At 70.6% G+C, this 57226-nt stretch carries 48 protein-coding genes and 1 pseudogene (2 of these 49 only partly in view); 34 read left to right on the forward strand and 15 right to left on the reverse strand.

The genetic code is table 11. The features are described 5' to 3' along the window. The 4 genes from fabG to PSH03_RS03350 form a co-directional block, all read left to right on the forward strand. Positions 1 to 162: the 3' portion of a 3-oxoacyl-ACP reductase FabG gene (fabG, locus tag PSH03_RS03335; RefSeq protein ID WP_238688211.1), read on the forward strand. It extends 543 nt beyond the left edge of the window; only the last 162 of its 705 coding nucleotides appear in the window; the start codon falls outside the window, past its left edge; it ends in the stop codon at positions 160 to 162. A gap of 27 nt (positions 163 to 189) precedes the next feature. After that, entirely contained in the window at positions 190 to 957 is a 768-nt protein-coding gene (gene fabI / locus PSH03_RS03340) for an enoyl-ACP reductase FabI (protein ID WP_210786387.1), read from the forward strand. Positions 958 to 1057: 100 nt separating this feature from the next. After that, positions 1058 to 2086 carry a ferrochelatase gene (locus tag PSH03_RS03345; protein WP_238688212.1) on the forward strand — a complete coding sequence of 343 codons (1029 nt, stop codon included), beginning with the start codon at positions 1058 to 1060 and terminating at the stop codon, positions 2084 to 2086. 15 nt (positions 2087 to 2101) lie between these two features. After that, complete coding sequence (locus PSH03_RS03350) at positions 2102 to 2881, forward strand: HAD-IIA family hydrolase (protein WP_210786389.1); 780 nt, start codon at positions 2102 to 2104, stop codon at positions 2879 to 2881. Positions 2882 to 2911: 30 nt separating this feature from the next. Here PSH03_RS03350 and PSH03_RS03355 read toward each other — a convergent pair whose 3' ends face one another. Next, entirely contained in the window at positions 2912 to 3706 is a 795-nt protein-coding gene (locus tag PSH03_RS03355) for an Rv1486c family protein (RefSeq protein WP_210786390.1), read from the reverse strand. Positions 3707 to 3879: 173 nt separating this feature from the next. Between PSH03_RS03355 and PSH03_RS03360 the strand changes: the two genes are divergently transcribed. Beyond that, positions 3880 to 4692, forward strand: a complete 813-nt coding sequence (locus PSH03_RS03360; RefSeq protein ID WP_238688213.1) for a DUF3097 domain-containing protein — start codon at positions 3880 to 3882, stop codon at positions 4690 to 4692. Between the two features lie 31 nt (positions 4693 to 4723). On the opposite strand, the gene PSH03_RS03365 is transcribed toward PSH03_RS03360, so the two are convergent. Next, on the reverse strand, positions 4724 to 6025 hold the full coding sequence (locus PSH03_RS03365) for a serine hydrolase domain-containing protein (RefSeq protein WP_238688214.1): 1302 nt from the start codon (positions 6023 to 6025) through the stop codon (positions 4724 to 4726). Positions 6026 to 6145: 120 nt separating this feature from the next. On the opposite strand from PSH03_RS03365, the gene PSH03_RS03370 reads away from it, so the two are divergent. From PSH03_RS03370 to PSH03_RS03385, 4 genes are all read left to right on the forward strand, one after another. After that, positions 6146 to 6619, forward strand: coding sequence for an NfeD family protein (locus PSH03_RS03370; protein WP_091403880.1), 474 nt, complete (start codon positions 6146 to 6148; stop codon positions 6617 to 6619). 5 nt (positions 6620 to 6624) lie between these two features. After that, positions 6625 to 7731 (forward strand): SPFH domain-containing protein, encoded by a 1107-nt coding sequence (locus tag PSH03_RS03375; RefSeq protein ID WP_210786393.1) that lies wholly within the window; start codon positions 6625 to 6627, stop codon positions 7729 to 7731. A gap of 152 nt (positions 7732 to 7883) precedes the next feature. Further along, on the forward strand, positions 7884 to 8651 hold the full coding sequence (locus tag PSH03_RS03380; protein WP_210786394.1) for a hypothetical protein: 768 nt from the start codon (positions 7884 to 7886) through the stop codon (positions 8649 to 8651). A gap of 185 nt (positions 8652 to 8836) precedes the next feature. After that, positions 8837 to 11038, forward strand: coding sequence for a transglycosylase domain-containing protein (locus tag PSH03_RS03385; RefSeq protein WP_238688215.1), 2202 nt, complete (start codon positions 8837 to 8839; stop codon positions 11036 to 11038). A gap of 178 nt (positions 11039 to 11216) precedes the next feature. On the opposite strand, the gene PSH03_RS03390 is transcribed toward PSH03_RS03385, so the two are convergent. Beyond that, positions 11217 to 13064, reverse strand: a complete 1848-nt coding sequence (locus PSH03_RS03390; protein ID WP_238688216.1) for a thiamine pyrophosphate-requiring protein — start codon at positions 13062 to 13064, stop codon at positions 11217 to 11219. 91 nt (positions 13065 to 13155) lie between these two features. On the opposite strand from PSH03_RS03390, the gene PSH03_RS03395 reads away from it, so the two are divergent. From PSH03_RS03395 to PSH03_RS03405, 3 genes are read left to right on the forward strand one after another with little or no spacing between them, the layout of a single operon-like run. Continuing rightward, a complete protein-coding gene (locus PSH03_RS03395) occupies positions 13156 to 14004 on the forward strand; it encodes a TrmH family RNA methyltransferase (protein ID WP_225855454.1) in 849 nt (282 codons plus the stop codon). A gap of 47 nt (positions 14005 to 14051) precedes the next feature. After that, positions 14052 to 15503 carry an argininosuccinate synthase gene (gene argG, locus PSH03_RS03400; RefSeq protein ID WP_210787492.1) on the forward strand — a complete coding sequence of 484 codons (1452 nt, stop codon included), beginning with the start codon at positions 14052 to 14054 and terminating at the stop codon, positions 15501 to 15503. A gap of 56 nt (positions 15504 to 15559) precedes the next feature. After that, complete coding sequence (locus PSH03_RS03405) at positions 15560 to 17431, forward strand: PucR family transcriptional regulator (protein WP_502361685.1); 1872 nt, start codon at positions 15560 to 15562, stop codon at positions 17429 to 17431. A 415-nt stretch (positions 17432 to 17846) separates the two neighbouring features. On the opposite strand, the gene PSH03_RS03410 is transcribed toward PSH03_RS03405, so the two are convergent. Further along, positions 17847 to 19196: a MurL-like N-terminal domain-containing gene (locus PSH03_RS03410; protein ID WP_238688218.1), complete on the reverse strand. Its 1350-nt coding sequence runs from the start codon at positions 19194 to 19196 to the stop codon at positions 17847 to 17849. 48 nt (positions 19197 to 19244) lie between these two features. Here PSH03_RS03410 and murD point away from each other — a divergent pair, with 48 nt between their 5' ends. After that, the gene (gene murD / locus PSH03_RS03415; protein ID WP_238688219.1) at positions 19245 to 20630 is read left to right on the forward strand and encodes a UDP-N-acetylmuramoyl-L-alanine--D-glutamate ligase; all 1386 of its coding nucleotides are present in this window, start codon (positions 19245 to 19247) and stop codon (positions 20628 to 20630) included. Here murD and PSH03_RS03420 read toward each other — a convergent pair. Next, positions 20591 to 21577: a hypothetical protein gene (locus PSH03_RS03420; protein WP_238688220.1), complete on the reverse strand. Its 987-nt coding sequence runs from the start codon at positions 21575 to 21577 to the stop codon at positions 20591 to 20593. The two genes, murD and PSH03_RS03420, sit on opposite strands and share 40 nt — an antisense overlap. After that, on the reverse strand, positions 21574 to 22518 hold the full coding sequence (locus PSH03_RS03425; RefSeq protein ID WP_502361686.1) for a hypothetical protein: 945 nt from the start codon (positions 22516 to 22518) through the stop codon (positions 21574 to 21576). Before PSH03_RS03425 ends, PSH03_RS03420 begins: the two co-directional genes overlap by 4 nt. A gap of 237 nt (positions 22519 to 22755) precedes the next feature. Between PSH03_RS03425 and PSH03_RS03430 the strand changes: the two genes are divergently transcribed. From PSH03_RS03430 to PSH03_RS03455, 6 genes are all read left to right on the forward strand, one after another. Continuing rightward, positions 22756 to 23517, forward strand: coding sequence for a protein phosphatase 2C domain-containing protein (locus PSH03_RS03430; protein WP_255749997.1), 762 nt, complete (start codon positions 22756 to 22758; stop codon positions 23515 to 23517). Positions 23518 to 23641: 124 nt separating this feature from the next. Continuing rightward, the gene (locus tag PSH03_RS03435; RefSeq protein ID WP_238688223.1) at positions 23642 to 24163 is read left to right on the forward strand and encodes a hypothetical protein; all 522 of its coding nucleotides are present in this window, start codon (positions 23642 to 23644) and stop codon (positions 24161 to 24163) included. Positions 24164 to 24227: 64 nt separating this feature from the next. After that, positions 24228 to 25241, forward strand: a complete 1014-nt coding sequence (locus PSH03_RS03440; RefSeq protein WP_238688224.1) for a UDP-N-acetylmuramate dehydrogenase — start codon at positions 24228 to 24230, stop codon at positions 25239 to 25241. Between the two features lie 230 nt (positions 25242 to 25471). Beyond that, positions 25472 to 25807: a hypothetical protein gene (locus tag PSH03_RS03445; RefSeq protein WP_238688225.1), complete on the forward strand. Its 336-nt coding sequence runs from the start codon at positions 25472 to 25474 to the stop codon at positions 25805 to 25807. Next, positions 25804 to 27264, forward strand: coding sequence for a CATRA conflict system CASPASE/TPR repeat-associated protein (locus tag PSH03_RS03450; RefSeq protein ID WP_238688226.1), 1461 nt, complete (start codon positions 25804 to 25806; stop codon positions 27262 to 27264). Before PSH03_RS03445 ends, PSH03_RS03450 begins: the two co-directional genes overlap by 4 nt. A gap of 30 nt (positions 27265 to 27294) precedes the next feature. Continuing rightward, positions 27295 to 28662, forward strand: a complete 1368-nt coding sequence (locus PSH03_RS03455) for a hypothetical protein (protein ID WP_238688227.1) — start codon at positions 27295 to 27297, stop codon at positions 28660 to 28662. On the opposite strand, the gene PSH03_RS03460 is transcribed toward PSH03_RS03455, so the two are convergent. The 4 genes and pseudogenes from PSH03_RS03460 to PSH03_RS03475 form a co-directional block, all read right to left on the reverse strand. Beyond that, positions 28655 to 30994 carry a CHAT domain-containing protein gene (locus tag PSH03_RS03460; RefSeq protein ID WP_238688228.1) on the reverse strand — a complete coding sequence of 780 codons (2340 nt, stop codon included), beginning with the start codon at positions 30992 to 30994 and terminating at the stop codon, positions 28655 to 28657. The genes PSH03_RS03455 and PSH03_RS03460 overlap by 8 nt on opposite strands. Further along, entirely contained in the window at positions 30991 to 32130 is a 1140-nt protein-coding gene (locus tag PSH03_RS03465) for a vWA domain-containing protein (protein ID WP_238688229.1), read from the reverse strand. The genes PSH03_RS03460 and PSH03_RS03465 overlap by 4 nt, the downstream gene beginning before the upstream one ends. Positions 32131 to 32147: 17 nt before the next feature. Further along, positions 32148 to 32996 (reverse strand): AAA family ATPase, encoded by an 849-nt coding sequence (locus tag PSH03_RS03470; protein WP_238688230.1) that lies wholly within the window; start codon positions 32994 to 32996, stop codon positions 32148 to 32150. Between the two features lie 176 nt (positions 32997 to 33172). Continuing rightward, a pseudogene (locus PSH03_RS03475) lies at positions 33173 to 33699 on the reverse strand (hypothetical protein); the annotation flags it as partial. 83 nt (positions 33700 to 33782) lie between these two features. Here PSH03_RS03475 and PSH03_RS03480 point away from each other — a divergent pair. The 4 genes from PSH03_RS03480 (at position 33783) to PSH03_RS03495 (ending at position 38540) form a co-directional block, all read left to right on the forward strand. Then, positions 33783 to 34655 (forward strand): hypothetical protein, encoded by an 873-nt coding sequence (locus tag PSH03_RS03480; RefSeq protein ID WP_238688231.1) that lies wholly within the window; start codon positions 33783 to 33785, stop codon positions 34653 to 34655. 32 nt (positions 34656 to 34687) lie between these two features. Beyond that, positions 34688 to 35524 (forward strand): hypothetical protein, encoded by an 837-nt coding sequence (locus PSH03_RS03485; protein ID WP_210781996.1) that lies wholly within the window; start codon positions 34688 to 34690, stop codon positions 35522 to 35524. Between the two features lie 233 nt (positions 35525 to 35757). Next, on the forward strand, positions 35758 to 37056 hold the full coding sequence (locus PSH03_RS03490; RefSeq protein ID WP_112603399.1) for an aspartate aminotransferase family protein: 1299 nt from the start codon (positions 35758 to 35760) through the stop codon (positions 37054 to 37056). Continuing rightward, positions 37053 to 38540, forward strand: a complete 1488-nt coding sequence (locus tag PSH03_RS03495) for a CoA-acylating methylmalonate-semialdehyde dehydrogenase (RefSeq protein WP_238688232.1) — start codon at positions 37053 to 37055, stop codon at positions 38538 to 38540. The genes PSH03_RS03490 and PSH03_RS03495 overlap by 4 nt, the downstream gene beginning before the upstream one ends. Here PSH03_RS03495 and PSH03_RS03500 read toward each other — a convergent pair. Continuing rightward, positions 38512 to 39915, reverse strand: a complete 1404-nt coding sequence (locus PSH03_RS03500; RefSeq protein WP_238688233.1) for an acyltransferase family protein — start codon at positions 39913 to 39915, stop codon at positions 38512 to 38514. The two genes, PSH03_RS03495 and PSH03_RS03500, sit on opposite strands and share 29 nt — an antisense overlap. Before the next feature lie 193 nt (positions 39916 to 40108). Here PSH03_RS03500 and ngcE (PSH03_RS03505) point away from each other — a divergent pair, with 193 nt between their 5' ends. The 3 genes from ngcE (PSH03_RS03505) to PSH03_RS03515 all read left to right on the forward strand — a co-directional run bounded on the left by ngcE (PSH03_RS03505) (position 40109) and on the right by PSH03_RS03515 (position 43393). Next, positions 40109 to 41524: an N-acetylglucosamine/diacetylchitobiose ABC transporter substrate-binding protein gene (gene ngcE / locus PSH03_RS03505; protein ID WP_210781988.1), complete on the forward strand. Its 1416-nt coding sequence runs from the start codon at positions 40109 to 40111 to the stop codon at positions 41522 to 41524. Between the two features lie 64 nt (positions 41525 to 41588). Continuing rightward, positions 41589 to 42497, forward strand: coding sequence for a carbohydrate ABC transporter permease (locus PSH03_RS03510; RefSeq protein ID WP_210781986.1), 909 nt, complete (start codon positions 41589 to 41591; stop codon positions 42495 to 42497). Beyond that, positions 42494 to 43393: a carbohydrate ABC transporter permease gene (locus PSH03_RS03515; protein WP_238688234.1), complete on the forward strand. Its 900-nt coding sequence runs from the start codon at positions 42494 to 42496 to the stop codon at positions 43391 to 43393. The genes PSH03_RS03510 and PSH03_RS03515 overlap by 4 nt, the downstream gene beginning before the upstream one ends. Before the next feature lie 68 nt (positions 43394 to 43461). Here the strand turns inward: PSH03_RS03515 and PSH03_RS03520 are convergent, their stop codons facing one another. Further along, positions 43462 to 44448: an N-acetylglucosamine kinase gene (locus PSH03_RS03520; RefSeq protein ID WP_238688235.1), complete on the reverse strand. Its 987-nt coding sequence runs from the start codon at positions 44446 to 44448 to the stop codon at positions 43462 to 43464. Positions 44449 to 44654: 206 nt separating this feature from the next. Here PSH03_RS03520 and PSH03_RS03525 point away from each other — a divergent pair, with 206 nt between their 5' ends. From PSH03_RS03525 to PSH03_RS03545, 5 genes are read left to right on the forward strand one after another with little or no spacing between them, the layout of a single operon-like run. After that, positions 44655 to 45608, forward strand: coding sequence for a MurR/RpiR family transcriptional regulator (locus PSH03_RS03525; RefSeq protein WP_210781982.1), 954 nt, complete (start codon positions 44655 to 44657; stop codon positions 45606 to 45608). Next, the gene (locus PSH03_RS03530; protein WP_091403970.1) at positions 45605 to 46354 is read left to right on the forward strand and encodes a sugar isomerase domain-containing protein; all 750 of its coding nucleotides are present in this window, start codon (positions 45605 to 45607) and stop codon (positions 46352 to 46354) included. The genes PSH03_RS03525 and PSH03_RS03530 overlap by 4 nt, the downstream gene beginning before the upstream one ends. Before the next feature lie 26 nt (positions 46355 to 46380). After that, the gene (ngcE, locus tag PSH03_RS03535) at positions 46381 to 47817 is read left to right on the forward strand and encodes an N-acetylglucosamine/diacetylchitobiose ABC transporter substrate-binding protein (protein ID WP_238688236.1); all 1437 of its coding nucleotides are present in this window, start codon (positions 46381 to 46383) and stop codon (positions 47815 to 47817) included. 18 nt (positions 47818 to 47835) lie between these two features. Then, on the forward strand, positions 47836 to 48744 hold the full coding sequence (locus PSH03_RS03540) for a carbohydrate ABC transporter permease (protein WP_210781979.1): 909 nt from the start codon (positions 47836 to 47838) through the stop codon (positions 48742 to 48744). Next, a complete protein-coding gene (locus PSH03_RS03545) occupies positions 48744 to 49673 on the forward strand; it encodes a carbohydrate ABC transporter permease (RefSeq protein ID WP_210781978.1) in 930 nt (309 codons plus the stop codon). The genes PSH03_RS03540 and PSH03_RS03545 overlap by 1 nt, the downstream gene beginning before the upstream one ends. Positions 49674 to 49679: 6 nt before the next feature. On the opposite strand, the gene PSH03_RS03550 is transcribed toward PSH03_RS03545, so the two are convergent. Both PSH03_RS03550 and PSH03_RS03555 read right to left on the reverse strand, forming a co-directional pair. After that, positions 49680 to 51371: an ABC transporter ATP-binding protein gene (locus tag PSH03_RS03550; protein ID WP_238688436.1), complete on the reverse strand. Its 1692-nt coding sequence runs from the start codon at positions 51369 to 51371 to the stop codon at positions 49680 to 49682. Between the two features lie 50 nt (positions 51372 to 51421). After that, complete coding sequence (locus PSH03_RS03555; RefSeq protein WP_238688437.1) at positions 51422 to 53125, reverse strand: ABC transporter ATP-binding protein; 1704 nt, start codon at positions 53123 to 53125, stop codon at positions 51422 to 51424. A 150-nt stretch (positions 53126 to 53275) separates the two neighbouring features. Here PSH03_RS03555 and PSH03_RS03560 point away from each other — a divergent pair, with 150 nt between their 5' ends. The 3 genes from PSH03_RS03560 (at position 53276) to PSH03_RS03570 (ending at position 56321) form a co-directional block, all read left to right on the forward strand. Continuing rightward, on the forward strand, positions 53276 to 54955 hold the full coding sequence (locus PSH03_RS03560) for a bifunctional 3'-5' exonuclease/DNA polymerase (protein WP_372494702.1): 1680 nt from the start codon (positions 53276 to 53278) through the stop codon (positions 54953 to 54955). Between the two features lie 90 nt (positions 54956 to 55045). Next, positions 55046 to 55537 carry a hypothetical protein gene (locus PSH03_RS03565; RefSeq protein ID WP_210781974.1) on the forward strand — a complete coding sequence of 164 codons (492 nt, stop codon included), beginning with the start codon at positions 55046 to 55048 and terminating at the stop codon, positions 55535 to 55537. Positions 55538 to 55727: 190 nt separating this feature from the next. Continuing rightward, entirely contained in the window at positions 55728 to 56321 is a 594-nt protein-coding gene (locus tag PSH03_RS03570; protein WP_210782020.1) for a nucleotidyltransferase family protein, read from the forward strand. A 137-nt stretch (positions 56322 to 56458) separates the two neighbouring features. On the opposite strand, the gene PSH03_RS03575 is transcribed toward PSH03_RS03570, so the two are convergent. Then, a protein-coding gene (locus PSH03_RS03575) for a GH1 family beta-glucosidase (RefSeq protein ID WP_238688237.1) crosses the window boundary here: on the reverse strand, positions 56459 to 57226 show its 3' portion. It continues 642 nt past the right edge of the window; only the last 768 of its 1410 coding nucleotides appear in the window; its start codon lies beyond the right edge, outside the window — the gene reads right to left on this strand; it ends in the stop codon at positions 56459 to 56461.

Raw genomic sequence — 57226 nt, forward strand, 5'->3', positions numbered from 1 at the left:
ACCGGCGACCGCAAGGCGGAGATCCTCAAGTCCATCCCGGCCGGCCGGATGGCCAGCCCGGACGAGGTCGCCGCCGTGGTCACCTGGCTGGCCTCGGACAGCGCCGGGTACGTCTCCGGCGCCGTCATCCCGGTCGACGGCGGCCTCGGCATGGGCCACTAACCCTTTTGACTACGGAGGAAATCAGCGATGTCCGGACTGCTCGCCGGTAAGCGACTGCTCGTCACCGGTGTCATCACCGACGCCTCGATCGCCTTCTCGGTGGCGAAGCTCGCTCAGGAGAACGGCGCGCAGGTCGTGCTCACCGGCTACGGCCGGCTCTCCCTGGTCGAACGGATCGCCAAGCGGCTCCCCGAGCCGGCGCCGGTCATCGAGGTGGACGTCACCAACACCGAGCACCTGGCCGGCCTCGCCGACCGGGTACGCGAGCACGTCGACGGCCTCGACGGTGTCGTGCACTCGATCGGCTTCGCCCCGCAGAGCTGCCTCGGTGGCGGCTTCCTCGACGCGCCCTGGGAGGACGTGGCGACCGCCCTGCACGTCTCCACCTTCTCGTACAAGTCGCTGGCCATGGCGGCGCTGCCGCTGATGTCGCCCGGCGGCGCGGTGGTCGGCCTGACCTTCGACGCGACGAAGGCGTGGCCGGTCTACGACTGGATGGGCGTGGCCAAGGCCGGCCTGGAGTCCGCGTCCCGCTACCTGGCGCTGCACCTGGGCAAGCAGGGCATCCGCAGCAACCTGGTCGCCGCCGGGCCGCTGCGCACCATCGCCGCGAAGTCGATCCCCGGCTTCGACCAGTTCGAGGAGGCCTGGGCCGAGCGTGCCCCGCTGGGCTGGAGCCTCACCGACCAGGAGCCCGCCGCGCGGGCCTGCCTGGCGCTGCTCTCCGACTGGTTCCCGGCCACCACCGGCGAGATCGTCCACGTCGACGGCGGCTACCACGCCATCGGCTCCTGACGCTTCACCCCGACGCCCCCCGGTCACCGTCCGCGTGATCTACGCGTCCGGACCAGGGGGCGTCGCCGGGACGTCCCGGCCGAGGGGCAAGAATGACCCCATGTCGTACGACGCGGTGGTGCTGGTGTCCTTCGGCGGGCCCGAACGGCCCGAGGACGTGATGCCGTTCCTGCAGAACGTGACCCGGGGCCGGGGTGTGCCTCCCGAACGACTGGTCGAGGTCGCCGAGCACTACCAGCACTTCGGTGGGGTGTCCCCGATCAACCAGCAGTGCCGGGACCTGCTGGCCGCCGTCCGCGCCGACTTCGCCGCGCACGGTGTCGACCTGCCCATCTACTGGGGCAACCGCAACTGGGACCCGATGCTCGCCGACACCGTGACCCAGATGCGCGACGACGGGGTCACCCGGGCGTTGGCCTTCGTCACCAGCGCGTACGGCGGCTACTCGTCCTGCCGGCAGTACCAGGAGGACATCGCCGCCGCCCGCGCCGCCATCGGCCCGGACGCCCCGGTGATCGAGAAGCTGCGTCAGTTCTGGGACCACCCCGGCTTCGTCGAGCCGCACGTCGACGCGGTTCGGGCGGCGCTGGGCCAGCTCGACCCGGCGAAGCGGGACACCACCCGGCTGGTCTTCACCGCCCACTCCATCCCCAACTCCATGGCGGCGAACGCCGGCCCGCACGGCGGCCGGTACGAGGCGCAGCTGCACGAGACCGCCCGGCTCGTCGCCGCGGCCGCCGCACCCGACCTGGGGTACGACCTGGTCTGGCAGAGCCGCTCCGGCCCGCCGCAGGTGCCGTGGCTGGAACCGGACATCAACGACCACCTGGCCGCCCTCGTGCAGGGCGGCACCACTGGTGTGGTGGTCAGCCCGATCGGGTTCGTCTCCGATCACCTGGAGGTCGTGTGGGACCTGGACACCGAAGCGCTGGAGACGGCGAAGCAGCTCGGCCTGGACTTCGTCCGGGCCGGCACGCCGGGCACCGACCCGCGTTTCGTGACCATGGTTCGTGAGCTGGTCACCGAGCGAACCGACCCGGACGGCGCGCAGCTGCGCCGCCGCCTGGGCGAGCTGCCCATGTGGGACACCTGCGCCACCATCTGTTGCGTACCGACCCGTCGACCCTGACCTCTGAGGATCATCATGCAGGACCGTAAGCCCGTGCAGAGTTGGCTGACCGACATGGACGGCGTGCTGGTGCACGAAGGCCAGCCGGTGCCCGGCGCACCGGAGTTCATCAACCGGATGCGCGCCTCCGGCAAGCCGTTCCTGGTGCTGACCAACAACTCGATCTACACCCCGCGGGACCTGACGGCCCGGCTCAGCCGGATGGGGCTGGACGTGCCGGAGGAGTCGATCTGGTCCTCCGCCCTGGCCACCGGCCAGTTCCTCGCCGACCAGCGGCCGGGTGGCACCGCGTACGTCATCGGTGAGGCCGGGCTGACCACGGCGCTGCACGCCGTCGGCTACGTGCTGACCGACTTCGCCCCCGACTACGTGGTGCTCGGCGAGACCCGCACCTACAGCTTCGAGGCGATCACCAAGGCGGTCCGCCTGATCAACGACGGCGCCCGGTTCATCTGCACCAACCCCGACGTGACCGGCCCGTCCGTGGAGGGCGCGCTACCCGCCGCCGGCTCGGTCGCCGCCATGATCTCCAAGGCGACCGGGGTGGAGCCGTACTTCGTCGGCAAGCCCAACCCGATGATGATGCGCTCGGCGCTCAACACCATCAACGCGCACTCGGAGAGCACCGCGATGATCGGTGACCGGATGGACACCGACATCCTGTGCGGCCTGGAGGCTGGGCTGGAGACGATCCTGGTGCTCACCGGGATCAGCAGCCGCACCGAGGCGGAGCGCTACCCGTACCGCCCGTCCCGCATCATCAACTCGGTAGCGGACCTGCTCGACGAGATCTGATGCTCGTGGCGGTGCTGTGGCGCCCTCCGGTCAGGGGCGCAGGGGGGCGTTGCAGGCGGCCACCAGCGCCTGCCGGCAGGCGGCGGTCAGGGGGCGAAGTGCCGCGTCCCGTTGCTGCGCCTCGTAGTTGTTGATCGCTCCGCCCGGGGCGGCGTGCCCGGCCAACGCCAGCACCCGGTCGAGCACCGCGGCCCGGGCGAAGAGTCGGCGGGCCCGCGGGTCGAAGCCCGGTGGGAGATCGGTGGCGCCGTCCGGGCGGCGGAGTGCGGCCAGCGCACCGGCCAGCTCGGGCCGCCACTGGGCGACGTCGAGGCGGGTCAGCACGGCGGTCGTCTCGGCCAGCGCGGCGGCCAACTCGGCCTCCGCCTCGGCGGCGCCAGGCAACGAGAGTGAGGCGGCGGCGGCGTTGGCCGGCAGCGGGTAGACCCGCCAGAGCACCGTCTCGAAACAGTCCCCGGAGCCGGAGGTGTGCAGCCGCACCTGGGGGATCAGCCCGAGCCCGCCGGCGACCACCGCCTCGCCCGTGACCAGCGCCGCACCGGCGAAGTCGCCGGGGCCGGGCAAACCCCTCGGGTCGCCCGGCGCGGGCAGCACCAGGCGGATCTCGTCCGGGGAGAGCTTGGCCAGGGTGGGCAGCGCGGCGCCCAGCGGGACGTCGGTCCAGGTGCCCGGGGCGTCCGCAACGAGGTGTTCCTCGTCGCCGGCGATGGCGTCGGCGACCTCGTCGTAGGGCACCAACCCGGCGCGCCACGCGCGCACCCAGGCAACGAACCGGCTGGACCGGCGCGGCGCGAGTGTGGCCGCGCCCGTTGCGGGGGTGGACATGCCGAAAGGGTACGTGGTCACGACCGGCCCTGTCTCGGCTGCCGCTCCGGTCGCCCGGCCTGCCCCCAACTGCCCTGTTCGCCCCAATCCCCGCCCCCTGTGGTCGGCGGTCAGAGCGCGGGGCGGTGTGTCGGGGGCCGGGGTGGGCGCGGGCTGGGTTTAGCGTGATCGACATGGCGGGGCGATACGGCGAGGACGTGTTGGCGGGCGATTGGCGACGGCGCAAGGTCACCCCCGAGGTGGACGCCGAACCGGATCTCGTGGTCGAGGATGCCGATTCCGGGTTCTGCGGAGCGGTGGTGGGCTTCGAGGCCGGCGCTGTGGTGTTGGAGGACCGGCACGGTAAGCGGCGCAACTTCCCGCTGCTGCCGGCGGCGTTCCTGCTCGACGGCAGCCCGGTGACGCTGCGCCGCCCGACCCGCGCCGCGGTACCGGCGGCCCGTCGGCGGACCGCGTCCGGTTCGGTTGCCGTGGACAATGTGCGGGCCCAGGTGGCGAAGGCCAGCCGAATCTGGGTGGAGGGCATCCACGACGCCGCGCTGGTCGAGCGGATCTGGGGCGACGATCTACGGATCGAGGGCGTGGTGGTCGAGCCGTTGGACGGCATCGACGCCCTCGACGCCGAGGTACGCGACTTCGGCCCCGGCCCGACCCGACGACTCGGCGTACTCGTCGACCACCTGGTGCCGGGCAGCAAGGAGAGCCGGATCGTCGCCCGGGTGAACTCGCCGCACGTGCTGGTGACCGGGCACCCCTACGTGGACGTGTGGCAGGCGGTCAAGCCGGCCGCGTTGGGCATCGCGGCCTGGCCGGTGGTGCCGCCGGGGCGGCCCTGGAAGGAGGGGGTGTGCGCGGCTCTCGGGGTGGCCGAGCCGGCCGACATGTGGCGGCACATCCTGTCCCGGGTGAACAGCTTCGCCGACGTGGAGACCCCTCTGATCAACGCCATGGAACGCCTCATCGACTTCGTCACCGAGCCGGCCTGACCGCCTGGTCCTCCGGTCCGCCCGGCATGGGTCAGGGAACCTCGTCCGGGCTGCGCGTGAAGACGAACGTGGCGATGTCGACCGCCCGAGCCCGTCCGTCGTCGTCGCGCAGCACCGACAGGATCTCGCCGTTCTCCGGGCCGGACCGTCCCCGCCAGCGGTCCGTCCCCTCGGCGGTGAACCGGCTCACCCGCTCACCGCGTACGTGGGCCACCAGGTCACCCGCGTCCCAGCTCAGGTCCAGCGGAGTGCCCATCCACCACCAGCGGCCGGTCAGCTCGGCCAATTCGGCACCCGGGGCGGCGGGGGCCGGCCGCCACGGCTGCGGGAACGCCGGCTCGGCGTCCAGCACCGTGGTCAGCAGTTGACGGCCGAGTCCGGTGATCGGGAAGCCGTACGAGTTGGCGAAGCCCACCACCGCGGTGCGGGTGGGCCGGTGCACCACGAGGGCGGCCACGTACCCGGGCATCGAGCCGCCGTGCCCGACGTACACGCGCTCGCCGTCGCGGTAGAGCTCCAGCCCCAGGCCGTGCCCGCCGGTCCAGGAGTCGGGGTCGCTGATCACCACGGGGGCACACATCTCGGTCAGCGTCTCGGCGGCCAGCACCGACGGGTCGGGGTCGGCCAGGAACGCGGCCCAGCGGCCCAGGTCCTCGATCGTCGACCAGAGCTGCCCGGCGGGGGCCATGGCGCCGGTGTCGGTGCGGGGTTCCTCGCGCAACGTGCCGTGCCAGGGGTGGACGACGTAGCCGCGGGCGTAGGGCTCGGTGGCCGCGTAGGTGGTGCGGCGCAGGCCCAGCGGGGTGAGGACCCGTTCGTCGAGCAGGTCGGCCCAGTGTGTCCCGGTGAGCCGTTCGAGCAACCCGCCGAGCAGTCCGTACGCCAGGTTGGAGTAGTGGTACGCGCGGTGCGGCGGGTAAGCGATCTTGTCGGCGTCGACCTCGGCGAGCAGGGTGGCCAGGTCGACGCCGGCCGTCCGCTCCCACCAGTCGCCCTCGGGTTCGCGTTGGATGCCGCTGGCGTGGCCGAGCAGTTGGCGCACTGTGAGCGCGCCCACACCGGTGCCCGGCAGGTGCTGCTCCAGCCGGTCGTCCAGGGCCAGTCGGCCGGCGTCGCGCAACTGCATGATCAGGGTGGCGGTCATCGTCTTGCTGATCGAGCCCACCCGGTACTGCAGGTCGACATCCGGGCGGGGGTGATCGCCGGCGACGGCCACATGCGCCAGCGTGCCGTCGCGGACCACGCCCAGCACCAGCGACGGGGTGTGACCGTCGGCCTGTGCCCGGGCGACCCGGGTGTCGATCTGTCGGGCGGTCTCGGGTAGCAGGATCAACGGGATCTCCTCGGGTCGGGCCGCCGATTTGTGGTGTTTTGACGGGCCGGAAAGGGTCTCGCAGAGCCTACTGATCTTCGCGGGGAGGCCGCGCGTGCATTTGCGTGTCACGATCGGGGGGTGGACGCCGTGGTGTGGATCGTTTTGGGTGTGCTGCTGGCCGTCGCCGAGATTTTCACGACGACGCTATTTCTGATCATGTTCGGGGCCGGTGCGTTCGCCGCCGCCGGTGCGGCCGCCCTGGGCGCGCCGGTCGCCGTGCAGGCGCTGGTCTTCGCTGTGGTGTCGGCGTTGAGCCTGGTGGTGGTCCGACCGGTCATCCGGCGGCACAGCCGCTCGGCGCTGGAGAGCGGCGAGCAGCCGTTCGGCGTGGAGGCGATCGAGGGCTCCACGGCGCTGGTGCTGGAACGGGTGGACGCCGAGCAGGGTCTCGTCAAGATCGACGGTGAGTTGTGGAGCGCCCGGTCGTACGACACGACACAGGTCTACGACCCCGGTCAACGGGTTCGGGTGATAAAGGTCCGGGGCGCTACCGCCCTGGTGTGGCAGGACGATGTTTCTTCCGCCGGCGAGCTGCCGGAATCGAGAGGGTGAACGGGATGACCTTAATCGGGGTGGTGGTGATCGCGGTGGCATTGATCGCCGTGATAACGCTGGCCAAGGCGGTGCGGATCGTGCCGCAGCAACGCCAGGACGTGGTGGAACGGCTCGGCAAGTACAAGCGCACCCTCAGCCCCGGCCTCAACCTGCTGGTGCCCTTCGTCGACGCGGTCCGTACCAAGGTCGACATGCGGGAGCAGGTGGTCAGCTTCCCGCCGCAGCCGGTGATCACCTCGGACAACCTGGTGGTCTCGATCGACACGGTCCTCTACTTCAAGGTGGTCGACTCGGTCCGGGCGACCTACGAGATCTCCAGCTTCCTCCAGGCCATCGAGCAGCTGACCGTCACCACGTTGCGTAACGTGATCGGTTCGCTCGATCTGGAGCGCGCGCTGACCAGCCGGGACGAGATCAACAGGCACCTCTCGGGTGTGCTGGACGAGACCACCGGGCGCTGGGGCATCAAGGTGACCCGGGTCGAGATCAAGGCGATCGAGCCGCCGGCCAGCATCCGCGACTCGATGGAGAAGCAGATGCGCGCCGAGCGGGACCGTCGCGCGGCGATCCTCACCGCCGAGGGGCACAAGCAGTCGGTGATCCTCACCGCCGAGGGTGACAAGCAGTCGGCGGTGCTGCGGGCCGACGGTGACCGGCAGGCCCGGATCCTGCAGGCCGAGGGTCAGGCCAAGGCGATCCGTACGGTCTTCGACGCGATCCACCAGGCCAACCCGAGCCAGAAGGTGCTGGCCTACCAGTACCTGCAGGCTCTGCCGCAGATCGCCCAGGGCAGCGCCAACAAGGTCTGGATCGTCCCGGCCGAGCTGACCAAGGCCCTGGAGGGGATGGGTGGCGCGCTCGGTGGGCTGAGCCAGATGGTGGGGGATCTGCCCGCTCCGGAGGCGGCCGAACACGCGAGCCAGGTGGAGCGCGAGGCCGCGGAGGCGGCGCAGGCCGCGGCGGACGCCGCCCAGCAGATCCACGACGAGGTACGCGTCGCCGAGGCGCAGGCCACCGGCGGCAACAAGCCGCAGGGGCTGCCCGCACCGGAGCCGGTGTCTCCGGCCAGCCTGACCGAGGACCCGGCCGACCAGCGCGAGCGCGGCTGATCCGGTACGCCGGCCGCCCGGTCGGCTAAATACGAGAAAGACTCATGGGGCGCTCCGACGCCTGCCACGATCGGTCCTAGGACGGGTGGTGACCAGGCAATCGGGGCGCCCCGGCGCGTCGGTGCACCGCTCGACGACGAGCGAGGTGACGCATGAAGGATCCGGCGAATCGGATGTGGTCCTCGGCCCCGGTGCCCGGCGCACACGACCCGGTCGCCCCGCTGGGCTCCCGGCGCAGCGGTGGCGGGTTCGGCGTACTGCCCTTCGTCGGCGAGCCGACCCCGGGCGCCCCCGCCACGAACGCCAGTTGGGCCTGGTCGGTACGTCGGTTCGCACGGGCGGCGGTCTGGCTGCTGCCCGCGTACGCCATCCTCTACGGCGCGGTGGCGATGGCCAGCGACGGAGGGGTGGGCAACGACCCCTATCCGGCCGACGGCCGGGCGGTGTACCTGATCGGTTGGGTGGCCGCGGTCTGGCTCGGCCTGCTCGCGCTGTTGGCCCTCACCGGGCTGCTGGCCGCGACCCGCAGCCGCCGGGCGGCCGCCGCCGGGCTGCTGGTCAGCATCGCCGGCACCGTGCTGATGCTGCCGTTCGCCGGGTTCGAGGAGCAGACGCCGGTCTTCGGCGCCACCGCGCGGTCGCTGGTCCTGCTCGGCGCGACGTTCTACAGCGCGGGCTGGTTCCTCACCGGGTGGGCGGTGGCCCGCTCGGGCACCTTCAGCCTCGGCGACGGCGTCATGCTGATCATCGCCGCGCCGCTGCTCGGCCTCGGTGGTGCCCTGATCGGCTCGTTGCAGACCTTCGGCGCGATCTTCGTGCTGATCGCGGGCATCGGCATCGGCTACCGCTCCGGCCGCCTGATGCCCCGCGAAACCGCCAGAGACGCCGCCACCGCCAGCCTAAGCACGCCCAACCCCTAACCCACCCCGCCCGGCCTCGGCCTCGGGCCTGCCCCTCGTCCGTTGATCATGAAGTTGTTGCGCTCGGCCTCGGCGTGTCATGGCAACAACTTCATGATCAACGCGGGTCGGGGTGGGGGTGAAGTTGGTGACAATTGGGGGGTGGGGGTGGTCGGTTAGCGGCTTTCATGGCAATCCTGGGGAGCATGGCCGCCCCCCGCTCGCCGCTGTCGCGGCTGTTCACAGTGCTGCTCGCCGGCGTGTTGGCCGGGCTCGTCCTGGCAGTCGCCGCGCTGCCGGGCAACCTGCTGCTCGGGCTCACCGCCCGCTCCGCGCTCGGGTCGTACGCCGCGTTGCCGGCCTCGCTGAAGACCCCGGCCACGCCGCAGCGCTCGTACCTCTACGCCAACGACGGCAAGACGCTGATCACCACGTTCTACGACGTGAACCGCACCGACGTCCCCCTGTCGGAGATCGCCCCGGTCATGCGGCAGGCGATCGTGGCGGCCGAGGACCGGCGCTTCTACGAGCACGGTGGCGCGGACCTGCGCGGCCTGGCCCGGGCGCTGGTGGCAAACGTCAAGGGTGGCGGCACCGAGCAGGGCGGCTCGACGCTGACCATGCAGTACGTCCGTAACGTGCTCAAGACGGACCCCACCCGCACCGCCGAGGAGCGCGCCGCCGCCACCGATCCCACGGTGGGCCGCAAGATCCAGGAGATCCGGTACGCGAGCGCGCTGGACAAGAGCCTCGGCAAGGACGAGATCCTCGACCGGTACCTGAACATCGCCTACTTCGGCTCCGGCGCGTACGGGATCGCGGCGGCCAGTCAGCGGTACTTCGGCAAGCCTCCGGCGCAGTTGACCCTCGCCGAGTCTGCCCTGTTGGCCGGTCTGGTGCAGTCCCCGGACGCGTACAGCCCGATCAGTGGCGACAAGGACGAGGCACTGAGCCGCCGGTCGTACGTGTTGGACTCGATGGTCGCCACCAACGCGATCACCGCCGCGCAGGCCGCCCAGGCCAAGGCCGAGCCGCTGGCCCTGCGCCCCACCGCCCAGCCCAACGGCTGCACCGCCGTCTCCCAGGGCCACGACGACTGGGGCTTCTTCTGCGACTACCTGCGCCAGTGGTGGCTGACCCAGCCGGCCTTCGGGGCGACCGTCGCGGAACGCGAGCAGGCACTGCGTTCGGGCGGCTACACAGTGGTCACCTCGCTGGACCCGAAGATCCAGGCCACCGCGCAGCAGCAGGCCACCAAGGTCTACTCCTACGACAACAAGCGCGCCCTGCCGATCGCGGCGGTCCAGCCGGGCACCGGGCGGGTGTTGGCGATGGCGGTCAACAGGCACTACAGCCTCGCCGACAACCCGGCCGGGCAGGCGAACTACCCGAACACCGTCAACCCGTTGATCTCCGGCGGAGCCAGCGTCGACGGGTACCAGGCAGGCTCCACCTTCAAGCTGTTCACCATGCTCGCCGCGCTGGAGTCGGGCCGTACCCTCTCCACCGGTTTCGACGCGCCCGCCAAGCTGCCCACCCGGTACGCCGCCGAGGGCCCGGGAAGCTGTGACGGCCAATGGTGCCCGGCGAACGCCAACCCGGACTGGATGGACGGGTACCGGATGATGTGGGACGGCTTCGGCCGCTCGGTGAACACCTACTTCGTCTGGCTGGCCGAGCAGGTCGGCCAGGACAAGGTGGTCCAGATGGCGCAGCGGCTCGGCATCACGTTCCGCGCCGACTCGGACGCCGCCTTCGCCAAGAACAACGCCGCGAACTGGGGTTCGTTCACCCTGGGCGTGGCGGCCACCACCCCGCTGGACCTGGCCAACGCGTACGCCACTGTGGCCGCCGAGGGCACCTACTGCACGCCGGTGCCGGTGGTTTCGGTGACCGACGCGGACGGCACGAAGGTGCCGGTGGGGCAGCCCTTCTGCAAGCGGGTGCTCGACGCCGACGTCGCCCGTGCCGCGACGGACGCGGCGCGCTGCCCGGTGGGTCAGCAGTCGGCGTTCGGGCAGTGCAACGGCGGCACCGCCACCGGCGTGAACGACATCCTCGACGGCCGGCCGGTGGCTGGTAAGACGGGTAGCTCGGAGGAGAACTCCACCGAGACGTTCGTCGGCTTCACCCCGCAGATCGCGGTGGCCGGTATCGCCGCCAACCCGGACGACCCGGCCGACTCGGTGGGCTCGGCGGTGCAGGCCAAGGTGATCGACGCGGTCGCCCGGGTCATCGCCACCGCTGTCAAGGGCCAGCCGGAGAAGGCGTTCGCCGCGCCGAGCCACGAGTTGGCCGGTGACCCGCACCGCCCTGTGGAGCGTCCGACGGTCCCGAACCGTCGACAGGACCCCACCACCGACGACCCCCGCTCAGCCCTCCAACGCTGGCTGGACCGCCGAGGCTGACCACCCACCCACCCACCCACCCGCCTCACCCCGCCCCACCCGCCCCCACCCGCCCCCACCCCGCCCCCATCCCCGCGATCTTGCACTTTCGGTTGCCTAAAAGCACCTTCTTGCAAGCTTTTGTCGGTGCAGAAAGTGCAAGATCGCGGGGCCGGCGGGGGCCGGGCCGAGGGCGGGGTTAGCGGTCTCGGCGGCGGGGGCGGTAGCTGGCCAGGGTGGCGGGGAGGCCGCGGCGGATGATTCCGGCCCAGTCGGTGTCGCCGCGTAGCACCGCCGCGGCGGTCTTGCGGGCCTGCTCGACGGTGAAGTGCGGCGGCAGCATCAGCTCCGCCGGGTCGACCAGGGCGTTGATCACCACCGGACGGTCGGCGGCGAGCGCCCGGTCCCAGACGTCGCGCACCTGATCCGGTGAGTCGATCAACTCGCCGTGCAGCCCGAGCACCTCCGCCCACTGGTGGTAGGCGATGTCCGGCAACTGCTGGCTGTCCGGGAACATCGGCGTCCCCTCGGTGGAGCGCTGTTCCCAGCTGACGAACGCCAGATCCCGGTTGTTGAGCACCAGCACCACGAAGCGCGGGTCGGCCCAGCTGCGCCAGTACTTCGCCACGGTGATCAGCTCGTTGACGCCGTTCATCTGCATGGCGCCGTCGCCGATCAGCGCGACCAGCGGCCGGTCCGGGTGGGCGAACTTGGCGCTCAGCGCGTACGGCATGGCGCCGCCCATGGACAGCAGCGTGCCGGAGAGGCTGGCCAGCATGCTGGGGCGTACCTGGATGTGTCGGGCGTACCAGGCGGTGGTGGTGCCGCAGTCGACAGTGAGCAGCACGTCGTCGGGCAGCCGTTCGTTCAGGGTGTGGAAGAGCAACTGCGGGTTGACCGGGTCGGCCGCCTGCTCGGCCAGGTCGTGTTGCACCCGGCGCCACGCCGAGGTGGCCTCGGTGACCTCCGTCCGCCAGGCGGTCGGCCCGGGGCCGGGGCCCAGCTCGTTCAGCAACGCCCGCAGCGTGGGGCGGGCGTCGCCGGTCAGGTTCACCTCGGTCGGGTACCGCAGCCCGAGCTGGGTGCCGTCCAGGTCGATCTGCACTGCGCGGGCCTGCCCGGGCGGCGGGTAGAACTCCGAGTACGGCATGTTGCTGCCCACGATCAGCAGCCGGTCGCAGCCGTTCATCAGCTGCCAGCTCGGTCGGGTGCCGAGCAGCCCGATAGCGCCGGTCACCCACGGTTCGCGGTGGTCGACGGCGGTGAAGCCGAGCAGCGCGGTGGCCACGCCGGCCCCGAGCCGATCCGCGATCTCACGGACCTCGTCGCGCGCGCCGAGGGCACCCTGGCCGACCAGCATGGCCACCCGTTGCCCGCCGCGCAGCACCTCGGCCGCCCGGCGTACGTCCGCCTCCGGCGGCACTGTCGGCGTGCTGCTCGGCGCGTTGCTGGTCTGGTAGTAGCCGTGCGCGTGCGGCGGGTTCGGTACGGCCGGCTCGTCCTGGAGGTCCAGGGGCAGGATCAGGGCGGTGACGGTGCGTCGGGCCAGCGCCGTCCGGCACGCCCGGTCGACGAGGTGGCGTACCTGTGCCGGGTGGTCGAGCTGGGCCAGGAACGCCGCTGCCACGTCCTTGTAGAGGGCGAGCAGGTCGACCTCCTGGTAGTAGCCGCCGCCCTCGGCGGTGGTCGCTGTGTGACCGACCAGGGCGACCACAGGTTGGTGGTCGAGCTTGGCGTCGTACAGGCCGTTGAGCAGGTGGATGGCGCCCGGCCCGCTGGTGACCAGAGCGCAGCCCAGGGGCCCGCCGCCGTACTTGACGTGCGCGGAGGCGGCGAAGCCGGCGGTCTCCTCGTGGCGGACCTGGATGAACTGGGCGCGGCCGTTGGTGCGTTGCAGCGCGGAGGTGAGGCCGTTGATGCCGTCGCCGGGATAGCCGAAGTAGCGGTGTACGCCCCAGCTGAACAGTCGCGACACGATGTGGTCGGCGACGGTCGGACGCCGGGGCAGAGTGCCCGCTTCGTCCGGCGTGGTGTCGTCTGCGCTCACCTGGCTGGTCCTTCCCGTCGCGTCCGATGCCCGCCGGTCATTCCCCTTCTTCTTCGGACAAAACACCCGCTCGGACGGGCGTCGAAGCGCGCTGCTCCGCGTCCGGCAGAATCGTCGGGTGCCCGTCCACGAGATCACCGACCCCGACGACGACCGGATCGCCGACTACCGGGCGCTCACCGACGTCGAGCTGCGCACCCGCTGGGAACCACCGCACGGCCTTTTCATCGCCGAGGGGGAGCTGGTGCTGCGCCGGGCGTTGCGCGCGGGCTACCCGGCGCGGTCGTACCTGGTCGACGCCAAGCGGGTCGACCAGCTCGCCGACCTGGACACCGGCGACGCGCCGGTGTACGCCGCGACCCAGGACGTGCTGCAACGGGCCACCGGCTTCCACGTACACCGGGGGGTGCTGGCGTCGTTCCACCGCCGGCCGCTGCCGACGGCGGCCGAGGTGCTCGCCGCCGCGCGCCGGGTCGTGCTCCTGGAGGACGTGAACAACCACACCAACCTCGGGGCGGTCTTCCGGGGTGCCGCCGCGCTCGGCATCGACGCGGTGCTGCTGTCGCCGTCCTGCGCCGACCCGCTGTACCGGCGCAGTGTCCGGGTCAGCATGGGTGAGGTCTTCGCTATGCCGTACGCGAAGCTCGACCGCTGGCCCGAGGGCCTGGACCAGGTACGGGAGGCCGGCTTCACTGTGCTCGCCATGACGCCCGCGCCGGACGCCGTACCGATCCAGCGGTTGACCCCGGCGCAGCGTGAGCGGGCGGCGCTGCTGCTCGGCGCCGAGGGGCCCGGCCTCACCGCGGCGGCCCAGGCCGCCAGCGACGTGCGGGTGGTCCTTCCGATGCGGCGCGGCGTGGATTCGTTGAACGTGGCCGCCGCGGCGGCGGTGGCGTTCTGGGAGCTGGGACGTGAGGATCCGCCGTTCGGCGGCGAGTAGACCGCTTCGGCTTGCATGGCCATGCGTTCTATTGCATAATTTTCCCCGTGTCCAAGGTTCTCACCTCCCTGCCCACCGGCGAACGTGTCGGCATCGCCTTCTCCGGCGGCCTCGACACCTCGGTCGCGGTCGCGTGGATGCGCGACAAGGGCGCCATTCCCTGCGCCTACACCGCCGACATCGGCCAGTACGACGAGCCCGACATCGCCTCGGTGCCCGGCCGCGCGCTCAGCTACGGCGCCGAGGTCGCTCGTCTGGTCGACTGCCGCGCCGCCCTGGTCGAGGAGGGCCTGGCCGCGTTGACCTGCGGCGCCTTCCACATCCGCACCGGCGGGCGGGCGTACTTCAACACCACTCCGCTGGGCCGCGCCGTGACCGGCACCCTGCTGGTGCGGGCGATGGTCGCCGACGACGTCCAGATCTGGGGCGACGGCTCGACCTTCAAGGGCAACGACATCGAGCGGTTCTACCGGTACGGCCTGCTGGCCAACCCGATGCTGCGCATCTACAAGCCGTGGCTCGACACCGCCTTCGTCACCGAACTGGGCGGGCGCAAGGAGATGTCCGAGTGGCTGCTCGAACGCGGCCTGCCCTACCGGGACAGCACCGAGAAGGCGTACTCGACCGACGCCAACATCTGGGGCGCCACGCACGAGGCGAAGACCCTGGAGCACCTCGACACCGGCATCGAGACGGTCAACCCGATCATGGGCGTCCGGTTCTGGGACCCGTCTGTGGAGATCCCGACCGAGGACGTCACCGTCGGCTTCGACCAGGGTCGCCCGGTCACCATCAACGGCAAGGAGTTCGGCAGCGCCGTCGACCTGGTGCTGGAGGCCAACGCCATCGGCGGCCGGCACGGCCTGGGCATGTCGGACCAGATCGAGAACCGGATCATCGAGGCCAAGAGCCGGGGCATCTACGAGGCGCCCGGGATGGCGCTGCTGCACTACGCGTACGAGCGGCTGGTCAACGCCATCCACAACGAGGACACCCTGGCGAACTACCACAACGAGGGTCGCCGCCTCGGTCGGCTGATGTACGAGGGCCGCTGGCTGGACCCGCAGGCGCTGATGCTGCGCGAGTCGTTGCAGCGGTGGGTCGGCACGGCGGTCACCGGCGAGGTGACGTTGCGGCTGCGCCGGGGCGAGGACTACTCGATCCTGGACACGACCGGCCCGTCGTTCAGCTACCACCCGGACAAGCTGTCGATGGAGCGCACCGAGGACTCGGCGTTCGGCCCGTCGGACCGGATCGGCCAGCTCACCATGCGCAACCTGGACATCGCCGACTCACGGTCGAAGCTGGAGCAGTACGCCTCCCTCGGCCTGGTCGGCGGCGGGAACCCGCAGCGGATGATCGGAGCCGCGCAGGCCGCCTCCACCGGGTTGATCGGCGCGATGCCCGAGGGCGGCGCGGAAGCCATCGCGTCCCGTGGCGTCGCCTCGGCGGAGGACGAGGCGCTCGACCGCGCAGCGATGGAGTTCGGCGTCGACTGACCCCTCGTGCCGGTGGTAAGTCGAGTTCCGGCGTCACGGACGGTAGCGTGTCGGCCGTGTTCCCTACCGTCCGTGAGGTCCTCGGCCTGGACCCGGTCCGCCACGGCGCGCCACGCGTGGTCGCCGGCGACGAAGGGCTGGACCGACCCGTCCGCTGGGTGCACGTCGCCGAGGTGCCGGACATCGCCACCCTGCTCGGCGGTGGCGAACTGGTGCTCACCACCGGCATCGGTCTGCCCGGGGACGACGCCGGGTTACGCGCGTTCATCGGTGATCTCGCCGACGTCGGAGTCTCCGGACTCGTCGTCGAGTTGGGCCGCCGGTACGTCAGCGGTGTGCCCCGGGTGATGGCCGCCGCCGCCGAACGGCGTGGGCTTCCCCTGGTGGAGCTGCGCCGGGCCACCCCGTTCGTCCGGATCACCGAGGCGGTGCACGCGCTGATCGTCGACGCGCAGCTCACCGAGCTGCGCGCCACCGAGGAGATCCACCAGCGGTTCAACGACCTGTCCGTGGAGGGCGCCGACGCCGCCGAGGTGATCCGCCAGGCCGCCGAGCTGTCCGGTTGCCCGGTGGTGCTGGAGAACCTGTCCCGGCAGGTGCTCGGGTACGACCCGGCGGGGGAGAGCGCCGAGCTGCTGCTGGACGGCTGGGAGCAGCACTCCCGGCGGATCCGCCCGGCCGGGCGGACCGCGTACGACCCGGACAGCGGCTGGCTGGTGACCACCGTCGGCGCCCGGGGGCAGGACTGGGGTCGGCTGCTGCTGCGCTGGCCGGCCAGCGGCGACGTGCCCAGCGCCCAGGCCGTCGAACCGACCGCTGGCCCGCCCACCCGGCTCACCATCCTGATCGAGCGGGCCGCGTCCACCCTCGCGTTGGGCCGGCTGATCCGCCGTGACGCCGAGGGCCTGGAACGGCAGATCCACCGCACCCTGCTCACCGCGCTGCTCGACCACTCCCGCCCGGTGGACGAGGTGGGGCTGCGGGCCAAGGCGCTCGGCGTGGTGCTCGACCGGCGACACCTGGTCGGCGTGATGGTCCGGCACCGCGCCGACGATCCCGCTGGGGAGGTCGGCCCCGAGGCCGGCCAGGCCCGGCTACGCGATCTCTCCGAGGCGGTCGGCCAGGCCCTGCGGGAGGCGAAGCTGACCGCGCTGACCAGCGCCGTCGACGACCACTCGGTGGGCGCGCTGCTGGCCCTGCCGGACCCGGCCGCCGAGGACCGCGCGCTGTCCGCGTTCGCCAGCGCCCTTCGTCGGGTACGCCTCGACGCCGGCACCGGCCGGCCGGCACCCGGTGTCGAACCGGCGCGCGCCGCCGCCGGCGTCGACGGGTCCCGCCCCGCATCCGAGGCTTCCCGTGCGGCGGTCGGCGCCGATCCGGCCCGTACTGGCCTCGGCGTAGATCCGTCCCGCGCGGCGTTCGGTGTCGAGGCCGCTCGGTCGGGGGTCGGTGTCGACCCGTTCCGGGGTGCTGGCCCGGGTGGCGTGATCGTGGCCGCCGGCTCCGGGGTGGGCACCCTGCGGGAGGCCCGACGGTCGTTGGTCGAGGCGCGGCAGATCGCCGAGGCGGCCCGGCGTGACCGGCGTGACCTGCCGATCTTCCGGCTGCCGCACGTCGGCCTGGCCGGGCTGCTGCACCTGCTGCGCGACGAGCCCCGCCTCCAGACGTTCGTCGAGCGCGAACTCGGCGCGCTCCTGGAGTACGACGCCCGGCACCCCCGGGAACGGCTGCTCGACACCCTGCGCGCCTACCTGGAGCAGGGGCGCAACAAGTCCGCCGGTGCCGCCGCCGCCCACCTGTCCCGGCCGGCCTTCTACGAACGCCTGGCCCGCATCGCCCGCATCCTCGACGTGGATCTGGACTCGGTAGAGGCCAGCCTCTCCCTACACGTAGCCCTACTGGCCCTGGAAGCAGTCCGCACCCCCTAACCCCGCCCCCACCCCGGCCCTCACCCCGGCCCCGCCCGGCCCCGCCCGGCCCCGCCCGGCCCCGCCCGGCCCCGCCCGGCCCCGCCCGCGTCGATCAAGGAGTTGTGGTGGGGGGCAGAAGGCGCGAAAACGTCTATTGCGCCCACCAGAACGCCATGATCGACGGGGGCGGGGTCGGCCCGGCGTAGGGGTGGGCATAGGGAGCCGGCACGCTATCGAGTTGATGTCGTAAACGAATCGCTCGGCTCGGCTCGGCTCGGCCCGGCCCGGCGCGGCGCGGGTCAACCGTGCCCTGATTCGTTTACGACATCAGCTCCAAAGGAGCAGGGGCACCCTCCCCAGGGGCGGGGCGGGGCGGGGCGGGGCGGGGCGGGGCCGGGCCGGGCCGACTGGGGAAAGTGGGCCCACTTCCGAGTCAGGTGAGGGAATTCAGGGCTTTGGCGTACGTGGGTGGGATGTGGTTGCGGCCGCCGGGGGTGAAGACGTCCGAGTGGGCCACTGCGGACCAGGCCGTCTCCGGGACGGCGTCGACCAGGGCCTGGATCACCGGGGCGTCGCGCCACTGGTCCTGCTCGGCGAGCAGGCCGAGGGCCACCACCGACTCCTCGACCTCGCCCACGCACTCGAACGGCTTGTGCCCGTCCACGCCCAGCAACTCGCGGTAGCCGGGGATCTGCGACTCGTCGGCCAGCAGGTCACCGCCGAAGATGTGGGTGACCCGCTCCCGTGGCATGAACGGCGCCATGGCCAGGAAGACGAAGCGGCACTTCGGGCAGTCACGGCACCAGCGCTCACTCGCGTCGCGCAGCTTGAACGCCTGGTTGCAGCTGGTCACCACGTCGTCGTACCGGGTGAACTCGGCGAACAGCCGGGCGATGTGTAGCTCGGACAGCGAACGCAGCAGGGAGAAGTACGGGTCGGTCAGGCCGGCGTGCTCGGCCAGCGACGCCCGCAGCAACCCCTCCGCCTCGACGCCCTTGGACCACTGGTGGTTGATCTCGTGGCCGTTCCAGACCAGGTTCGGGTCGGACGCCGAACGCTCGTTGGACATCACCACCGGGCCCAGCCCGTGCAGGACGGCGGTGGCCACCGCGATCAGGGAGTTGATGGCGGTGACCGGGATGTGCCCGTTCAGCGCGCCGGCCGCGTTCAGGTCGAACAGCACCGGGTCGATGCGCCGCCGGGCGGCCAGCGGGACCAGCCCGGACGCCTCGTTGACGGCGACGATCACGTGGTTCGGGTTGACCGAGAACGGCACCGGGTCCAGTTCGGCGCGGCGCAGCGCCTCCAGGCTCACGATCGAGTCCTTACCGCCGCCGACCGCCGAGAGCGGGCGACGGTCCGAGTCGTCGTACACCCGGGGTGACTCCGGGGTGCCGGCCGGCGCCTCCGGGCGCAGCTCGAGCACGTGCGGCAGTTGGTTGCGGTACGCGTACTCCGCGAGGCCCTTGGTGTAGACGGCCGTGACGTAGTCGACGGTGGCCGCGCCCAGCGGCGCCGGCAGCACGAGTCGGGGCGGCGCGGCGGCCTTGTAGTAGCTGACCCCGGCGACGAGGTGCAGCACCTCCAGCACCCGGTTGAGGGTCGCCACCGTCTCGTCGGAGGGCGGTTCCGCCGGCAGCGGAAGCGTGATCACCTCGGTGAACCGCTGCTCACCGGCCGGGCCGGTCAGGGCGTAGTCGAACAACACCTCGCCGGTGGCGAAGTCGATCGAGTAGGACGGGAAGGTGAAGGCGTCCATCCGCCGCAGTTGTCCGTTAGGCACAGGTCATACTAGTCCGAGCCTGTCCGCTTGCGAGCAAGGAGATCCTAGGTGCACCTGGCTGACCTGCGCGGACGCTCGGTGGCCGTCTGGGGTACGGGCCGTGAGGGCGTGGCCGCCGTCACCGCCGTCGCCGCGCACGGCCCGGCCAGCCTGGTCGCCGTGGACGACCGGACGAACTTCCTGTCGCTGCCGTGGGAAGGGCCGATCGCCCGGGCCGCGCCGCTGGTGACCGGCGACGACGGGCTCGCTCGGCTGGTCGCGGCGGACGTGGTGATCCGCTCCCCAGGGGTGCCGCAGACGCACCCCTGGATGGTCGAACTCCGCAAACGCGGTATCCCCGTCACGCAGGGCACCGCGCTCTGGATGGCCGACCACGCGGCTCGCACCGTCGGGGTCACCGGCAGCAAGGGCAAGAGCACCACGTCGAGTCTGACCAGCCACCTGCTGAACGCGGTCGAGCGACCGAACCTGTTCGGCGGCAACATCGGCGTACCGACGCTGGAGCTGCCCGAAGCGGACCTCTACGTGCTGGAACTGTCGAGTTACCAGTGCAGTGACCTCACCGACTCGCCGCATGTCGCGGTGGTCACCGCGCTCTTCCCCGAACACCTGGACGCGCATGGCGGTGAGCGGGAGTACTACCGGGACAAGCTCAACCTGATCGCACACGATCCGGCGACCGTGGTGGTTAACGGTACCGACCCGCGGCTCATCGCAGAGCTGGGTGACCGCCCGGTGGTGCGGGCAGGTCTGCCCGACACCACCCACGTCGACGTCGGGCCGGACGGGACGCCCTGGTTCTACCTGGTGGGCCGCCCTCTCTTCCCGCGCGCGGTGCTGCCGTTGGTCGGCCGGCACAACGAGAGCAACCTCTGCGTGGCGTTGGCCGTGCTCGACGCGCTCGGCGTCGACGTGGTCGCCCGCAAGGACACCCTGGCCGTGGCGGTCGCCGAGTTCCAGGGCCTGGCGCACCGGCTCACCGAGATCGTCGACCCGTCCGGCCTCACTTTCGTCGACGACACCCTCGCCACCAGCCCGTACGCGGCGATGCACGCGATCGACGCGTACGACGGGCGGCCGTTGACGGTGATCGTGGGCGGCGCCGACCGGGGCCTTGACTACGGCCCGCTACGTGATCATCTGGCCGAGCGGGAGATCACCGTGATCGGCATCCCGGACAGCGGGTCACGGATCGTGGAGGCCCTCGCCGGACTCCCCGGGGTACGCAGCGAGGTTGTCGAGGACCTGACCGCCGCTGTCCATCAGGCGCGTCGGCTGACCCCGCCCGACGGGGTGGTGCTTCTCTCGCCGGCCGCACCCAGCTATGGCCGGTACCGCAACTTCGAGCATCGTTCGGAGGCGTTCCTCGAGGCGATCGCGCAGACGGCGAACGGTCACCCAACCGTCGTACGGAGCGCCAGCAACGCGGTGTGAAGGGCTCGCATCGAGCGGATCGCCGACCGCAGTTCCTGTAGCACGTCCGAGGGTTCGTAGGCGTGCCGCATTAGGGGATCGGCGAGCGCCGTCGGTTCCAGCCCGACGGTATCGACGCCGCAGCCGTATCGCAGGGTGAGCGTCCTCAGCGCGTCGCAGTGCTGGAACGGCACGTGCAGATCGGTGGTGACCAGCAGGATCCGGTCCGCGGGCTCAGGCCGGCCCACCTGCTCCGCCCAGAAGAGCAGGGTGTCGGCGGTGTTGGCGCGCCGGGTCGCCGGCTCGGTGGAGGGTGCCGCCAGTGTCTGGATGCTCCGGCCCGAGGATCGGTAGGTGCGCAGACGTGACCCTCCGGAGCCCGCCCCGGGGACCAACTGGTCGTCGACGGGCGGGTCGAGGTGGAACGCCCGGACGAGGCCGGCGTCCATCGCATCGAATTCGGTCTGGACACCGGTCAGCCCCAGGCTGCGGGCATGGCCCAGTTCCCGGTCGGTGACGGGCCGGAGACTGCCGAGGCCAGCAACCTGCTCGACGTCCAACCCGTCGACGACGAGATCGGCGGCGAAAGCCGACCGGGCCGCGCAGGTCCGTACCGCTCCGCCGGCGACGAGGACATGACGGTACCGAACGTGCCCCGGCCGGTTGTGACCGCTCAGGCCGAGCGACTCGGCGGCCTGGGCGACCAACTGGTCGACGTCCTCGCCATACCGCGTCTTCTTCGAGTCATACCGTTCCCCACCAGCGCGGTAGTCCCAGTGCTGTGCCGTGAACAGTTCGAGCCATTCGAGTCGATCGGCCAGTTCCAGTGGTGGCGGTGATCCGCCGAACGTCCTGACGAGTTCGGCGACCGCCGCTGCGCCGGTCCACTCGTCGATGGCCAGGACGAGCGTTGACGGGTCGGCCCCAGGCGGGCACGATGGCAGCGCGTGGGTGGGGAAGTGGGTCATGCCGGCGTCGAAGCGGAGGTCGTCGCCTCGACAGCGGCGAGCAGCGCCCGCATCGAGCGGATCGCGGAGCGGATCTCTTGCAGGTATTTCCCCGGGCTGACCGGCTGGTGCAGCGAGGGCTCATGAGACCAGCCGGCCTCGACGCCGACGGTGTCCACCTCGACGCCGAAGGGGACGCCCAGCGTCCGTAGCGCGTCGGCGTGCTGGAAGGGGACATAGATCGCCGACGTGACGACCAGGACCCGGTCATCTGGAGTGAGGGTGACCCGCTCGGCCCAGAAGCGCTGGGTGTCGGCGGTGTTCGCCCGCCGTTGTTCCGGTTCACCCGACGGGGCGGAGAGCACCCGCACGGTGGGTCCGCTCTCCCGTCGGTAGGTGCGGACGGACCAGGACAGGGCCGAGTCGTTTGGAACCTCGTTGGTCTCCACGCTCACCGGCCCGCTGAAGCCGAGGTAGCGCCGGACGCCGGCGTCCATGGCGTCCATCTCGTTCTGACATGCCTCTACGCCCTGGTCCCGCAGGAGCGCGTGCTCCGCGGCGGTGAGCGGCCTACCACTGCCCAGAGCTGCCACCTCGGGGCGACCCACCAGCACGTTGGCCAGCAGCGCCACCGCGTACGAGGTCCGCTGAAGGCATGCGCGAGCGAGGCCGCCGAGCACGAGCAGATGGGTGTACGTGTCGTGCCGCGGTGACCTGGCGCGCACCAGCCCGAGAGCCTCCGCGGCGTTGAGCACCATTGCCCTCTGCTCGGCATCCAGGGTGGGCTCCTGGGCATCGGGCCGTTCCGCTCCCTTGCGGAAGTTCCAGTGGGTGCCGGAGAACTCGTCGAGCCATGCGAGCAGGGCGGCGGTCGTTGCCTGGTCAGTCACGGGGAGCGTGCCGCCGAACAACTCGACCAGGTCACGCATGGGCGGAGACATCACCCAACGATGGACGTCCATTGGGATCGACGGACGCGAGGGGTGTAAATTCTGCCCCGGCAAGGCTACCGGCTCGTAGGTGACCACGACTCTCCCTTCGGCGACCGCGAAGCGATGGCGTGTTGCCGATACTAGGTCCGACGCGGTCTCATCGACAGGCGGCGCTCCGATCCGGGGCCCGCTGGCCCGGCGTCGCCCACGAGGCCAAACCGGTCGGATTTGGCGCAAGACCGGCACGGGGGCGGGGTGTGAGACGGCATGGATTTCGCTTTCGCCACCGAGCCTGGCTCCGACCGCCCCAACGAGGACCACGTCGTCGTGTCGGCCGACTTCGCGATCGTCCTCGATGGCGTCACGCAACTGCCCGACCTCGACACCGGCTGCGTGCACAATCCGGCGTGGCAGGTCCGGGCGTTGGGCTCCTGTCTGGTCGAGGCGCTGTCGGACGAACGGACGGCGCCGCTCGATGAGGTTCTGGCCACCGCCATCGAGGGGGTGCGCCGACGCCACGAGGGTCGGTGTGACCTCACCAATCCGAACAGCCCTTCCGCCACCGTCGCCATCGCGCGGGAGCGCGGTGAACAGGTGGACTATCTGGTGCTGTGCGATTCCCTGGTGGTGTTCGAAGCTCAGGACGGCATCGTGGTCATCCACGACGATCGCACGGATGATCTTCCAGCTTACGATCGGCACACCGTCGGTCGGCTGCGCAACCAGCCGGGCGGCTTCTGGGTGGCGTCAACCGATCCGGGCGCGGCGGCCGAGGCGATAACGGGTGTGGTGCCGCGCGCAGGGCTGCGCCGTCTGTTGCTGTGCACTGACGGCATCTCCCGGCTTGTCGAGTACTTCCAGCTCAGCTGGACGGACGTCTTTGACCTGGTCGAACGCTGCGGCCCGCGTGCCGCCGTCGACGCCGTGCGGGCGTACGAGGAGAGTTATCCGCGGTGGCCGGTTCTGCCCCCCGGCCGGCGCCGGGTCAAACGACATGATGATGCGACCATCGCTGCGCTCCGGACATGAGGCGATAGCTGTGCAGATGACCGACAAAGTGAGAACCCTTCGCCAGGCAGTTCGACCTCGCTGATCTCGTTGACAGGGTTCCGACACTGCTGTTGCATGGGGCTGTCCGCAGGACCGAATATTCATGGTCGGTCTCCGCGTCAATTGGATCATTACCGATAAGGCCAACCCGCACCTCGAAATTTCGTCCCGCGTCTCCCTCAGCAATGGATGCCGCTGGATTGCGGCGGCGTTGGCATCTGGGCCCGACGGGATGTGCCACGCCGTGATCGAGGAAAAAGGCAGTCCGATGTCCGCCGACGATCTGTTCAGGCTGGCAGTCGTCGATGCCACTGTGCTTCAGGACCGCATTGTGGCGGCAGCAGGGGTCGCCGTGGATGCCGCCGATGAGCGGGCCCCCGCCCGTGCCCTCGCCAACGCCCTCATCGCCGTGGTGCAGGACCACCTTGAGCAGACCTCGAATGAGTACGATGTCGACCTGTTCCTTGAGGCCAACGGCAGGCAGCCGGCCGAGGTGGCCTCATGGCCGGTGACCATCCTGGCGGGTCTGCGGATGCGGCGGACCTCCGCGGACGACTGGCGCTCGATCTGTGACCGCGCGGTCGAGCTTGCGGTTCGGAACATCCGAGCGTCCTCCCGGCCCTGACCGGTGCCGTCCGGCTGTCGTGGGGGAAGCATGGAGCTCCCACGGCGATCAGTAGGCTGACGTGGTGACCCTCACGTTTGCTGACCTCACCACAATGCGTGTCGGTGGACCGGTAGGCCGACTCCACGTGCCGGAAACCACTCCGCAGGTGCTCGAGCTCCTCCGGCAGGTGACCGGCGACGGCGACCCGTTGTTGGTGATGGGCGGCGGGTCGAATCTCGTGGTGGGCGACGATGGATGGCCCGGCGTCGTCATCAAGATGGCCTCGTCGGAGTTCGACATCGACGGCGAGTTGGTGAGGGCAGCTGCCGGTGTCGTCTGGGACGACGTCGTGGATGCCACCGTCCGCGCGGGCCTCGCCGGGCTGGAGGCGCTGTCCGGTATCCCCGGCCTGGTAGGGGGAGCGCCCGTACAGAACGTCGGCGCGTTCGGCACGGTGACCTCGGAGGTGCTCGAGTCGCTCTCGGTGTTCGACCGGCAGACGGGTCAACTGGAACGGTGGACTCTTGATCGCTGCGGGTTCGGCAGCCACCGGCAATCGGTCTTCAAGCGCAACGACCGATGGGTGGTGGTGGACGTGACGTTCCGCCTGCGCCGCAGCGACCAGTCCCGGCCTATCGACTACGTCGACCTCGCCCGCGCACTGGAGATCGAGGTTGGCGGGACCGCAGCTCCAGCCGAGGTGCGTGCGGCCGTGCTCGCTCTGCGTCGCAGCAGGGGCATGATCCTCGACGAACACGATCATGACACGTGGAGTGCCGGGTCGTTCTTTGTGAACCCGGTCCTCGCCGAGGTGCCGAAGCGCGCCCGCGACTGCCCTCGATACTCTGACGTCAGGGGTACGAAGTTGCCGGCGGCCTGGTTGATCGAGCAGGCCGGGTTTCGCCGCGGCTACGGTCACGATTGGGGAAACGGCACGGTCGCGCTCTCCAGTCGCCACGCGCTTGCCCTTACCAACCGGGGTGGCGCGACGACTGCGGACGTCATGAAGTTCGCGGCTCACATCCGGGACGGGGTGGAAGCCTGCTTCGGTATCCGGATAGGTCCCGAATGCGATTTGATCAACTGTTCCTTCTGACACATATCCGACCGCCAGGTGTTGGGTGGTGAACCGACTAACCCTCGCTGCATTGGCTGCCGCCGCAGCGGAGGGGTCATGAGCGGGGCCCGTTTCGGCGCGAAGCGCAGCGGCAGGGGCCGAAAGTCCACAACCAGGCTACCGTTGGCGGCGAATATCGCACGTCGCGGCGGTCACGCTACTCCAACGGCTGACCAATTGCTGGACCACCTCACCTACAGTTCGTGTCAATGGACACCATTGATGATCCTCATGCTCTCCGTATTCTCCGGGAAGCTGGCGAGACACTGCGCGCGATCGGTCGCCGGAAACTGGCTCCGTCCGACTGGGACGCGTTCGACAGCGCCGTGCGCCGCATGCAGGCCGCATTGGACCGTGGCGACCTGCTTGAGGTACGCGACATACGCAGCAAAATCGACATGAGGTTTCCTCGTCAGCGGGCCCGCGCCAGCCTCGCCACTGTGGAACAGCCGGCGCGGACGCGTACTGCCAGTGAGAATCTGAGCCGAGCCATCGCCGAACGCCTGGCGAAAGTCGGCCGGGACGCCGACGAGCCGCGCCGATGATGCTGCACGACCATGCCCTGCACGTGCATACCTATCTGGATGCCGGGCGGCACTCCAGCACCCTCGACGCGCTCGCGAAGGCCTGCGGCACCCTCCAGATGAGTGTGGAGGAGAGGGCATCCACCCTCCGCCCAGGAGGTCCGTGGCCACGGATGCTGCGCTCCGCGCCGGAACAGGACCGGATCTACCAGGCGCTGGAATACGTCACCGCGCGGCAGGCCGCGATCCTGGTCTGCCTGGCACCGAAGGACAGCTTCGTGACCTGGCGTGACCTCGACCGCGACTGGCGCGAGGCCGCAAGCCACGTGCCCGACTCCGAGTGCGTCGGTCGCGTCGAACTGTTCTATGCGTTGTATGACGGCGACCGCGAGTTGGAATGGCTTAGGGAGTTGGTACGCGACCAGCTTCCCAGCGAGCTCGCCGCGCTAGCGGGGGAGCCCGCAGTTCCCTTCGAGGGTTGCTTCCTCTGGGAGATCGATACGGACGACGAGAACCGGCTGAGTCGCACCCTGGTGCTCGTCGCGCCGTCCGGCAGGGTGAGCGACAGCGACGCGCTGGTGTGGCCGAACGGGAACGCACTGCCGCCCCTGCCCGGATATCTGTGGGAGATGGCCAACGTTCGCCACGAGGCACGACGGTTCGCCGATCGCCGCGCCCTGTCGCGCCCGGAGGTGCTGTACGACCATGCCGAGCGGTTCGAGGTCGCCGAGACGTCCCACCCGGAGATCCAGGCGGGGCGCGCGGAGACGCTGCGCGAATTGCAGCGGGAGGTGGCGCTGGCAGCCGCTGGCGAGGCGGTGTTACGGACGATGCACCGGACCGTGGAAGCGGCGGCCGAGAACTCCCGTGCCTGGCTGGCCACCGCTGGCGGGAAGCCGGCCGGCTCGGATCATCGTCGGACCGATCAGCTGGGCGGCCCGATCGGCGATGACCTTGGGCACGCGCAGTGGCTGCTGACCGAGATTGCCGACGAGGCGGACACCGTGCGGGACACGGTGAACTACGCCGCGCCGATGGCCCGGATCGGCGAAAGTGAGATCGATCAACGGCTCAAGGATCTCGGTGAACGCGCCGAGACCTTGACCGTCCTGCAGACGTCGATGATCGTGGCGGTGGGGCTGGTGCTCGCCGCATCGCAGTCCCTCGACTACCCCTGGCCGACGTACGCATCATTGAAGATGCCGTTCATCGCCGTTGTCGCCTGCTTCGGACTGTTCCTGCCGCTCGTCACGGCGCTGCGGCCGACGGCACGGCACCGTTTCTGGGCCTGCGTGGGTCTCGCCGGCGCGGGCCTGGCGGCGTCCCTGGTGTGGATGGTCGTGACCTGGCTGGCGCGGTGGCGGACCGGGCATCCCGCGTCGTCGTCCACCACGGCCATCGCCGTCGTCATCGCGGTCGCGCTGGTGGCGACCCTGGCCGCATGGCGGGCAGTGCGGTCGCGACGAGGAACTCCATGAGCACCGAGCCCTCCGAGGAGAAGAGGAGCCATGCCGAACATGATGACTGCCGACCAATTGCGGGGCCGGTGCCTTGCGCTGAGGCGGGGCAAGCTGGTCTGTGACGACAAGCTGATCAGCACCATCGAGGCCGATCTTGAGGAGTATCGACTCGCCCAGGTCGAGCAGTTGCCGCCCGACTACCTGGCCGAGCGGCTGCCCCTCATGGGCTGGCTGATCTACGAGTCGACATGGAGCGCCCTACAGCAGATCACTGACGGTCGCCGGGAGCAGAACAGCGATGTCCTGGCCGAGATCGAGGCCTACCGTGAAATGATCGTGCGGGCCGCGAACGCCGCGCGCAAGATGCCCTGGCCAGAGTACGCCGGCAGGGCCCTCGGCGCGTTCCGGTGTCAGGCATTGGCCGAGTCCAAGCTGGACACCGAGGACGGCTACGATCGCGCGCAGATGACTCACCGCACGGCGCGAAGCCGGCACGGCGAATTCCTCAGTTATCACCGCGCGCGAGACGCGGAGGAGAAGGACCCTTACCTACGGGCGCTCGACGAGGTTCTGGTGCAGTTGGCCCTCGCCGAGACCGGAACCGCCTGTCGAGTGTCCGAGCGGATCATCGGCCACTGGGCAGAGGAATTCCCGTCGGAGTTCCAGACCGAGTACGCGCAGCGCATGTTCGACCAGTTGACGACCGGTGCGGATATTGGTAGAGAGGCACTCGAGGCGGCCGACCGGGTGAAGCAGAATCACGGTTTCGTGGACGAGGTGAGCGAGGAGGGCCTCGCCCTGCCCACGAGCTTCATCAATCCCGGCATCATGACCGCGCGCGCTCTCCTGTTGATGCTGGCCCTGTCAGCAAAGATGGAGAGTCTCGGCCGCTTCCCGCTCGGGGAGGACGACACCTGGGACCAGACCCGCAGGCGGCTGCGCGATCGGCTCGACCACGCCTACGAGTACATCGAACGGCCGATTGAGGACTCCCACGGTAACCAGCGTGAGCCTCGGGCCGGTCTCAAACTCGCGATCGTGCAGATCCGGCTCAGCGCGGCCCTGCTGATTCCGGGGCACCGGTTGCCGAGTTCACGGACGTTCGCGCCCTGCATGGCCCACGAGGTGCTCGACGAGGAGGCGGTTGAGTCGATGTGCGACTGGTTGGCCGAGCCGGTCGACGACACTCGCGGTGGCCAGAAGCAACGCAGCGTGCTCCGCGGGATCGGCAGCGCCATCATGCCTGACCTGATCGACAGCGTGGAGGCGTGCCGAGTGGCCTTCGACGGCCGCCCCGGCTTTCGGGAATGGCGGGCCCGCTGGTTCGCGCTCGACGCCTACGCCCACGAAAAGGGCCGAGCCGAGCGGGTCGAGAAGGTGTTGAGCCTCCCGGTCCGACGGGCGGACGCTATCTGACGTACGCGTTGAACAGGGCCCAGCCCACCACGTGGTCTTCGTCGACGCGGTCAAGCTGGGCCCTGCGAAGCGCGTGGTCGAGCCGGACGTTCCCAGCCCGGACGAGCTGCACCAGGTGGCCGGCCATCCGGCCAGCCGGCTGATCCGGAACGCTGTCGATGGCGGCCACGATACAACGACTCCCGCCGGTGAGGACCGCCGTGACGAAGCTCAACGGCTCGGCATCCTCGATGTTGACCAGGCGACCGACGTGACACGACGCCATCAGCGCAGACTCGGGCCAGCGCAGCGCGAGCGCGTGCGCGGCGGACAACTGGCCCTCGGTGGCGGTCTCCTCCGGCAACATCAGGTACTGGGCCAAACCCTCACCGTCACCGTGGGTGGCGATGTGGATGAACCGCCAGTCCTCGTCCGGGTCGGTCAGCATCGCGCTCACCCGGGTGTGAGCGGCTCCCTGGGGCGCTTGGTCGTCCAACGTGCAGCGGCTCAGGGGCACCGTTTGCTCCGGGGAGAGTGCGAACCCCCACGCCTCGCTCTCTCGTTCGATCCAGACACCGTCCTCGACGTCCGACACGAGACGCACGAGACCCGGACCCGCCACGGCCGGCGGGTGTGGCGCGGACAGACAGGTGAGCATCGGCGTCTGGGTCAGCACGGCGCGATGGATCAGCCGGGTGCCGTCCGGGCCGATGACGAGAGCCGCCCACGGAAGCAGACTCAGCTCCAGGTGCGCCGACACCACCAGTTCGAGGGGTTCCTCGTCGGAGCAGGCGTCCCGGAGCCGCCGCAGCAGCTCGGCGGGCAGTATCTCGGCCGCCAGGCCGTGCCAGTCGGGCTGATCATCCGTGTCGGCCTCGTCGAGCCGCCCATTCCACGGTGGGTGCCCGTCCCGACCCTCGAAGTATCGGGCGAAGTGCTCGCCGGTGGTGAATCGTTGGAATTGGACGTCGCCGCCGGGCTCGATGAAGGTGCGGAACCAGTTCGTGCCGGCGGAGAGAGTGTCCGGCAGGCCTGCGAAATCCAACGCGTGCCGCTTGCCGATCACCCGCAACAGGTCGCCCATGTCCGTTGGAGTCGGCAGGACCATGTCGGCGAGCATGGGGTTGACCCTCTTCTGGATCCGGTCGTGCAACTCCGCGACCGTCCGAGCCTGCTCCTGGCGTTGTTCGCTGAGCGAGTCGGCGTCTGTCGGCGCGTCCGACGCCGGTTCCTCGGCGGCGAGCACCTCGGCGATCAGTCCGCGAAGCCGAGGTGGTAACAACGGCTCGCCGGCGCGCATGTGACCGGCGAACCCGGTCTGTTTGGCCGACAGGCAGACCCGCAAGCCGAGTCGGGCCGCCGCAGCCCCCCGCAACTCCGCGGCAAGCAGGGCCACATCGCCGTACACGCGGCGAAATGCTCTTGACAGCGGTGTCCGTGTCCGGGCGATCACCCCCCACCGGCCCCGGATCTGTTCGGCGATGTCCAACGCGGTCTTGGCGAGGTCTGCCGCCCGGTCCCGGTGGGCCCCGGACGCGGCGAGCAGCTCCGCGCACGACAGTGTCAGTGATAGTTCGTAGGCGTCGTGCCGGGTGTCGTGCACCCGGTGCTCGGCGAGGTGTTTCAATGCGGCCTCCAGCCGCGTTATCGCCTCGTTCGTGCGGCCGAGCGCCCGGTCGGCGAGCGCGAGGATGAAGCCGTACCGGTGCCGGGTGGAGAAGGAGGCGGCCTCGGTCGTCTCCCAGTAGGTCTTCTGCAATTCGCCGAGCGCGCTGAACACCTGAGCGGGACGTCCCCCCTCCAGCAGGCAGGCGCCGAGCTCGAACTGAATGTCCGCGTAGCGGGGTTCCGCCCCGCTGGCGTAGAAGAAGTCGGGGCCCAGTGTCGCCGACAACCGGAGCGCCTCATCGACCTTGTCGGCTGCTCGGAGGCTTCGCGCCAGCCGGCAGGTGGTGGTGACCTCCGCCAGCCGGTCGAGCGCCGGCTGGCCCTCCCCGGATGGTCGTAGCTCGGCGAGCGCCTTCCGGTAGAGCCCGTCGATGTCGCGCTCGGAGGACAGGCGGATGCCCATGTGGGCGCAGAAACGCAGGATGGTCGCCGCGTCGGCGTTGCCGTTGCTCCGAAACGCCCAGTTGAGGTCGACCTGCCCCGCACCCAGGTCGCGCTCGCTGTCCGCCTGAAGGAGGTAGCGGTCGACGGCCAACTGGAACAGCGCGTGTTCGTTGTCGAGCAGCATCGCTGTCCGGTCCCGGTTCCGGACGACGATCATCGCCTCTTCGGCCTCGTGCGCGAGCATGAGCAGGGTGTCGCGTGCGAGCGAACGGCGTACGGCTTCGGTCACGGTCAGAGTCACGATGGGAGACTCCATTTCCTCAGATGGCGATGCTGGGGACAACGCAGACCGCATGGCGTGCAGCCGAGGAGACCGGCGAGAGCCCGCAGGGCCGCAGCGTCGTGTGCGGCGACGAGATGGACGTACGGCTGGCTGTCCACCAGCGCCGGGGCCACCGAAGTGAAGCCCGGTTCGCTGGTGTCCGGATCGGCCCAGATCACTCGGTGGGTCAGGCGGGAGAGCCGCGCGATCTGCGCGACCAGCGGCGCCGGTTCGTCGAGCTCCCACCCGTCGGAGACGAGCACCAGATTCGCCGCTCGCACCACCTGGTGCCCGCCCCACACGCGCGCGAATATCGTGACCGCGGCACCGAGCCGGGTCCCGGCATCCCAGTCGGAGCGCCGGTCAGCCAGTGCGTTCATCGCGGCCGTCGGGTCACACAGCCTCAGCTCCCTCGTGATCCGGTCGAGCCGCGTGCCGATGGTGAACACCTCGGTCGTGGTGGGCGCGACGGCGACGGCGGCGTACGCGAACCGCAGCAGGCGGTTCCGGTGTGACCGCATCGACTCGCTTACGTCGATCAGCAGAACCAGGCGGCGCCGTACCCGGGCCTGGTCGTGGTGCCACAGACGGACCGGCTCACAGCCGTGCCGCATCATCGTCCGGGCCGTACGCGACACGTCGATCGGCCCGTGCCCGGCGGGCGTGCGGCGCAGCACCCTGCGCAGGGGCACCGATGCGGTGAACGCGTTGCTGAACGCTGCCACCTCGGCGAAGTCGGCGGTGCTCAGCGTCCATGGCGGCGGCGTCGCCAGTCGCTCGGCATAACCCGCTCTGGGGGCCGGTTGGGCGCTGGCGACAGCGTCATTGGTATCGGCCACGGCGATGGCTGGTTTCTCGGTGTCGTCGGGTTGCCACCGGGCTGGCGCGGCCGTGAGCGCTGGGGGCGGCGTGCCGAACCACGCTCGGTACGCCGCGTCGAACACCGGCACGTCCTCGTGCCGGGAACACAGTGTCAGCCGGGTGGCCCAGTAGACGTCGCTGTCAGCCAACGGTTCGTACGCGCCGAGCGCCCGCAACGCGGTGGCCACCCTCCCCACATCGACTGTGAGTCCGTCGGCGCGTAGCCGGTGTGCGAAGCCAACCAGGTCTGCCACCGGGTCGCCGTGCGGTGTCACGGGGTCCCCTGTCTGAGGGTGCTCCGCACGAGGGCCTGATCCTCGTGATGTTTGACCAGCACTCCGATGGCGTCGTCGAGAGCATCGGCGATCGTGTCCCGTCCGAGCGCGGCAGCGGCACGGGCGAAGCCGATCGACTCGGCCACGCCGGGTGGCCGCACCAGCGGCAGCCGCCGCAGCCGGCACATTGCCGCGGCGATTTCGTCGGCCAGCGGTGTGTCCGCGACCTCCGGTACGTTCAGGCGGATGATGTCCGCCTCGCGCTCCTCGGTGGGGTGTTCGATCCAGTGGTAGACGCACCGTCGCTTGAGGGCGCCATGAACCTCGCGGGTGCCGTTGGAGGTGAGGACGACGAACGGCGGTTCGTCGATGGTGATCGTCTGATACTCGGGGATGCTCAGCGTCTTGCCTTCGAGGACTTCGAGCAAGAATGCCTCGAACTCGTCGTCGGCACGGTCGATCTCGTCGATGAGGAGTACTGAGGGGGTCTGTTCGACCGCCCGCAGGATCGGCCGCGCGATCAGGAATTCCGCCCCATAGATGGAGCGGTCGTCCTGCGAGCCTCGCAGGTGAAGCAGTTGCCGGGCGAAATCCCACTCGTACAGGGCCTGGGAGCGATCGATACCGCTGTAGCACTGTAGCCGGATCAACTCGACACCCAGCGCTTCGCTGATCTTCAGAGCCAGCACGGTCTTTCCCACACCCGGGTCACCTTCCAGGAAAAGTGGCATCTTCAGCCGCTTCGCGAGGTAGACCGCGGCTGCGAGACCCGGCTCTGCCAGATAATTGCGGGAGGCCAGATCTGCTGCTACGTGTTCCGGATTTCTGAAAACAGTGTCGGACACCGGTTGAGAGTCCCGCACTCGTAGAGAATCTGTCGATCAGATGAATGGGCGACAAATCGCTGATGATCGACCTGTGTGACCACTACGAACAAGCTGTGCCAGGGCAGAGCCGCTTTCATCTCCTGCGGCCGCTGCCAGGAGAGCGAGCAGAAAACCACTACCCCCAGGGGTTCGACTCACCGCGCACGCCATGATCGTGCTCGATCCATGATGAGTGCCCTCTCGGCACGAGGTGGGCAATCGAGCGCGATCAAGGCGCCCGGGGCCGGGGCGGTGCCGCGAAGGCGCGTCCGGGCGGGGCGACGGCGGCGTGGAGGTCGGGCGGTGGTGGGGAACAGGCGGGCGTGCAGGCTCGCCGGGTCGGTGACCTCGGGCAGGTCGCGGGCGGCGAGCCAGGCTGCGGCGGCGGCCCCGTCACCGGCGGTACGCAGGGGCGCGTTCGGCCAGCGCCGGGCGATCTCGGTTCGGACGGCGGTGGCCAGCGGCGTGTCCGGGGTGAGCAGTCCGCCGCTCGTCGGGTCACGGCCTGGATGGTGGCGTCGACGGTGTCCCGGGAACGGGCGGCGATCTCGGGGCTGCCCAGCAGCTTGGTGAGCACCGTGGTGGCCAGCGCGCCGGGTGCACGCCCGGCGTCGAGGTCGGCGAACAGTCGGCGTACCGACTCGCGGCCGAGCCAGAAGCCCGAGCCGGTGTCGCCGAGGATCGGATGCTATCGGCCCGCCGTGGCGGGGCCGGTGGTTGTGGTTGCTGTCTACGCTGGCGGGAGCGGCTGATTGGGGGATCTCGATGACCCGTGACGTGGCCCGTCAACGGTTACGGGAGGGCGGCGGCTCCACCGCCGGCTTCGTCCGGCTGGTGGCGCACACCGACCCGGTGGCGTTGGTCGGCATCACGCTGTCGATCACCCTCAGCGTCGTGCTCGACCTGAGCAACGCCGCCTCCGGGGTGGAGTCGCTGTTGGCCGGCCTGATGGGCATCACCATCTCGCTGTTGGTCGACTCACTGGCCCGCGCGGAGCGCCGCTTCCACCTGCGCACCCTGTTGGACGGCCCGCCCTGGCTGGTCCGCACCACGACGGAGCTGGCCGGGGCCATGCGGGAGGCGGCCGAGCAGCACGCGGGCACCCGGGTCGCGGTGGAGGCGCAGCGGCGCTACGAGCAGTTCCGGTTGGAGGCCGAGCAGCTCGCGGGCGGCCGGATCATCCGGCGCGGTGACGAGGACGAGGATCTGGTCGGCGCGACCCGCGCCTGTGTACGTCGGCTGGACGGGTTGACCAACGTGATGCCCCGGGTGAGCGGTGAGCTGAGCTGGTGGCGCAGTGAGATCGGCCGGCGCTACTGGGAGGCCAATGTGGAGGCCCTGCAACGGGGTGTCCAGATCACCCGGGTCTTCGTCTACGCCACGCTGACCGACGACCTGTCCGCCCTGGTGGAGAAGCAGCGCGCGGCCGGGGCGCGGGTGGGTCTGCTGCCTCTCGGGGTGGTGAGTCCGCACCTGCACGTGAACTTGACACTCTGGGACGGGTCGAGCTGTTGGGAGGCCCACATGACCGCGCACGGCGAGATCGGTGAGAATCAGTTCTCGGTCAACCGGACGGACGTCGCTCGGCTCACCCGCGTGTTCGACCTCTGCGCGAACGCCGCGACCTTCCAGGACTGACGGCCCCCCACCGGGGCGGGAACGGGTGAGTCATGACGTGGAGCGCGGTCCTGCTGGTGACGGCCGTGGTCTGGGTGGTCAGCGTGATCCGCTCCGTCCGGCTCCGCGCGCTGGTCTACAGCCTGCCGCTGCCGATGACGCTCGCCCTGCTCACCACCGACTATCGGGTGGAGGGCGCGCAGGTGCTCGGTGTGCTCGGGCTCAACCTCTTCTTCGTCACCGTGGCGGTCACCCACCAGCGGTGGCGTTGGCCGATCCTGCTCGCCGACGTCGCGGGGATCGCCGTCTACGTGGCGCTGAGCGCCGGCCTGTTGGCCGTCCACATTTCGTTCGAGGTGGCTCTGGCCGTGACGCTCGTGCTCTGGCTGGCGGCCATCCTGTGGCTGCGTCGTCGTGCCAGCCACAGCGACAGCCGTGGCGTCGGCCCGCCCGCCGTTCTCGCCGAGGAGGCGGTCGCCGTCGCGGAGACCCGCCCGGACGGGTTGCCGGCGCTGCTCAAACTGGTGGTGATCTTCGTTGGGGCGGTCCTCACCCAGTTGCTCGGCGCGGTGCTGCGCGGCATGGTGGTGACGTTCCCGTACTCGGGGGTGCTGGTCGCCGTGGAGGCCCGCCGGCAGTTGACCGAGTTCAGTCGGCACTTCGCCCGCAACAGCCTCGCGCTGGTCGGTTTCCTCACCGCCTACCACTACCTTCAGGACGTCTCGTCGGCTGCGGCGCTGGGTGCCGGCTGGGCGGCCTTCGCGGTGGTCGCCGCCGCCCTGCACCTGCCGTTGCGTCCCCGCCAGGTCGCGCACGCGCGGGCGGCGGGCCGCCCGCCGCGGGCGTTGCGGTCGGCGACCGAGCCACAGACACCTACCGGCCTTCCCTGACCAACTCGGCGACAGTGGACCGACCCAGGGTGGCGGTGGCCGGCGAGGCTACGGATCGAGTGGTATTTCCCCATAAGCGCGGCGGAAATCACGGGTCAAGGCCAATCCTCGCCGTGGAAACCGTTGACGTGCTGTCAGGTCGGGACGTCCATGCGCTACAGGCTGACAGTTGTTCGCGTCGGCCGGCGGTGGGAGCGTGCGGTATCCACGAACGCCGCTGAAGGGTTGCCACGATGACCGACGACCTGCTGGCCCGGCACCGGGCCGTGCTCCCGTCCTGGATGCCGTTGTACTACGCCGAGCCGCTCGAGTTGGTCTCCGGCTCGGGCCGCCGGGTCACCGACGCGCAGGGTCGCAGCTACCTGGACTTCTTCGGCGGCGTGCTGACCAACATGATCGGGTACGACATCCCGGAGATCCGGGAGGCCGTCGAGCGGCAGCTCGCCACCGGCATCGTGCACACCTCGACGCTCTACCTGATCCGCCAACAGGTGGAGCTGGCCGAGAAGATCGCCCAGCGCTCCGGCATCCCGGACGCCCGGGTGTTCTTCACCAACTCCGGCACCGAGGCGAACGAGGCGGCGCTGCTGGTCGCCACCAATCACCGCCGCTCGCACCAGATCCTGGCCGTGCGCAACAGTTACCACGGCCGGTCGTACGCGGCGATGGGCGTCACCGGCAACCGCAACTGGTCGGCCAGCGGCCTCAACCCGCTCCAGGTGGCCTGGCTGCACTCCGGTGACCGGGTGCGGGGTCTGCTGGCCCGGCTCAGCGCCGACGAGCAGGTCGACGCGGCGGTGGAGGACCTGCGCGAGGTGTTGGCCACCCAGACCGCCGGTGACGTGGCCGCGCTGATCGCCGAGCCGATCCAGGGCGTGGGCGGTTTCGTGCACCCGCCGGACGGGCTCTTCGCCGGCTGGAAGAAGGTCCTCGACGAGCACGGCATCCTGTTCATCGCCGACGAGGTGCAGACCGGTTGGGGGCGTACCGGGGAGCACTTCTGGGGTTACCAGGCGCACGGCGTCACCCCGGACCTGCTCACCTTCGCCAAGGGCATCGGCAACGGGTTCGCCCTGGCCGGGGTGGTCGGCCGGGCCGAGGTGCTGGAGTCGGTGCCGGCCATCAGCTTCTCCACCTTCGGCGGCAACCCGATCTCCACGGCGGCCGGCAACGCGGTGCTCGACTACCTGATCGCGCACGACCTCCAGGCGAACGCGGCCCGCGTCGGCGCGATCCTCGCCGACGGCCTGCGGTCCGCCGTGGGCGGGCTCGACTGCGTCGCCGAGGTACGCGGAAAGGGGCTGATGCTCGGCGTCGAGTTCGTCCGGCCGGGCGGCAGTGAGCCGGATCCGGCGCTGACCAACCGGGTCTTCGAAGCCGCCCGGGACGGTGGCCTGCTGACCGGCAAGGGCGGTCTGCACGGCAACGTGCTGCGGATGGGCCCACCGTTGACGCTGACCGAGGAGGAGGCCCGTGAGGGCCTGGCGATCCTCGTCGACGCGATCCGTTCGGCTGCGGGGGTGGCGGCATGAGCATCGGTCACTTCATCGACGGCAAGCGGGTCGGCGGCACGTCGCAGCGGCGCGGCGACGTGTTCGACCCGGCGACCGGTCGGCGTACCGCAGAGGTCGAGCTGGCCTCGACCGTGGACGTCGACGTTGCGGTGCAGGCCGCCGCCCGCGCGGCGCGGACCTGGCGGGACGCGTCGCTGGCCCGGCGGTCCGCTGTGCTGTTCGCCTTTCGGGAGCTGGTGCACGGCCGGCGGCACCGGCTCGCCGAGGTGATCACCGCCGAGCACGGCAAGGTGCTCGCCGACGCCGCCGGCGAGGTGCAGCGCGGCCTGGAGGTCGTCGAGTACGCGTGCGGTCTGGCGTCGGCGCTGCGTGGCGCGTTCAGCGAGAACGTGTCCACCGAGGTCGACTCGTACACGATCCGGCAGCCGCTCGGCGTGGTCGCGGTGATCTCCCCGTTCAACTTCCCGGTGATGGTGCCGCTGTGGTTCGTGCCGGTGGCGGTGGCCTGCGGCAACGCGGTGGTGCTCAAGCCGAGCGAGAAGGACCCGAGCGCGGCGCTGCTGCTGGCCGAGTGGTTCGCCGAGGCGGGCCTGCCCGACGGGGTGCTCAACGTGGTCAACGGCGACTCCGAGGCGGTCGACGCGTTGCTGGAGCACCCGGAGGTACGGGCGGTGTCGTTCGTCGGCTCCACCCCGATCGCCAGGTACGTCTACCAACGCGGCACCGCCGTCGGCAAGCGGGTGCAGGCGCTCGGTGGGGCGAAGAACCACATGGTGGTGCTGCCGGACGCCGATCTGGACCTGGCCGCCGACGCGGCGGTCAACGCCGGATTCGGCTCGGCGGGGGAGCGGTGCATGGCCATCTCGGTGCTGGTGGCGGTGGAGCCGGTGGCGGACGCGCTGGTCGAGCGGATCGCCGCACGGGTGACCGGTCTACGCACCGGCGACGGCCGACGGGGCTGCGACATGGGCCCGCTGGTGACCGCCGCGCACGAGGCGAAGGTGCGCTCCTACGTGGACGCCGGTGTCGCCGCCGGCGCGGTGCCGGTGGTGGACGGGCGGGACGTGACGCCGGACGGCGACCCGGACGGTTTCTGGCTCGGTCCGACGCTCTTCGACCGGGTGACCCCGGACATGTCGATCTACACCGACGAGATCTTCGGGCCGGTGCTGAGCGTGGTCCGGGTCGGCTCGTACGACGAGGCGGTGGACCTGGTCAACGCCAGCCCGTACGGCAACGGCACGGCGATCTTCACCAACGACGGCGGGGCGGCCCGGCGTTACCAGCATGAGGTGGAGGTGGGCATGGTCGGGATCAACGTGCCCGTCCCGGTGCCGATGGCGTACCACTCGTTCGGCGGCTGGAAGTCGTCGCTCTTCGGTGACCTGCACGCGCACGGCGAGGACGGGGTGCGCTTCTTCACCCGGGGCAAGGTCGTCACCAGCCGCTGGTTGGATCCGCGCCACGGCGGGGTCAACCTCGGGTTCCCCACCCAGACCTGAGCAGTCGCAGCACGCCCGCCCCGGCCAGGTACGCCACCAGCGCCGGGACGGGCGTGCCGAGCGGCTCCGGGGCCTGCTTCGGCGTGGTGCTGTTGACGAGCAGCGCGGCCACCACGGCGGCGTAGCCGGCCACCGCCAACGCCGCCCGGGCCGGGGTGCCCCGAGGGGTCCGTCGCCCGCTGCGGTGCCGGCCGCTGCGGGCCTCCACCGGCCCGAAGATGGCGACCAGCACCGCCAGAACGGCGCTGAGCAGCAGCAACCAGGGCACCCGCCAGGCCCACCAGGCGGCCGTGTCGACCGCCGGGGTGGGGAGCGTCCCGACCGCGTCGAGCAACCCGATCAGCAGGATCGCGGCGGTCAGGTGCCAGAGGAAGACGGTCAGCACCACCAGGTTGACTCCGATCACCAGCTGCCACGGCCCGGTGCGGCGCAGCAGTCGCTCGGCCGGGCCGCGCAGCAGCAGGATCAGACCGAGCTGGCCGGTGGCGACGGCCAGCAACGCGAGGCTGGGCGGCGCGGCGTTGTCGAGCCGTTCGTCGGGCACCTTGAGCATGGCCACCGGCCAGGGGCCGAGGACGGTGAGCAGCAGCACCGCGCCCAGCCCGCCCGCCAGGAAGACCAGACCGGCCCGGCGGGAGGTGGGCAGCCGCCGTCGGCGTACCCCTGGACGGTCGGGAGTCGACGGCCCGGCAGCGTCGGTCTCGGCAGGTGGTGGCGCGGTTGTGCGGGCGTCGTGCCAGGCGAAGCCGAGCTGGTGGACGGCGAGCCAACCGAACAGGTAGTTGCCGTAGCTCAGCTCCTCCGGCCCGCTCAGCCGGCCGAGGTCGCCGAGGCCGACCAGTGTGACGAGCGCCAGCGGCACGGCCAGGCCGAGGCGGCGGTGCAGCGCGTACATCGGTGGGGTGAGCACGACCGCCGCCAGGTAGGCGACCAGGAACCAGAGCGGAATGGTGGCGAACCAGAACACCTCGCGGATCTGGGTGGGGTCGGCGCCGAGCGGCCAGGCGAGCGCCGCGGCTGCGCTGAGCACCAGCAGCAGCGTGCTGGTGGGCCGGACCAGGCGGGCACTGCGGTCGATCAGCCAGCCGGCGGCGTCGCCGCCGCGGGCCTGCAGCCGGGTCAGCGAGGCCGCGTTGGCGTACCCCCCGACCAGGAAGAAGACCGGCATCACCTGGGCCAGCCAGGTCAGCGGGTACGCCCAGCGCAGGTCGCCGAGCGCTGAGTGCCCGGTGGCCTGCCCGCCGGGGTCGCGGCCGATCACCGTGACGCTCCAGTGTCCGAAAACGACCATGGTGATGGCGAGCGCGCGGAGCAGGTCGACGTACCGTTCCCGCCCAGCCGGGGTGCGCTCGGCCAGCTCGCGCAGACGGCGCATCGCCTCAGGCTAGGCGACCCGGCGGCGGCTGGTGGTGATAACGGTTCGACAGTCAGGACTTGAAGTCCGAGCCCAGCTGTCGTAGAAATTCTTCAGCAACAGAGCATGAACTGAAGAGAACTACCGCCCCTCGCGCGGCGGACGCCTCCCCCCACAGACCGGCGATCCGCCCGACCCGACCCGAGGAGAACCCATGAACAGGCGTGACATCCTGCGGCGCAGCGCCGCCGCCGGCCTCCTGGCCACCCCCGCCGCCGGCCTGCTGTCCGGCTGCGCCACCAGCGGTGGCGGTGACAAGAACGATGCCGAGACCTACCAGGGCACCAAGAGCGCGCAGAACCCGCTCGGCGTGAAGGAGGACGCCCCACTCGAGGTGGTGATCTTCGGCGGCGGGTTCGGTGAGGAGTACGCCAAGGCCCACGAGGCCATGTACACCGAGAAGTACCCGAAGGCGAAGATCAAGCACTCCTCCACCCAGGAGATCAGCAAGACCCTCCAGCCGCGCTTCGTCGACGGCACCCCGCCGGACGTGGTCAACAACTCCGGCTCCAGCCAGATCGACTTCAACGGCCTGGTCAGCCAGAACGCCCTCGCCGGCCTCGACGAGCTGCTGGCCGCCCCGAGCCTCGACATCCCCGGCAAGACGGTCAAGGACACCCTGCTGCCCGGCGCGGTCGAGGTCGGCTCCTACGACGGCAAGTTCCTGGTGCTCAACTACACCTACACCGCCTACGGCATCTGGCACTCCGCCAAGCTCTTCGCCGACCGCGGCTGGTCGTACGCGAAGACCTGGGACGAGCACATCGCGCTCTGCAAGCAGATCAAGGCCGCCGGCATCGCCCCCTGGACGTACGCCGGCCTGCACCCGCGCTACATGAGCTGGCCGCTGATCTCCACGGCGATCAAGTTCGGCGGCCCGTCGGTGGCGACCGCCATCGACAACCTGGAGCCGAACGCCTGGAAGTCCGACTCGATGCGCGCCGCCGCCGACGCCTGGCACCAGATCGTCAAGGACAAGTACATCCTGGACGGCTCGCCCGGCCTGGACCACAAGCAGTCGCAGACCGCCTGGTGTCAGGGCAAGGCCGCCTTCATCTCCTGCGGCTCCTGGCTGGAGAGCGAGCAGAAGGACGTCACCCCGGCCGGGTTCAACATGACCATCGCGCCGACGCCGAGCCTGGGCGGCGGCGACAAACTGCCGTTCGAGGCGATCCGGGGCACCGCCGGGGAACCGTTCATGGTGCCCGCCAAGGCCCGCAACGTCGCCGGTGGCCTGGAGTACTTCCGGACCATGCTCTCCAAGAAGGGCGCCCAGGACTTCACGAAGAAGGTCGCCAGCCTCACAGTGGTCGCCGGCGCCACCGAGGGCGTCGAGCTGCCGTACGGGCTGAGCACAGTGGTCAAGGCCCTCGACGCGTCCGGCGCCAACGGCTTCAACTGGGTCTACAACAGCTTCTACCGCAAGTTGGAGCGCAACCTCGTCGACGCCGCGTGCGGCGAGTTCTTCAGCGGTCGGATCGGCCCCACCGAGTTCCTCGAACAGTGCCAGAAGGGCGCAGACTCGATCGCCCAGGACAGCTCGATCAAGAAGTACAAGCGAGCGGCCTGACCGCCCGGCCGGTGGGGGAGAGGTCCGCCCCCACCGGCCGTACCCCAACGGAGAGGTCTCTCTCGTGAAACATGGCAAGTGGCCGCTGATCGTCACGTTCCTGGTGCCACCGGTGCTGCTGTACGTGTTCTTCGTCGTCTCGCCGTACCTCCAGGCGTTCCAGATCTCCACCACCGACTGGCTCGGCTACTCCGCCGACGCCAACCCGGTCGGCCTGGCCAACTTCAAGACCCTCTGGCACGACGACTACGTGTGGAACGCGCTGAAGAACAACGCGATCCTGCTGGGCCTGGTGCCGGTGCTGACCATCGTGCTCGGGCTCTTCTTCGCCACCATGCTCGCCATGGGCGGGCGCAAGGGCAGTGCCGGCGTCACCGGCGTACGCGGCGGCGCGCTCTACCGCACTGTCTACTTCTTCCCACAGGTGCTCTCCGTGGTGATCATCGCGCTGCTGTGGAAGGAGGTGTACCACCCCAACCAGGGGCTGCTCACCAGCGCTCTGCACGGCCTCGGTCTGCCCGCGCCGACCTGGCTCGGCGACCCGGCGACCGCCTTCTGGTGCGTGCTGGCGGTGATGGTCTGGAGCAACGTCGGCTTCTACGTGGTGCTGTTCGGCGCGGCGATGTCGGCCGTACCGAAGGAGATCTACGAGGCAGTCCTGCTCGACGGCGCGTCCCGGTTCACCACCCTGCGCCGGGTCACCCTGCCGCTGCTCTGGGACACCGTCCAGGTCGCCTGGGTCTACCTGGCCATCTTCGCCCTGGACGGGTTCATCCTCGTGCAGCTGATGACCAACGGCGGGCCGAACTTCTCCACCGACGTGATCGGCGTTCGCATGTACGACACCGCTTTCGGCAGCGAGACCAAGTTCGGCTACGCCTCGGCGATCGGCGTGGTGATGTTCTTCCTGACCCTCTCGGTGGCGGTGCTGTCGCTGCGGGTCGGCCGGCGCGAACGGATCGAGTACACGTGACCACTCTGGATCAGCCCACCGCGACCGCCCCGACCCCGGTCACCAGCGGGGACCGCCCGCTCCGCCGGGAACTCGGCGTGGCCAACGCCCTCTCGCACGGCTTCCTGCTGCTCTGGGGCCTGCTCACCGTACTGCCGCTGTTGTGGATGTTCATCAGCTCGTTCAAGACCAACGCTGAGATCCTCGCCGACCCGTGGGGGCTTCCCGGCGCACTGCACCTGGACAACTGGGCGCGGGCCTGGACCGGCGCGCACATCGGCAGGTACTTCATCAACAGCCTGGTGGTGGTGGCCGGCTCGGTCAGCCTCACCATGCTGATGGGCGCCACCGCCGCGTACGTCTTCGCCCGCTACGAGTTCCGCGGCCGCCAGGTCGTCTACTACCTGTTCGTCGGCGGCCTGATGTTCCCGGTGTTCCTCGCCCTGGTGCCGCTGTTCTTCGTGGTCCGCAACGCCGGTCTGTTCAACACCTGGCTCGGGCTGATCCTCGTGTACGCGGCCTACTCGCTGCCGTTCACGGTGTTCTTCCTGACCGCCTTCTTCCGGACCCTGCCGACCTCGGTGGCGGAGGCCGCGCTGGTCGACGGTTGCGGTCACTTCCGGCTCTTCTTCCGGGTGATGCTTCCGATGGCCCGTCCGGGACTGATCAGCGTGGCGATCTTCAACTTCCTCAGTCACTGGAACCAGTTCCTGCTACCGCAGGTGCTGTTGCAGGGCGACGAGTCCAAGTGGATGCTGGCGCAGGGGCTGTTCGCGCTGTCGGTCAGCCAGGGGTACGCCGGCGACTACGCTCGGCTCTTCGCCGGGTTGAGTATCGCTGTGCTGCCGGTGCTCGCTGTCTACGTGGCCTTCCAGCGGCAGGTGCGGTCCGGCCTCACCGCGGGTCAGCTCAAGTAGGACACACCCACCTTTGACCGATCCCGATCGCCACTCCGGCGTGAGGGTGGCGGGTGCAGGGTGGTGGCTCAGGGGGTGGGGAAGAGGTGGGCGTGCAGGGCGGCCGGGTCGGTCACCTCGGGTAGGCCACGGGCGGCGAGCCAGGCTGCGGCGGCGGCCCCGTCTCCGGCGGCGCGCAGTGGCGCGTCCGGCCAGTGTCGCGCGATCTCGGCCCGGACGGCGGCGGCGAGCGGGGTGTCCGCGGTGAGCAGCCCGCCGCCGAGCACGATCGGTGTCACCGCCCCGGCGGGGCGGATGCGGCTCACGCTCTCGGTGAGGTGTCCGGCGGCTTCGGTGATCAGCGCGGTGGCGACCGGGTCGCCGTGGGTGGCGGCGTCGACGACCAGCGGCGCGAGCCGGGCCAGTTCGATGGGGGCTCGACGGGTCACCGTCTGGATGGTGGCGTCGACGGTGTCCCGGGGGTGGGCGGCGATGTCGGCGCTGCCGAGAATTTCGGTGAGCACGGTCGTGGTCAGCGCGCCAAGCTCGCGGCCGGCGTCGAGGTCGGCGAGCAGCCGGCGCACGGCTTCCCGACCGAGCCAGAAGCCCGAGCCGGCGTCGCCGAGCAGCCAGCCGTGGCCGTCGGCGATCCGGTCGAGCCGCAGCTCGTGGACCTGGGCGGTGATCGCGCCGGTGCCGGCGATGAGGATGGTTCCGTCGGTGGCGGCGGTGCCGGAGGCGTACGCGACCAGGGCGTCGCCGTGCACCTCGTACGGGCAGCGCAGGCCGGCGTCGTGCCAGGCCTGGTCGAAGGCGGCCCGCCCGGCCGGGTCGGCGAGCAGCCGGCCGGCTCCGGCGAGCCCGATGGTGCCGGCGGCCGCCCGCGTCGGGTCGACGTCGGCGAGCGCCTCTCGGAGCGCGGTCAGCAGTTCGGCGGCGGCGCGTTCGGCGCCGTGACTGGTGGGGTTGCCGCCGCCGGCGCGGCCGGTGCCGACGCGTTGCCCGGTGAGGGTGAGGACGGTCGCCCGGGTGGACGTACCGCCGATATCGAGACCCACCACGACGTTGTCGGACATCGGCACGGGTCTCCTTGCGCGGAACGGCGATCTGGCTTGTTCATGCTGGTCGGCGGGGTCGCGCGGGGCAAGTTGTGGCGGGCGTGGAGGGCTGTGCAGCAGGTAACAGTTTGAAAACTTCGCCCACAGTCTTGACACAGAGGGTCGTTCAGTAAGAACTTTTACCACTAACAGTTAACAGTCTTTTCGGAAAGCTGAGGCGTCTCATGGTTGATCACGAGGTGGACACCGCCGCGGGGACCGCGGTGGTCGACGCCGACGTGATCGAGCGCCGGACCTCGGCCTCCGACGGGGTGTTGGCCCGGGTTCGCAACGGGCTCGGCGAGTTGACCGGCGCCCTGCGTCGGGTCGCCGAGCACGTGCTCAGCGACCCGGAGGCCGCCGCCCGCTCGACCATCGTCGAGCTGGCCGAGCGCAGTGGGACCTCACCGGCGACCATCACCCGCTTCTGCCGGGCGATGGGCTTCGAGGGGTACGCCGACCTGCGCCTGGGCATCGCCTCCGAGACCGGCCGGGCCCGCTCGGCGGGTTGGACCGTCGACATCGGCCGGGAGATCCAGCCGAGCGACCCGCTCGCCCGGGTGCTCGACCAGATCATGGCCGCCGACACCCGGGCCATGCACGACACCGCCACCCTGCTCGACCTCGCCGAGGTGGAGCGGGCCGCGGTGGCGATCGCCGGCGCCAGCAGGGTGAACATCTTCGGTGCCAGCGGTAGCGCCCTGGTCGGTGAGGAGATGCAGTTCAGCCTGCACCGCATCGGTGTGGCGGCGTGGGCGTGGAACGACGTGCACGAGGGGCTGGCCAGCGCCGCGTTGCTGCGATCGGGGGACGTGGCACTCGGCATCTCGCACACCGGTCAGACCCGGGAGACGATCGAGATGCTCGCCGAGGCGGGCAGCCGGGGCGCCACCACGCTCGCGCTCACCGGCTTCCCCCGCTCCCCGCTGGCCGAGCTGGCCGACATCGTGCTGCTCACGGCCAGCCAGGCAACCACCTTCCGGCCGGACGCGCTCTCCGCCCGACACCCCCAACTGGTGGTGCTCGACCTGCTCTACATCGCCGTCGCCCAACGCACGCACGACCGGGCGCACGCGGCCTTCCGGCGGACAGCGCAGGCCGTCGACGGGCACAAGGCAGCGAAGGGAACCCTTTCATGATCAGCGCCCAGGGGTACGCGGACGCCGTCCGCCCGGTGCTCGACCGGCTGCTCGACTCGGAGGCCGACGGGATCACCCGGGCCGCCGACCTGATCGCCGACAGCCTGCGCGACGGCGGCGTGCTCCAGGCGTTCGGCGCCGGGCACTCCGAGGCGTTCGCCGCCGAGTTGGTCGCCCGGGCCGGCGGGTTGGTTCCCACCAACCGGCTCTCGGTACGGGACCTGGTGATGCACGGTGACGCCCCGCGTGACGTGCTCGCCGACCCCAAGCTGGAACGTGATCCCTCCATCGCCCACCAGATCTACGCGCTCGCGGCGCCCCAGCCGCGCGACGTGTTCGTGGTGGCGTCCCAATCCGGCATCAACGGCTCGGTGGTCGAGCTGGCGGCGCTGGTCACCGAGCGCGGTCACCCGTTGATCGCGGTCACCTCGGTCGAGCACACCGCGCGGGTCGCACCACGGCACCCGTCCGGGCACCGGCTCGCCGACCTCGCCGACGTCGTGCTGGACAACGGCGCGCCGTACGGCGATGCACTGCTGCCGCTCGAGGGCGGCGGCGCGGTCTGTGCGGTCTCCTCGGTCACCACGGCGCTGCTGGCGCAGTTGCTGACCGCGGAGGTGGTACGACGGTTCCACCAGGCCGGAGAGGTACCCCCTATCTACCTCTCCGCCAACGTCCCCGGCGGGGACGAGCACAACCTCGCCCTCGAGTCGCGGTACGCCGGACGTCTCCGGCGTACCGCATGACCCGAATTCCACAAGGAGAGACGACGATGTCGATTACCCCCGAAAACCCGGCCGCACTCGACCGTCGCACGGTGCTGCGTCGCGCCGCCGCCGTGGGCATGCTCGCCACTCCGGCCATCGGCCTGCTCGGCGCCTGCGCCACCAGCGGCAGCGACGGTGACAACGAGCAGGTTGCCGGCGGCACCAAGAGCGAGAAGAACCCGCTGGGCGTCAAGGAGGACGCCGGGATCGAGGTGGTCATCTTCAACGGTGGCTACGGCGAGAAGTACGCCACCGACGTGCACGAGCCGCTGTACAAGAAGGCGTTCCCCAAGGCCGAGGTCAAGCACCAGGCCACCCAGGCCGTCTCCACAGTGCTCCAGCCGCGGTTCGCCTCCGGTAACCCGCCGGAGTTCGTGAACAACTCGGGCGAGAAGCTGATGGACTTCGGCGCGCTCGTGGCCGACGGTCAGCTCCAGGACCTCACCGAGCTGTGGGACGCGCCGTCGGTCGACGACCCGTCCAAGAAGGTCCGCGACACAGTGGTGCCGGGCACCATCGAGGCCGGTTCGTTCAACGGCAAGCCGTTCGTCCTGTACTACGTCTCCACCGTCTTCGGCATCTGGTACTCGGGCAAGCTGTTCAAGGACAACGGCTGGGCGCCGGCGAAGAACTGGGACGAGTTCATCGCCCTGCTCACGAACATCAAGGCCAAGGGCATCACCCCGTACGGCTACGCCGGGGCGAACGCTGCCTACTACCAGTGGAACGTGATCCTCACCCACGCCGCCAAGATCGGCGGCACGGACGTGCTGAAGAACATCGACAACCTGGAGGACGGTGCCTGGAAGCAGGACGCCGTCAAGCAGGCTGCCGCGGCGTGGGCCGAGGTCGGCGCGAAGTTCAGCGACAAGAGCTTCGAGGGGCTCAAGCACACCGACGTGCAGCTGCGGCAGAACCAGTACAAGGTGGCCATGTACCCCAGCGGTGACTGGCTGGAGGGCGAGCAGAAGAAGGACACGCCGGCCGGCTTCGACTACCAGCTCATGCCGGTGCCGAGCCTGTCCGCCTCGGACAAGCTGCCGGCCACCGCGCTGCGCGCCACCGCCGGTGAGGGCTACTTTGTCTCGGCGAAGAGCAAGAACCCCAAGGGCGGGCTGGAGTACATGCGTCAGATGCTCTCGACGGCGGGCGCGAAGGGCTTCACCGAGGTGGTCAAGGCCCCGACCGTGGTCACCGCCGGCTCGGAGGGCTTCGCCTTCCCGCCCGGTGTGGCCAGCTCGCAGGCTGCGCTCAAGGCGGCCGGTCAGGACGTGTTCAACCTGTACTTCGACGGTTGGTACAAGGAGCTCGACACGGAGGCGCGTACCGCCACCAACGAGCTGATGTTCGGCCGGATCAACGCGGACGCCTTCGTGGAGCGGATCCAGAAGCGCGCCGACGCCATCAAGAAGGACAGCTCCGTCACCAAGTTCAAGCGCTGATCGATCGGAGCTAGGGTCATGCGGCACGGCAAGTATCCATTCGTGATCGGGTTCCTGTTCGCCCCGGTCGCGCTGTACGTGACATTCGTGATCTGGCCGTACGCGCAGGCGTTCCAGATCTCGATGACCAACTGGCGAGGGCTGTCGGCCCCGCAGTGGGTGGGCTTCGACAACTACCGGAGGTTGCTCGACGACGGGGCCTTCTGGAAAGCGGTCCAGCACCACGGCGTACTGCTGCTTGCCCTGCCGCTGATCACCATTGCCATCGCCCTGTTCTTCGCCTTCCTGCTCAACGTGGGTGGCAAGAGCAGCGGTGGTCAACGCCAGGGGGTCTGGGGGGCGAAGTTCTACCGGGTGGTGTTCTTCTTCCCCCAGGTCCTGGCGGTGGCCATCATCGCCGTGTTGTTCCAGATGGTGTACCGGCCGAACGAGTCCGGCCTGATCAACGGCGTGTTGATGAAGCTCGGCATCGAGCCGATCCTCTTCCTGGTCAAGCCGAACCTGGCCCTCTGGTCGATCATCGCGGTGCTGGTCTGGCAGGCGGTCGGCTTCTACGTGGTGCTCTTCTCGGCGGGGATGGCCTCCATCCCCGGTGAGATCTACGAGGCCGCCGAGATGGACGGGGCGACGAAGGTGACCCTGTTCTTCCGGGTCACGCTGCCGCTGCTGTGGGACACCCTCCAGGTGGCCTGGGTGTACCTCGGGATCGCGGCGTTCGACGCGTTCGCCATCGTGGCGGTGCTCTCGGTGGACGGTGGCGGCCCGGACGGCGCCACCACAGTTCTCGCCATGGAGATCTACCGCAACGCGTTCGTCTACTCGAAGTACGGCTACGCCTCGGCGATGGGCGTGGCGCTGTTCTTTCTCACCCTCACGTTCGCGGCGCTGACGCTGCGGCTCACCAAGCGGGAAAGCGTGGAGTACTGATGAATCCGCAGTCGACGCTGCCGCCGACGCCGGCGGCGCTGCCGCCGAAGACCGGTGACCCGTCCGCCCCCGGCGGGTCGGGGCACGAGGGCCCCCGCTCGGAGGTAAAGCTGTTCGCCGGCCTGGGGCACGTCGCGCTCGCCGTGTGGGCGGTGATCGTGATCGTGCCGATCCTCTGGACCTTCCTCGCCGCGTTCAAGAACACCAGCGAGATCTTCAGCAGCCCGTGGACGCTGCCGGCCGAGCTGCGCTGGGAGAACTTCGGGCGGGCCTGGACCAAGGCGCACGTCGGGCGGTACTTCCTCAACAGCGTGATCGTGGTGTCGTGCAGCACGTTCCTCACCATGCTGCTCGGCTCGATGGCCGCGTACGTGCTGGCCCGCTACAAGTTCTGGGGCAACCGGGCGGTCTACTTCCTCTTCGTCTCGGGGTTGGCCTTCCCCGTCTTCCTGGCACTGGTGCCGCTCTTCTTCGTGGTGAAGAACCTCGGTCTGCTGGACACCCACACCGGCGTGGTGCTGGTCTACACCGCGTACTCGTTGCCGTTCACCGTGTTCTTCCTGGCCGCGTTCTTCAAGACGCTGCCGTCGTCGGTGGCCGAGGCGGGGATGATCGACGGCTGCGGGCACAGCCGGCTGTTCTTCCAGGTGATGATGCCGATGGCGAAGCCGGGCCTGATCAGCGTCGCGATCTTCAACATCATCGGTCAGTGGGCGCAGTACCAACTCCCGTTGGTGCTGCTCTCCAACGCCAAGGACAAATGGGTGCTCACCCAGGGCATCGCCGACATCTCCGTCAACGCCGGCTACGAGGCGGACTGGTCCGGGCTGTTCGCCGCGCTGACCATCGCCATCCTCCCGATGATCCTCGTGTACGCCGTGTTCCAGCGTCAGATCCAGGCCGGTCTCACCTCCGGCGCGGTGAAGTAGGACGCCTCACCGCTCGTCGACGCGGGTGTGCCAGGAGCGCCACAGCGCTGCGTACGCCCCGCCGGCCGCGACCAGCTCGTCGTGGCTGCCGATCTCGGTGATCCGGCCGTCGGCGAGCACGGCGACCCGGTCGGCGTCGTGGGCGGTGTTGAGCCGGTGCGCGATCGCGATGACGGTCCGCCCGACCAGCACGGCGGCCAGCGCGCGTTCGGTCCGGCGGGCGGTGGACGGATCGAGCGCGGCGGTCGCCTCGTCCAGGATCAGCGTGTGCGGGTCGGCGAGCACCAACCGGGCCAGCGCGACCTGTTGGGCCTCGGCCGCGCCGAGTTGACGGGCCCCGTCGCCGAGCTGGGTGTCCAGGTCGTCGGGTAGCTCGGCAAACCAATCGGCGCCCACTGTGAGCAGCGCGGCGCGCATCTGTTCGTCGGAGGCGTCGGGCGCGGCGAAGGAGAGGTTGTCGCGTACCGAGCCGATGAAGACGTGGTGCTCCTGGGTGACCAGGGCGATCCGTCGGCGTCGCTCGGCCGGGTCGAGGTCGGTGACCGGGCAGCCGCCGATGCTGACGACGCCGTGGCGCGGCGCGTCGATCCCGGCCAGTAGCCGGGCCAGGGTGGACTTGCCGGCGCCGGACGGGCCGACGACGGCCAGCCGCTCACCGGGCTGCACCTCCAGGTCGATGCCGTGCAGCACGTCCGGCCCGTCGGAGTAGGAGAAGCGGGCGCCACTGACGACGAGCCGCTCGCCCCGTGACGAGGCGGTAGTGCCGGGTGCTTCCGGCGGGACCATGCCGACGCCGAGCAGCCGCGCGTACGACGCGAAGCCGCGTTGCGCCTGCTCGGTCCACTGCAACAGCCGGTCCAACGGGTCGATCGCCTGTTGCAGGTAGAGCGCGGCGGCGACCACAGCGCCGAGCGACACCATGTCCCGGGAGAGCAGGTAACCCCCGACGAGCAGGACCATGGCGACCGGCAGCGGATAGCTGGCCTCGACGACCGAGAAGAACACGGTACGCAGCGCGAGGGTCGCCCGACGGGCCCGCCAGACCGCTGTGACGCGGGTGGTGCCGTGCCGGATCCGGTCGTCGGCCAGCCGCAGCGCCTCCACGGTGCGCGCGCCCTCGGCGGTGGTGGTCAGCGTCTCGGTCAGCTCGGCCGCCGCCGCGCCCTCGGTGAGGTACGCGGAGCTGGCCCGGCGCAGGTACCAGCGGGTCACCGCCACTATCGACGGGAGCCCGGCCAGAGCGGCCATCCCGAGCAGCGGGTGCAGCAGGAAGACTGCCCCGAACAGCAACGTCAACTGCACCCCGGCGATGACGATGGTGGGCACCACGTCCCGGACGGTGGTGCCGACCGTCGACACGTCGACCGAGCTGCGGGTGGCCAGGTCCCCGGAGCCGGCACGTTCGACGACCGAGACGGGCAGCCCGAGAGTCCGGGACACGAACTCCTCGCGCAGCTCGGCGACGGCCCGTTCGCCGAATCGGTGGCCGGCGTACTGGGCGTACCGGGAGAGCAGGGCGCTGACCAGGACGCAGCCGGCGATGGCCAGTGCCAGTCGGTCGACCGTGGCCACGCCCGCGCCCGCGGTGACCCGGTCGACGATGGTGCCCAGCAGCCACGGCGGGGCGAGCCCGGCGACCGCGGCGGCGCTGTGCAGCGCCAGCACGACCCCGACGGCGCGCCGGTGCCGGCTGATCATGTCCCGCAGGGCCCGGCGTACGGTGCCGCGGTCGGCGACCGGCAGCCGGCTCACCGGTACGCCTCCTCGCTGCCGCGGGCCACCAGGTGCCGGTAGGCCGGGTCGTCGTCGAGCAGGTCGGCGTGGCTGCCGGTGGCGGTGATCCGGCCGGCGCTCAGAAGCGTGACCAGGTCGGCCCGGCCGAGCAGCAGCGGCGATGTGGCGATCACCACTGTGGTCCGCCCGGCCCGCGCGGCCCGCAGCCGCTCGGCGATCCGTGCCTCGGTGTGCGCGTCCACCGCCGACGTCGGGTCGACGAGGATCAGCACCTCCGGTTCGCTGCTCAGCGCCCGGGCCAGGCGCAGCCGTTGGCGTTGACCGCCGGAGAGCGTGCGGGCTCGGGCGTCGATCGGGGTGTCCAGCCCGGAGGGCAGGGCGTCGACGACGTCCTGCGCCGAGGCGGTCCGCAGGGCCGCGTCGATCCGTTCGTCGTCGTCGGCGCCGGCGCGCAGGATGTCGCGCAGCGTGCCGGCGAAGAGGTAGGAGTCGTGGTCGGCGACGAGGATCCGCGCGCGGACCTCGTCCAGGGCGACCTCGCGCAGCGGCACGTCGCCCCAGGTGACGTCGCTGGCGACGTACCGGCCGAGCCGGTCGGCCAACGCCACGGCCGCCGCCGGGTCGTCTGCCGCCACCGCGGTCAGCTGGCCGGCGCGCACGGTCAGGCCGGTCACCGGGTCGTGCAGGTCGGCCGGGCCGTCCGGCGCGGCCAGCTCGTCCGGCCGGCGTGCCTCGGGTACGGCGCCCGGCCACCGGCGGCCCGGGCCACCGACGTCGTCCGGTGTCACGTTGAGCAGGTCGGTGATCCGTCGGGCGGCGACCCGACCGCGGATGAGCTGGTAACTGCCCTCCAGCAGAAACCAGACCGGCACGATCAGGGTCGCCACGTAGCCGTAGACGGCCACCAACTCGCCGATCGTGACGTCACCGGTCACCGCCATCCGGGCCGTCAGCCACACCACCGCCGCCAGGAACAACCCGGGGATGGCGACCGTCGCCGCGTCGATCCAGCTGTTGACAGCGCCGACCCGGTAGCCCTCGGCGCGTAGCTCCTGGGACCGGGCCGCGTACCGCCGGGCGAACAGGTCCCGGCCGCCCACCCCGGCGAGCACCCGCAGCCCGGCCACGATGTCACCGGAGCGGGCGGTGAGCGCGCCCTGTTGCCGGCGGTAGACCGACTCGACCTGCTCCAGGCGGCGCAGCAGCGGCCCCACGATCAGACCGACGACCGGCACCCCCACCAGCACGCAGAACGCGAGCATCGGGGAGATCGACCAGAGCACCACGGCGATCACCCCGTACGCGACAACCGCGCCGACGCCCGGCCCGGTCAGCGTCAGCACCTGCGCCGTCCAGTCGATGTCGGAGCCGCCGATGGTGGACACCTCGCCCGCCCCGACCCGGCGGGGCAGCACCGCGCCGATGCGGGACAGATGGCGCAGCAGAACCTCCGCCGAGCGAGCCTTGGCGTCCTCCCGGAGGAAGGTCATCGTGCGGTGCCGCATGATGCCCAGGTAGGACAGGCCCACGCCGGCGACGACGATCGCCGCGACCCAGAGCGCCAGGGCCTGGGTGTCGCGTCCGCGCAGCCCGTCGTCGACGGCGCGGGCGATCAGGTATGGCCGCACCGAGAGCCCGATCATCCAGGCCGTGCCGATCAGGCTGCCGCGCAGCACCCGCCAGGGTTGGCAGCGGACCAGCCACCAGAGGTAGCGCATCGGACCGCGGGCGTCGGGGGTGCCAGGATCGGGATGCGGGATCTGCGGAGGCACCCGATCACGCTACCGACCGGCCCCGACACCCCACCGACCCGATCATGGTGAGGTGCGCCTCCGTTTCTGTCGGACGGGAGAGGCAGAATCACGTTCGTGCTGGTGGCGGTGGTGTCCGACGAGCGGGGTGGGGGAGTGCTGTGCCCGCTGGACGCCACCGGCCGGCCGACCGGGCCGCCCGAGGTCGTCACCGATCTGGTCGCCGCGGTCGCCGCCCGCGAGGCCGCCGAGCACCCGCGCTGGGTCTGGTCGACGGCCACGGCGGTCTACCCGACGCTGCTGCGCGCCGGCGTCCGGGTCGATCGGTGTCACGACGTGGAGTTGACCGAGGCGTTGCTGCTCGGGCACGTGGGCCGCTGGGGTGAGCCCCGCTCGCTGGCCGCCGCCTGGGCCCGGCTGACCGGTGCGGCGGTGCCGCCCGACCCGCCGCCGCGCGCCGCCGCACCGCCCGGGCACGGGCAGGGCGCGCTCTTCGACACAGTGCCCGGTCCGCCGGGCCCGGGCATCGAGGCACTGACCCAGGTGTACGCCGACCAGCTCACCCGCGTCGCCGCGACCGAGCACCCCGGCCGCTTCCGGTTGCTGGTGGCCGCGGAGTCGGCCGGCGCGCTGATCGCGGCGGAGATGGGCGTCGCCGGGCTGCCCTGGCGTGCCGACGTGCACAACGAGATCCTGCACGAGCTGCTGGGCGAGGCGTCCCCGGTCGGTGGTCCGCCACGCCGACTCGCCGAGCTGGCCGCCCGGATCGCCGACGCGCTCGGCGTACGCGGCCTGCACACCGACTCTCCGGCGGAGCTGCTGAAGGCGTTCGCCCGGGTCGGGGTGGAGCTGCCCAACACCCGGGCCTGGGTGCTGCGCGGGGTGGACCATCCGGCGGTGCCGCTGGTGCTGGAATACAAGGAGCTCTACCGGATCTGGACGGCGCACGGCTGGTCCTGGCTCGATCAGTGGGCGCGGGGCGGCCGGTTCCAACCGGAGTACGTGCCAGCCGGCGTCGTCTCCGGCCGATGGGCCACCCGGGGTGGTGGCGCGTTGCAGATCCCCAAGGTGATCCGGCGGGCGGTGGTGGCCGATCCGGGCTGGCGGTTGGTGGTCGCCGACGCCGGCCAGTTGGAGCCTCGGGTGCTGGCCGCGGTCTCCGGCGACGCGCGGTTGGCGGCGGCGGGCGGTGCCGGTGACCTCTACGCGGCCCTGGCCCGGGACTCGTTCGGCGGTGACCGGGCCAAGGCCAAGGTGGCCCTGCTCGGCGCGATGTACGGGCAGACCGGCGGGGCCGCGGTGCCCGCGTTGGCGGTGCTGAAGCGCAGCTACCCGACGGCGTTCGGGTACGTCGAGGCGGCGGCGCGGACCGGTGAGAACGGTGGGCTGGTGCGGTCGTGGTTGGGGCGGACCTGTCCGCCCGGCTCGGCCGGGTTCGGTGATCTCGACGACGAGCCCTCCGACCCGGAGGGGGCGGGTGACCCGCACAGTCCGAGGGCGCGTGCCGCCCGGTCCCGGGGGCGCTTCACCCGCAACTTCGTCATCCAGGCCACTGCTGCGGAGTGGGCCTCCACGTTGCTGGCCGCGCTGCGGACGGAGCTGTCCGGCACGGACGCCGAGCTGGTCTTCTTCCAGCACGACGAGGTGGTCGTGCACGCGCCCGCCGATCAGGCGGACGCAGTCGCCGAGGCCGTCAACCGGTCGGGCGAGCGCGCATCCGCGTTGCTCTTCGGTGCGACGCCGGTCCGGTTCCCACTGGACCTGTCCATCGTCGACTGCTACGCCGACGCGGCCTGACCTGCGGGCCAACTCAAGCGGGGCACACCCCGGGGCGGTGCCCCGGTTAGTCTCATGCGGTCGTGCCGCCGTCGGAATGGGAGGGTGCCCATGGTCGTCGGAGTCATCCGTCATCTGGCCGGGATGGTCGCCGCCTGCCTGGCCCTCGTCGCCGAGGCGGTCCTGGGCTACCTCGGTCTGCTCGCGTACGCGTTGGCCACCGGCTCGGGTGTGGGTGGCCCGCTGGCCGGGCCGATGCTCGTCTTGATCGCCGCGGTGCTCGGCGTGGTCTTGATTCCCCTGCTCTTCCTGCCGGCTGTGGCGGTCGGGGAGGCCGTCGGCCGGCATCGGGGGACCGGCCGGGTGGTGGTGCTGGCCGCGCTCGTCGCGGTCGTCCTGGCCGCCGGGTACGCCGTGGCCGGGGCGATTGCCAGCGGGGTGTCCGCCGGCTACGTGCCTCTGGTCGCGGGAATCGCCGTGCTGCTGATCGTTGCTCCGGTGGTCCTGTACGCGCTCACCGCACGCGGCCTCGGCTGGGTGGCGCGATGGGTGCCCCAGCGTTGGGGCGGCACCGCGGTCGCAATGTCCGGGGAGTCGGGTTGATGGCTGACTCTTCTCGATGATCATCCGGTAGGCGTGTCGGCGGATGCCGGCCGTGTAACGGTTGTGCTATTTCTCCTTTTCGCCCCGCCACCCCCGGCTGGCCCTCCTCGTTGCAGTGTCCGTAGGAGGGGACGGAACTGTCACGGTCCGTCCCGTGCTGGAGGGGGCGCAGCTGAACCGGATCGCAGGAATGATCATCGCCGCAGGCGGGGGACGACGGATCGGTGGTCCCGAGGCGCTGCTGCACCAGGGCGACAAGCCCCTGGTGAATCAGATGATCGACACGATGACCGAGGCGGGCTGCGAGCAGATCGTGGTCGTCCTGGGCGCTGCCGCCGAGCAGGTCCGGGAGACCGCCGACCTGGGCAAGGCCACCGTTGTGATCAACAAGGCGTGGGGCACCGGAGTTGGCTCGTCCATCCGGGCCGGCCTGGCCGCCATGGACGACGAGGGGATCGAGGCGGTGGTGGTGGTCCCGGTCGACATGCCGGGCCTGACCGCCACGGCGGTCAGCCGGGTGGCCGCGCTGCCGTACCCGGACGTGCTGGTCTGCGCCACCTACGACGGGTTGCGCGGCTATCCGATGCTGTTCGGTCGCCGGCACTGGCCCGGTATCGCCACCCTGGCCAGCGCCGACGTGGGCGCCCGGCCGTACCTGTTGGCGCACAAGGACCAGATCGTCGACATCGCCTGCGACTCGGTTGCCGACGGCAGCCGGATCGACACCCCGGAGCTGATGGAGCTCTACGGGCTCACGGTCCCGCCACAGCGCGTCGGCGTCTAGCACCGCTCCGCGCGATCTTGCAGTTTCTGTCGCCGATACGTGTGGCATGCCCTGAATGTCGGGGCAGTAAGTGCAAGATCGCGGGAGGGTGGATGTGCGCCGGGCAGCCCCGTTACCGAGGCCGCCCGGCGGTGCGCCTACTTTGCGGCCTGGTCCAGCTGCCCGGTGGCGGCGAGGCGCTGGTACCAGTGGGCGCTGTCCTTCCAGGTGCGTACCTGGGTGTCGTAGTCGACCCGGATGATGCCGAAGCGACGGTCGTAGCCGTAGCCCCACTCGAAGTTGTCCAGCAACGACCAGACGAAGTAGCCGCGCACGTCCGCGCCCTGCGCGCGGGCGTCGGCCATCGCGCCGATGTGCCGACGCAGGTAGTCGATCCGCCGGTCGTCGTGGATCCGGCCGTCGGCCGACACCACATCGTCGAACGCCGCGCCGTTCTCGGTGATCATCATGGGCTGGCTGGGATATTCACGCTGGAGGCGCAGCAGCAGCTCGGTCAGCGCCGGCGGGTCGATGTTCCAACCCATCGCCGTGTACGGGCCGGGCTGCGGCAGGAAGTCGACGTTCTCCGCGGCGACCCACGGCGTCGAGGTCGACGCACCGTGCCCGTCGGCGTCGGAGCGGGCCGACACCCCGTCCCAGGCCCGGACCAGGGTGCTGGAGTAGTAGTTGACCCCGAGCACGTCCAGCGGCACCGCTATCAGCTTCTCGTCGCCCTCCCGGACGAACGACCAGTCGGTGACGGAGGCGGTGTCGGCCAGCAGGTCGGCCGGGTACTCCCCGTCCAGCATCGGGCCGAGGAACGCCCGGTTCGCCAACGCGTCGATCCGCCGGACCGCGTCCTGGTCGGCGGCCGAGTCGGACGCGCCCCGGATGACGTGCAGGTTCAGCGTCACCGACAGCTCGGC

Source organism: Micromonospora salmantinae (assembly GCF_022230905.1).
In the GTDB taxonomy this organism is placed as follows: Bacteria; Actinomycetota; Actinomycetes; order Mycobacteriales; family Micromonosporaceae; genus Micromonospora; species Micromonospora salmantinae.

Bases quoted from the DNA above. Each gene is read 5' to 3' on its own strand.
- fabI (WP_210786387.1), top strand. From the start codon at position 190: ATGTCCGGACTGCTCGCCGGTAAGCGACTGCTCGTCACCGGTGTCATC.
- PSH03_RS03345 (WP_238688212.1), top strand. From the start codon at position 1,058: ATGTCGTACGACGCGGTGGTGCTGGTGTCCTTCGGCGGGCCCGAACGG.
- PSH03_RS03350 (WP_210786389.1), top strand. From the start codon at position 2,102: ATGCAGGACCGTAAGCCCGTGCAGAGTTGGCTGACCGACATGGACGGC.
- PSH03_RS03355 (WP_210786390.1), bottom strand. From the start codon at position 3,706: ATGTCCACCCCCGCAACGGGCGCGGCCACACTCGCGCCGCGCCGGTCC.
- PSH03_RS03360 (WP_238688213.1), top strand. From the start codon at position 3,880: ATGGCGGGGCGATACGGCGAGGACGTGTTGGCGGGCGATTGGCGACGG.
- PSH03_RS03375 (WP_210786393.1), top strand. From the start codon at position 6,625: ATGACCTTAATCGGGGTGGTGGTGATCGCGGTGGCATTGATCGCCGTG.
- PSH03_RS03380 (WP_210786394.1), top strand. From the start codon at position 7,884: ATGAAGGATCCGGCGAATCGGATGTGGTCCTCGGCCCCGGTGCCCGGC.
- PSH03_RS03385 (WP_238688215.1), top strand. From the start codon at position 8,837: ATGGCCGCCCCCCGCTCGCCGCTGTCGCGGCTGTTCACAGTGCTGCTC.
- PSH03_RS03420 (WP_238688220.1), bottom strand. From the start codon at position 21,577: ATGACCCACTTCCCCACCCACGCGCTGCCATCGTGCCCGCCTGGGGCC.
- PSH03_RS03425 (WP_502361686.1), bottom strand. From the start codon at position 22,518: ATGGACGTCCATCGTTGGGTGATGTCTCCGCCCATGCGTGACCTGGTC.
- PSH03_RS03430 (WP_255749997.1), top strand. From the start codon at position 22,756: ATGGATTTCGCTTTCGCCACCGAGCCTGGCTCCGACCGCCCCAACGAG.
- PSH03_RS03435 (WP_238688223.1), top strand. From the start codon at position 23,642: ATGGTCGGTCTCCGCGTCAATTGGATCATTACCGATAAGGCCAACCCG.
- PSH03_RS03445 (WP_238688225.1), top strand. From the start codon at position 25,472: ATGGACACCATTGATGATCCTCATGCTCTCCGTATTCTCCGGGAAGCT.
- PSH03_RS03450 (WP_238688226.1), top strand. From the start codon at position 25,804: ATGATGCTGCACGACCATGCCCTGCACGTGCATACCTATCTGGATGCC.
- PSH03_RS03455 (WP_238688227.1), top strand. From the start codon at position 27,295: ATGCCGAACATGATGACTGCCGACCAATTGCGGGGCCGGTGCCTTGCG.
- PSH03_RS03480 (WP_238688231.1), top strand. From the start codon at position 33,783: ATGACCCGTGACGTGGCCCGTCAACGGTTACGGGAGGGCGGCGGCTCC.
- PSH03_RS03485 (WP_210781996.1), top strand. From the start codon at position 34,688: ATGACGTGGAGCGCGGTCCTGCTGGTGACGGCCGTGGTCTGGGTGGTC.
- PSH03_RS03490 (WP_112603399.1), top strand. From the start codon at position 35,758: ATGACCGACGACCTGCTGGCCCGGCACCGGGCCGTGCTCCCGTCCTGG.
- PSH03_RS03495 (WP_238688232.1), top strand. From the start codon at position 37,053: ATGAGCATCGGTCACTTCATCGACGGCAAGCGGGTCGGCGGCACGTCG.
- PSH03_RS03500 (WP_238688233.1), bottom strand. From the start codon at position 39,915: ATGCGCCGTCTGCGCGAGCTGGCCGAGCGCACCCCGGCTGGGCGGGAA.
- ngcE (WP_210781988.1), top strand. From the start codon at position 40,109: ATGAACAGGCGTGACATCCTGCGGCGCAGCGCCGCCGCCGGCCTCCTG.
- PSH03_RS03520 (WP_238688235.1), bottom strand. From the start codon at position 44,448: ATGTCCGACAACGTCGTGGTGGGTCTCGATATCGGCGGTACGTCCACC.
- PSH03_RS03525 (WP_210781982.1), top strand. From the start codon at position 44,655: ATGGTTGATCACGAGGTGGACACCGCCGCGGGGACCGCGGTGGTCGAC.
- PSH03_RS03530 (WP_091403970.1), top strand. From the start codon at position 45,605: ATGATCAGCGCCCAGGGGTACGCGGACGCCGTCCGCCCGGTGCTCGAC.
- ngcE (WP_238688236.1), top strand. From the start codon at position 46,381: ATGTCGATTACCCCCGAAAACCCGGCCGCACTCGACCGTCGCACGGTG.
- PSH03_RS03540 (WP_210781979.1), top strand. From the start codon at position 47,836: ATGCGGCACGGCAAGTATCCATTCGTGATCGGGTTCCTGTTCGCCCCG.
- PSH03_RS03545 (WP_210781978.1), top strand. From the start codon at position 48,744: ATGAATCCGCAGTCGACGCTGCCGCCGACGCCGGCGGCGCTGCCGCCG.
- PSH03_RS03550 (WP_238688436.1), bottom strand. From the start codon at position 51,371: ATGATCAGCCGGCACCGGCGCGCCGTCGGGGTCGTGCTGGCGCTGCAC.
- PSH03_RS03555 (WP_238688437.1), bottom strand. From the start codon at position 53,125: ATGCGCTACCTCTGGTGGCTGGTCCGCTGCCAACCCTGGCGGGTGCTG.
- PSH03_RS03565 (WP_210781974.1), top strand. From the start codon at position 55,046: ATGGTCGTCGGAGTCATCCGTCATCTGGCCGGGATGGTCGCCGCCTGC.
- PSH03_RS03570 (WP_210782020.1), top strand. From the start codon at position 55,728: ATGATCATCGCCGCAGGCGGGGGACGACGGATCGGTGGTCCCGAGGCG.